General features: G+C 72.8%; 41 protein-coding genes (1 of these 41 only partly in view). 23 read left to right on the forward strand and 18 right to left on the reverse strand.

Annotated elements, in window-relative coordinates:
- Positions 1-202 precede the first annotated feature (202 nt).
- Entirely contained in the window at positions 203-1,402 is a 1,200-nt protein-coding gene (locus ACIBCT_RS36235) for a phosphodiester glycosidase family protein (RefSeq protein WP_399196515.1), read from the reverse strand.
- 545 nt (positions 1,403-1,947) lie between these two features.
- Between ACIBCT_RS36235 and ACIBCT_RS36240 the strand changes: the two genes are divergently transcribed.
- Positions 1,948-2,136 (forward strand): hypothetical protein, encoded by a 189-nt coding sequence (locus ACIBCT_RS36240; protein WP_399196517.1) that lies wholly within the window; start codon positions 1,948-1,950, stop codon positions 2,134-2,136.
- 105 nt (positions 2,137-2,241) lie between these two features.
- Here the strand turns inward: ACIBCT_RS36240 and ACIBCT_RS36245 are convergent, their stop codons facing one another.
- Positions 2,242-2,637 (reverse strand): cupin domain-containing protein, encoded by a 396-nt coding sequence (locus ACIBCT_RS36245; RefSeq protein ID WP_399196518.1) that lies wholly within the window; start codon positions 2,635-2,637, stop codon positions 2,242-2,244.
- A gap of 9 nt (positions 2,638-2,646) precedes the next feature.
- Positions 2,647-4,272, reverse strand: a complete 1,626-nt coding sequence (locus tag ACIBCT_RS36250) for a PucR family transcriptional regulator (protein WP_399196519.1) — start codon at positions 4,270-4,272, stop codon at positions 2,647-2,649.
- A gap of 242 nt (positions 4,273-4,514) precedes the next feature.
- Between ACIBCT_RS36250 and ACIBCT_RS36255 the strand changes: the two genes are divergently transcribed.
- Positions 4,515-9,023 carry a HAMP domain-containing protein gene (locus tag ACIBCT_RS36255; protein ID WP_399196520.1) on the forward strand — a complete coding sequence of 1,503 codons (4,509 nt, stop codon included), beginning with the start codon at positions 4,515-4,517 and terminating at the stop codon, positions 9,021-9,023.
- A gap of 138 nt (positions 9,024-9,161) precedes the next feature.
- Here the strand turns inward: ACIBCT_RS36255 and ACIBCT_RS36260 are convergent, their stop codons facing one another.
- Positions 9,162-9,581, reverse strand: a complete 420-nt coding sequence (locus ACIBCT_RS36260) for a VOC family protein (protein WP_399196521.1) — start codon at positions 9,579-9,581, stop codon at positions 9,162-9,164.
- Between the two features lie 98 nt (positions 9,582-9,679).
- Between ACIBCT_RS36260 and ACIBCT_RS36265 the strand changes: the two genes are divergently transcribed.
- The gene (locus ACIBCT_RS36265; RefSeq protein WP_399196522.1) at positions 9,680-10,675 is read left to right on the forward strand and encodes a helix-turn-helix transcriptional regulator; all 996 of its coding nucleotides are present in this window, start codon (positions 9,680-9,682) and stop codon (positions 10,673-10,675) included.
- A gap of 180 nt (positions 10,676-10,855) precedes the next feature.
- Here ACIBCT_RS36265 and ACIBCT_RS36270 read toward each other — a convergent pair whose 3' ends face one another.
- On the reverse strand, positions 10,856-11,506 hold the full coding sequence (locus ACIBCT_RS36270) for an NADPH-dependent F420 reductase (RefSeq protein ID WP_399196523.1): 651 nt from the start codon (positions 11,504-11,506) through the stop codon (positions 10,856-10,858).
- Positions 11,507-11,685: 179 nt separating this feature from the next.
- Here ACIBCT_RS36270 and ACIBCT_RS36275 point away from each other — a divergent pair, with 179 nt between their 5' ends.
- The gene (locus ACIBCT_RS36275) at positions 11,686-12,051 is read left to right on the forward strand and encodes a winged helix-turn-helix transcriptional regulator (RefSeq protein ID WP_399196524.1); all 366 of its coding nucleotides are present in this window, start codon (positions 11,686-11,688) and stop codon (positions 12,049-12,051) included.
- On the opposite strand, the gene ACIBCT_RS36280 is transcribed toward ACIBCT_RS36275, so the two are convergent.
- On the reverse strand, positions 12,039-12,809 hold the full coding sequence (locus ACIBCT_RS36280) for a TetR/AcrR family transcriptional regulator (RefSeq protein ID WP_399196526.1): 771 nt from the start codon (positions 12,807-12,809) through the stop codon (positions 12,039-12,041). The two genes, ACIBCT_RS36275 and ACIBCT_RS36280, sit on opposite strands and share 13 nt — an antisense overlap.
- A 54-nt stretch (positions 12,810-12,863) precedes the next feature.
- On the opposite strand from ACIBCT_RS36280, the gene ACIBCT_RS36285 reads away from it, so the two are divergent.
- From ACIBCT_RS36285 to ACIBCT_RS36305, 5 genes are all read left to right on the forward strand, one after another.
- Positions 12,864-14,381 carry an MFS transporter gene (locus tag ACIBCT_RS36285; RefSeq protein WP_399196527.1) on the forward strand — a complete coding sequence of 506 codons (1,518 nt, stop codon included), beginning with the start codon at positions 12,864-12,866 and terminating at the stop codon, positions 14,379-14,381.
- 473 nt (positions 14,382-14,854) lie between these two features.
- Positions 14,855-16,153, forward strand: coding sequence for an aspartate aminotransferase family protein (locus ACIBCT_RS36290; RefSeq protein ID WP_399196528.1), 1,299 nt, complete (start codon positions 14,855-14,857; stop codon positions 16,151-16,153).
- A complete protein-coding gene (locus ACIBCT_RS36295) occupies positions 16,150-17,673 on the forward strand; it encodes a CoA-acylating methylmalonate-semialdehyde dehydrogenase (RefSeq protein ID WP_399196529.1) in 1,524 nt (507 codons plus the stop codon). The genes ACIBCT_RS36290 and ACIBCT_RS36295 overlap by 4 nt, the downstream gene beginning before the upstream one ends.
- A 161-nt stretch (positions 17,674-17,834) precedes the next feature.
- A complete protein-coding gene (locus ACIBCT_RS36300) occupies positions 17,835-19,106 on the forward strand; it encodes an extracellular solute-binding protein (RefSeq protein WP_399196530.1) in 1,272 nt (423 codons plus the stop codon).
- A 322-nt stretch (positions 19,107-19,428) separates the two neighbouring features.
- Entirely contained in the window at positions 19,429-20,727 is a 1,299-nt protein-coding gene (locus tag ACIBCT_RS36305; RefSeq protein ID WP_399196531.1) for a saccharopine dehydrogenase family protein, read from the forward strand.
- Positions 20,728-20,766: 39 nt separating this feature from the next.
- Here the strand turns inward: ACIBCT_RS36305 and ACIBCT_RS36310 are convergent, their stop codons facing one another.
- Together ACIBCT_RS36310 and gabT are read right to left on the reverse strand one after the other, a co-directional pair.
- A complete protein-coding gene (locus tag ACIBCT_RS36310; RefSeq protein WP_399196532.1) occupies positions 20,767-21,009 on the reverse strand; it encodes a hypothetical protein in 243 nt (80 codons plus the stop codon).
- Between the two features lie 241 nt (positions 21,010-21,250).
- Positions 21,251-22,615, reverse strand: coding sequence for a 4-aminobutyrate--2-oxoglutarate transaminase (gabT, locus tag ACIBCT_RS36315; protein WP_399196533.1), 1,365 nt, complete (start codon positions 22,613-22,615; stop codon positions 21,251-21,253).
- A gap of 90 nt (positions 22,616-22,705) precedes the next feature.
- On the opposite strand from gabT, the gene ACIBCT_RS36320 reads away from it, so the two are divergent.
- Positions 22,706-24,421 (forward strand): PucR family transcriptional regulator, encoded by a 1,716-nt coding sequence (locus ACIBCT_RS36320; protein WP_399196534.1) that lies wholly within the window; start codon positions 22,706-22,708, stop codon positions 24,419-24,421.
- On the opposite strand, the gene ACIBCT_RS36325 is transcribed toward ACIBCT_RS36320, so the two are convergent.
- A complete protein-coding gene (locus tag ACIBCT_RS36325; RefSeq protein ID WP_344906703.1) occupies positions 24,402-25,034 on the reverse strand; it encodes a TetR/AcrR family transcriptional regulator in 633 nt (210 codons plus the stop codon). The genes ACIBCT_RS36320 and ACIBCT_RS36325 overlap by 20 nt on opposite strands.
- A gap of 213 nt (positions 25,035-25,247) precedes the next feature.
- Between ACIBCT_RS36325 and ACIBCT_RS36330 the strand changes: the two genes are divergently transcribed.
- Positions 25,248-26,675, forward strand: a complete 1,428-nt coding sequence (locus tag ACIBCT_RS36330; protein WP_399196535.1) for an aldehyde dehydrogenase family protein — start codon at positions 25,248-25,250, stop codon at positions 26,673-26,675.
- Between the two features lie 67 nt (positions 26,676-26,742).
- Here ACIBCT_RS36330 and ACIBCT_RS36335 read toward each other — a convergent pair whose 3' ends face one another.
- Both ACIBCT_RS36335 and ACIBCT_RS36340 read right to left on the reverse strand, forming a co-directional pair.
- A complete protein-coding gene (locus tag ACIBCT_RS36335; protein ID WP_399196536.1) occupies positions 26,743-28,131 on the reverse strand; it encodes a trypsin-like serine peptidase in 1,389 nt (462 codons plus the stop codon).
- Positions 28,132-28,184: 53 nt separating this feature from the next.
- A complete protein-coding gene (locus tag ACIBCT_RS36340) occupies positions 28,185-29,369 on the reverse strand; it encodes a trypsin-like serine peptidase (RefSeq protein WP_399196537.1) in 1,185 nt (394 codons plus the stop codon).
- A gap of 323 nt (positions 29,370-29,692) precedes the next feature.
- Here ACIBCT_RS36340 and dxr point away from each other — a divergent pair, with 323 nt between their 5' ends.
- The 4 genes from dxr to ACIBCT_RS36360 all read left to right on the forward strand — a co-directional run bounded on the left by dxr (position 29,693) and on the right by ACIBCT_RS36360 (position 35,026).
- Positions 29,693-30,877: a 1-deoxy-D-xylulose-5-phosphate reductoisomerase gene (dxr, locus tag ACIBCT_RS36345; RefSeq protein WP_399196538.1), complete on the forward strand. Its 1,185-nt coding sequence runs from the start codon at positions 29,693-29,695 to the stop codon at positions 30,875-30,877.
- Between the two features lie 34 nt (positions 30,878-30,911).
- Entirely contained in the window at positions 30,912-32,081 is a 1,170-nt protein-coding gene (ispG, locus tag ACIBCT_RS36350; protein WP_344906688.1) for a flavodoxin-dependent (E)-4-hydroxy-3-methylbut-2-enyl-diphosphate synthase, read from the forward strand.
- Between the two features lie 411 nt (positions 32,082-32,492).
- Complete coding sequence (locus tag ACIBCT_RS36355) at positions 32,493-34,127, forward strand: alpha/beta hydrolase (RefSeq protein ID WP_399196539.1); 1,635 nt, start codon at positions 32,493-32,495, stop codon at positions 34,125-34,127.
- A 56-nt stretch (positions 34,128-34,183) separates the two neighbouring features.
- A complete protein-coding gene (locus ACIBCT_RS36360) occupies positions 34,184-35,026 on the forward strand; it encodes a GNAT family N-acetyltransferase (protein ID WP_399196580.1) in 843 nt (280 codons plus the stop codon).
- 170 nt (positions 35,027-35,196) lie between these two features.
- Here ACIBCT_RS36360 and ACIBCT_RS36365 read toward each other — a convergent pair whose 3' ends face one another.
- Both ACIBCT_RS36365 and ACIBCT_RS36370 read right to left on the reverse strand, forming a co-directional pair.
- The gene (locus ACIBCT_RS36365) at positions 35,197-35,574 is read right to left on the reverse strand and encodes a DUF3037 domain-containing protein (protein ID WP_399196541.1); all 378 of its coding nucleotides are present in this window, start codon (positions 35,572-35,574) and stop codon (positions 35,197-35,199) included.
- Positions 35,571-36,389: a HipA family kinase gene (locus tag ACIBCT_RS36370; RefSeq protein ID WP_399196542.1), complete on the reverse strand. Its 819-nt coding sequence runs from the start codon at positions 36,387-36,389 to the stop codon at positions 35,571-35,573. Before ACIBCT_RS36370 ends, ACIBCT_RS36365 begins: the two co-directional genes overlap by 4 nt.
- Before the next feature lie 385 nt (positions 36,390-36,774).
- Between ACIBCT_RS36370 and ACIBCT_RS36375 the strand changes: the two genes are divergently transcribed.
- Positions 36,775-38,907: a PASTA domain-containing protein gene (locus ACIBCT_RS36375; protein WP_399196543.1), complete on the forward strand. Its 2,133-nt coding sequence runs from the start codon at positions 36,775-36,777 to the stop codon at positions 38,905-38,907.
- A 32-nt stretch (positions 38,908-38,939) separates the two neighbouring features.
- Here the strand turns inward: ACIBCT_RS36375 and ACIBCT_RS36380 are convergent, their stop codons facing one another.
- Positions 38,940-39,488: a TetR/AcrR family transcriptional regulator gene (locus ACIBCT_RS36380; RefSeq protein ID WP_399196544.1), complete on the reverse strand. Its 549-nt coding sequence runs from the start codon at positions 39,486-39,488 to the stop codon at positions 38,940-38,942.
- 124 nt (positions 39,489-39,612) lie between these two features.
- On the opposite strand from ACIBCT_RS36380, the gene ACIBCT_RS36385 reads away from it, so the two are divergent.
- Positions 39,613-41,853: an MMPL family transporter gene (locus ACIBCT_RS36385; protein ID WP_399196545.1), complete on the forward strand. Its 2,241-nt coding sequence runs from the start codon at positions 39,613-39,615 to the stop codon at positions 41,851-41,853.
- A gap of 313 nt (positions 41,854-42,166) precedes the next feature.
- The gene (locus tag ACIBCT_RS36390) at positions 42,167-43,882 is read left to right on the forward strand and encodes a trypsin-like peptidase domain-containing protein (RefSeq protein WP_399196546.1); all 1,716 of its coding nucleotides are present in this window, start codon (positions 42,167-42,169) and stop codon (positions 43,880-43,882) included.
- Positions 43,883-43,931: 49 nt separating this feature from the next.
- Here ACIBCT_RS36390 and ACIBCT_RS36395 read toward each other — a convergent pair whose 3' ends face one another.
- Positions 43,932-45,611, reverse strand: coding sequence for a CHAP domain-containing protein (locus ACIBCT_RS36395; protein ID WP_399196547.1), 1,680 nt, complete (start codon positions 45,609-45,611; stop codon positions 43,932-43,934).
- Between the two features lie 523 nt (positions 45,612-46,134).
- Here ACIBCT_RS36395 and ACIBCT_RS36400 point away from each other — a divergent pair.
- Entirely contained in the window at positions 46,135-46,344 is a 210-nt protein-coding gene (locus tag ACIBCT_RS36400) for a DUF5999 family protein (RefSeq protein ID WP_344906661.1), read from the forward strand.
- The gene (locus ACIBCT_RS36405; RefSeq protein ID WP_399196548.1) at positions 46,341-47,003 is read left to right on the forward strand and encodes an ATP-binding protein; all 663 of its coding nucleotides are present in this window, start codon (positions 46,341-46,343) and stop codon (positions 47,001-47,003) included. Before ACIBCT_RS36400 ends, ACIBCT_RS36405 begins: the two co-directional genes overlap by 4 nt.
- A 303-nt stretch (positions 47,004-47,306) precedes the next feature.
- Here ACIBCT_RS36405 and ACIBCT_RS36410 read toward each other — a convergent pair whose 3' ends face one another.
- From ACIBCT_RS36410 to ACIBCT_RS36420, 3 genes are all read right to left on the reverse strand, one after another.
- Complete coding sequence (locus ACIBCT_RS36410; protein ID WP_399196549.1) at positions 47,307-49,775, reverse strand: ATP-binding protein; 2,469 nt, start codon at positions 49,773-49,775, stop codon at positions 47,307-47,309.
- Positions 49,776-50,100: 325 nt separating this feature from the next.
- Positions 50,101-52,362 (reverse strand): protein kinase, encoded by a 2,262-nt coding sequence (locus ACIBCT_RS36415; RefSeq protein WP_399196550.1) that lies wholly within the window; start codon positions 52,360-52,362, stop codon positions 50,101-50,103.
- Between the two features lie 141 nt (positions 52,363-52,503).
- Positions 52,504-53,874, reverse strand: a complete 1,371-nt coding sequence (locus ACIBCT_RS36420; protein ID WP_399196551.1) for a serine hydrolase domain-containing protein — start codon at positions 53,872-53,874, stop codon at positions 52,504-52,506.
- Between the two features lie 204 nt (positions 53,875-54,078).
- On the opposite strand from ACIBCT_RS36420, the gene ACIBCT_RS36425 reads away from it, so the two are divergent.
- The 3 genes from ACIBCT_RS36425 to ACIBCT_RS36435 all read left to right on the forward strand — a co-directional run.
- Positions 54,079-55,668, forward strand: coding sequence for a carboxylesterase/lipase family protein (locus ACIBCT_RS36425; RefSeq protein WP_399196552.1), 1,590 nt, complete (start codon positions 54,079-54,081; stop codon positions 55,666-55,668).
- A 172-nt stretch (positions 55,669-55,840) separates the two neighbouring features.
- Positions 55,841-57,103: an ROK family transcriptional regulator gene (locus tag ACIBCT_RS36430; protein WP_399196553.1), complete on the forward strand. Its 1,263-nt coding sequence runs from the start codon at positions 55,841-55,843 to the stop codon at positions 57,101-57,103.
- 71 nt (positions 57,104-57,174) lie between these two features.
- A protein-coding gene (locus ACIBCT_RS36435; protein WP_399196554.1) for a ThuA domain-containing protein crosses the window boundary here: on the forward strand, positions 57,175-57,671 show its 5' portion. It continues 199 nt past the right edge of the window; only the first 497 of its 696 coding nucleotides appear in the window; it begins with the start codon at positions 57,175-57,177; its stop codon lies off the right edge, out of view.

Here is a 57,671-nt window from a genome sequence, read left to right on the forward strand (position 1 = left end):
GCACCAAAACCACCACAAACACCACCCTGTTCTTATAAGGCCCCCCCCCCCCCCCCCCCCCCGCCCCCCCCCCGGGGGGGGGGTGGGGGGGGGCCCCCCCCCCCCCCCCCGCCCCGTGATCGCGTGAACCCCTCTTCCTCAGACGATCAGAGCTTCCTCAGAACATCAAAGTTTCCTCAGAACGTCAGAGTCTCGCGAAGCGTCAGGGCGTGATGAAGAGACCGTCGCCCACGGTGCGCTCCGCGCCGTCCGAGGGGCGGTTGACGGCCTTGTGCCCGACCACCATCACGCTGGATCCGCCGCCGTCGAGGTTGATGGCCTGCCTGGCGCCCAGCCAGCGCATCAGGTGGGCTCCCTCCACCATGGAGGCGCCCACCGAGACTCCGGGGTTGCGTCCGTCGACCGTGGCCAGGATCAGCCCTCCGGACTTGCTGACGCCCACCATCGTGCGCGGGTGGCGCCGGAGCATCATGTTGACCGAGGCGTGCCCGTCGGCCGCGGCGGTGATCCGTACCCGGCCGTTCCTGACCAGTCCCACCCCGCCACCCATGGCATAGGTCGTGGGGGTGAGGGGGACGGCCCGGCGCGTCCGCATGTCGATCACCTTGGTGTCCACCTTCATCCCGGTGCCCACGGCGTGCTCCTGGAGCCAGACGGCCATGAGACCGGTGCCGTGCAGGACGGACGTGCCCCGCGCGACGATGCCGCCGGCCTGTCGGAGCTTGACGACCATGCCCTGGGAGTCGATGACGGCCTCGATGCCGCCGTCGGCCGCCGTCTTGCCGCCGAACTCCTCGGTGTAGAGGACCAGCTCCTCGGGTCCGGCGGCCCGGTTGATGCCCTTGACCTGTGTCTTGGTGCCGTCCGAGGAGACCGCGGTGACGACGGTCTCCAGCTCGGTGATCCGTGCCTTGCGGCCCTCGGTGATGACCAGTGCGCTCCGTCCGGGGACGGCCTCGCTGAGCAGCTGGCCGCCCACCACGGAGACGCCGACAGGGTCGCCCTGGAGTGCCTTGGCCGTGTGGATGTTGAAGAAGCCGCCGTTGACCCCGGCGATGGCACCGTTCAGCTTCGACATCGAGCTGGTGGTCTCGCGCTTGGCCACGCTCTTGCCGACGCTGGTCCTGTACGAGCCCCGGAACCTCCTGGGGTCGACCATCAGTACGCGCATGTCCCAGGGGCCGGTGGTCTCGGCGCCGTCGTCCCCGAGGTAGTCGGTCTTGGCCCGGATGCCCTGCTCCTTGAGCTCCTTCACCGTCTTGTCGGCCTTGGCGCGCTGGCCGAACGACCACAGGCCGATCCGCACCATGTATCGCTCCACGGCGGGAGCGTCCGAGGCGGCGGGCTGCACGATCTTCAGGATGCTGGGGGTGAACCCGGCGGCCTCCACCGCCTCGGCCACCGTCTGGGCGGTGTCAAGGCGACCACTATCGTGCCCATTAGGCATAAGTGCGGAGACTGTCCATCCTTGGGTGGATTTGCCGTGTTTCACACTAAAAAGGGTAATTCCCCGTGCCACACTGTATTCCTTCTTCGCCGTGGCCGTGCTCACACCCAGGGGAAAAGCCGAGGAGGGAAACCCCGAACTCACCTGCTCGGCCGCGGCGGGAATCGCCGTGGCCGTGAGCGCCAGCACCGTGAATCCGGCGACAAGACGTCGCGACATGTATATCTCTCCCCATTGGTCTCCGACTTCGTGCACCATCGTGCCGAGATTTACGGGTTAAGGGGAGCGAAACACGCTAAACATCACGAGAAAGTGTGCCGGATCACCCTGGTCACGGACGCGCCGAACGGGCGGGTCCTCACGGAACGGGCCGGACGGATCCCCTGGTCAATAAGGATTAGCCCTCGGTCGTTTCACCGCGGGCGGGAGAATGCGGCGCTACGGTGCGGTAGGCCGCATTTCCTCAGAGCGAGCGGCACATCTTCCGAGAGGCAGCCGTCATGGGGCTGAGCATTCTCATCGTGATCATCGCGAGCCTGGTCCTCGGGCTCATCCTCGGCGCGGTCCTGACACGCCCGCGCCGCTGGGATCTCCACGTCTGCGTGGACGACGCCGCGCGGGAACCGGCGCACGGCACGGCGGGCACTCCCGGGACCCGGGGTGCGAAGGCACCGAGGACACCGGCGTGAACACGGCGCCGGACACCGTGTCCGGCGCCGTGCCGGACACGGTGCCCGGCAGGCCGGGCAGATCCAGGCAGACCCGCCAGGCCAGGCAGACCCGGCAGACCCGCGTCAGTTCACGCGGTGGTACACCACGCGCAGGGTCTCGTGGACGATCCAGACGGTCTTGGCCCCCTCGGCGAGCAGGCAGACCGACCCCGGGACGAGCTCCAGGACGGCGCCGCCGTCGACCTCCAGGGTGGCGCGTCCGGCGAGGACCACCACGAGATTGTCACGTTCCACGTCGATCACGGTGCCCACGGTGAGCTCACGGATGCCCCGGCTCTGCCTCCCGTCGGGTGAGGACCACAGCTCGATCGAGGAGAGCCGCGGGGAGCCCGCCAGGACCTGGCCGGGCTCCAGCTCGTCGGGGGAGAGCCGTACGTCGCCGGCCGGTACGGAGAACGCCCCGGCGGCGGTGAGCATCCGGGCCAGATCGGCGGCCTCGGGAACGAAGATCTCGGGCATGGGGACCTTTCAGGGGCGGGGATCGTCTCTCCGGATGGACTCCAGTGCCAGCAGGGCGACATGGAGGGAGAGACAGGACTCGACATCGTCCAGATCGGTGTCGAGGACGCGCTCCAACCTGCGGAGGCGGTCGTAGAAGGCGGGCCGTGACAGGTGGGCCCGCTGCGCCGCGACGGCCTTGTTGCGGCCCGCGTCGAGGTACACGCGGAGGATCCCGGCGAGGTCGCCGCCGCGCTGGGCGTCGTGGGCGAGCAGGGGGCCGAGCTCGCGCTCGGCGAAGGTCTGCAGCCGGGCGTCGTCGCGGAGCAGGTGGAGCAGTCCTCTCAGCCGGAGGTCGGGCAGCCGGTAGAAGGCGCGCCCGTCGGGCCGCCCGACGGCCACGTCGGCGACCTGTTCGGCCTCCAGGAAACTGCGCCGCACGTCGCGTACCGACTCGACCACGGAGCCCGCGGCGAGCACGAAGGGGGGCGTGAAGGCCGCGCCCAGCTTCTCGGACAGCGTCGTCAGCGCGGACTCGGCGGGGACGCGCGGCGGCAGCGGGAGCAGCAGGCCGACCCGGTTCTGGTCCAGGGCGCCGATCAGCGCGGGCAGGCGGGCCTCGCGGCAGGCGGCCGCGGCCGCGTCGGCCAGCTCGCCGAGCCGGGCCAGCTGTTCCTGGCCGTTCAGCGGGCCGTCGGCCGGTTCGGTCAGGCGGAGCACCGCGCTGACGAGGTTGCGGCCGGTGAGCGGGACGCCGACCGCGCGGGCGCGGGCCGCGGCCTCCTCGGGGTCGGCGTACGCGTGGGTCAGGATGCCGGTGATGATCGTGCCGTGCGCGCGGCGTTCCAGGGACTCCTGGTGGCGCTCCAGCAGGCGGCTCAGGGCGAGGGTGGTCGCGGCGCGCTCGGCGAGCACGATGTCGCGCGGGCCGGGCTCGGCGTCGCAGAGCAGGATCAGCCGTCCCCAGTCCTGGCCCCGGGCGCCCACCATCGTCACCAGCCAGCCGGAGGCGGCGTCGTAGGCGGTGCGCGCGCCGGGGGAGACGGTGCGGGAGCGGCTCTCCCACCCGGCGAGCAGGGTTCCGGGGTCGCGTCCCGCGGTCTCGCACGCCAGGACCTGGTGGGTGAGGTTCTCCAGCAGGGCAGGGTGGCCGGAGAGCCGGGCGACCTGGCCGAGCACCTTCGCCGGGGAGGCGCCCTCGACCGAGAGCTGGGTGAAGACCTCGTGCAGCTGCTCGGAGGCGCGCAGCTCCTCCAGCTGGACGTCGATGATCCGGGCGTGCACGGACTCGGTGATCTGCACGAACGGCGTCTCCCTGGCCAGGGTGATCAGGGGCAGGCCGCGTTCCTCGGCGGCGGCGACCACGGCGCGGGGCAGCTCCCCGATGAACTTGCGGCCCAGCTCCACGATCAGGCCCGAGGCGCCCACCGCGACCAGTTCGGCGATGTACTCGGTCAGCCTGACCGGATCGTCGGGCAGGGCTATGCCGGTGGTGAGCACCAGCTCGCCGCCGCGCAGCAGGTGCGCGATGTCGGTCACCTCGCCCACGTGCACCCAGCGCACCCGGCTGTCCAGCCGGTCGGTCCCCGCCACCACCCGCGGATCGCCCCGGCGGACGGTGTCCAGGGCGAGGACGTCGGCGACGGTAGGGAGCACCCGTCGAGCGTATCCGATCAACATGTAAGTGCGGGCTGACCCCGCCTTACAGGGTGTCCAGAAGCCTTCTCCCCCTCCCGCGGCGGCCCGCGGCCTCGCGCCAGGCGGCTCGGGTGCCGCCCCGGCCGGGACCCCTGTGGCCCGCCGAGGCGGCGGGACGCGGCCGGGCCGCCCAGGAGCGTTCCGGGCCCATGGCCATAGGATTACCTCACCTTTTTCTGGCCGAGAGGCGCGATGTGAACATGGTTGAGACGGCCGGCGCGGGACGGGGCAAGGCCGTCACGGGCGCGGCGGGGGTGGAAGAGCTCGATCTCCGCCAGCTCCTGGCCGGGCTGACGGCGGTGCGCGACGGTGACTTCGGCACCCACCTGCCCGAGGACGGTGACGGGCTGCTGCAGGAGATCGCCACCGTGTTCAACGGCATGGTGGACCAGCTCTCCCTGTTCACCTCCGAGGTGACCCGGGTGGCCCGCGAGGTGGGCACCGAGGGACAGCTGGGCGGTCAGGCCGAGGTGCCGGGCGTCTCGGGCACCTGGAAGGACCTCACCGACTCGGTGAACGCCATGGCGGGCAACCTCACCGACCAGGTGCGCGACATCGCGCAGGTCGCCACGGCGGTGGCCACCGGCGACCTGTCGCAGAAGATCACCGTGGACGTCCGCGGTGAGATCCTGGAGCTGAAGAACACGCTGAACACGATGGTGGACCAGCTGTCGTCGTTCGCCGACGAGGTCACCAGGGTCGCGCGCGAGGTGGGCACCGAGGGCAGGCTGGGCGGTCAGGCCGAGGTGACCGGGGTCGCCGGCACCTGGCGCGACCTCACCGACTCGGTCAACTTCATGGCGGGCAACCTGACCGACCAGGTGCGCAGCATCGCGCAGGTCACCACGGCCGTCGCCAAGGGCGACCTGTCGCAGAAGATCACCGTGGACGCCCGGGGCGAGATCCTGGAGCTGAAGAACACCATCAACACGATGGTGGACCAGCTGTCGTCGTTCGCCGACGAGGTCACCAGGGTGGCCCGCGAGGTGGGCACCGACGGACGGCTGGGCGGCCAGGCCGACGTCAAGGGCGTCTCGGGCACCTGGCGCGACCTCACCGACTCGGTCAACTACATGGCGGGCAACCTCACCGACCAGGTCCGCAACATCTCGCAGGTGGCCACCGCCGTCGCCCGCGGCGACCTGTCGCAGAAGATCACGGTCTCGGCGCGGGGCGAGATCCTGGAGCTGAAGAACACGCTGAACACGATGGTGGACCAGCTGTCGTCGTTCGCCGACGAGGTCACCAGGGTCGCGCGCGAGGTGGGCACCGACGGACGGCTGGGCGGCCAGGCCGACGTCAAGGGCGTCTCGGGCACCTGGAAGGCGTTGACCGAGTCGGTGAACGTCATGGCCGACAACCTCACCGCCCAGGTGCGCAGCATCGCGCAGGTCACCACGGCCGTGGCCAAGGGCGACCTGTCGCAGAAGATCCGGGTGGACGCCCGGGGCGAGATCATGGAGCTGAAGGAGACCATCAACACGATGGTCGACCAGCTCTCGGCCTTCGCCGACGAGGTCACCCGGGTGGCGCGCGAGGTGGGCACCGAGGGCAACCTCGGCGGCCAGGCCACCGTGCGGGGGGTCTCGGGCACCTGGAAGGACCTCACCGACAACGTCAACTCGATGGCCAACAACCTGACCAGCCAGGTGCGCAGCATCGCGCAGGTCACCACGGCCGTGGCCCGGGGCGACCTGTCGCAGAAGATCACCGTGGAGGCCAAGGGCGAGGTCGCCGCGCTCGCCCAGACCATCAACACCATGGTCGACACGCTGAGCGCGTTCGCCGACGAGGTGACCCGGGTGGCGCGCGAGGTGGGCACCGAGGGCGAGCTGGGCGGTCAGGCGCGCGTGCCCAACGTGGCGGGCACCTGGAAGGACCTCACCGACAACGTCAACTCGATGGCCAACAACCTGACCAACCAGGTGCGCAACATCGCGCAGGTCACCACGGCGGTCGCGCAGGGCGACCTGACCAAGAAGATCGACGTGGACGCCCGGGGCGAGATCCTGGAGCTCAAGACCACCATCAACACGATGGTGGACCAGCTGTCGTCGTTCGCCGCCGAGGTCACCCGGGTGGCGCGCGAGGTCGGCAGCGAGGGACGGCTGGGCGGCCAGGCCGAGGTCGAGGGCGTCTCGGGCACCTGGAAGCGGCTGACCGAGAACGTCAACGAGCTGGCCGGCAACCTGACCCGCCAGGTGCGGGCCATCGCCGAGGTGACCAGCGCGGTGACCTCGGGCGACCTGACCCGGTCGATCACCGTCGACGCCTCGGGCGAGGTGGCCGAGCTCAAGGACAACATCAACTCCATGGTGAAGTCGCTCCGCGAGACCACCCTGGCCAACCAGGAGCAGGACTGGCTCAAGTCGAACCTGGCCCGCATCTCCGGCCTGATGCAGGGACACCGCGACCTCGCGGTCGTGGCCGAGCTGGTGATGAACGAGCTGGCGCCGCTGGTCTACGCCCAGCACGGGACGTTCCTGCTGGCCGAGGAGAAGCCGGACGGCTCGCAGCTGCGGGTCGTCGGCTCCTACGGGCACCGGGACACCGCCCGCAGGCACTTCTTCGGCGACTCCCTGGTGGGGCAGGCCGCGGTCGCCAAGCGGCCCATCCTGGTCGAGGACATCGCCCCCGGCTACCTCACCATCTCCTCCAGCCTGGGGGCGGCCGACCCGGTCAACCTGATCGTGCTGCCGATCATCGTCGAGGACCAGGTGCTCGGCGTGATCGAGCTGGCCAGCCTCAACCGCTTCACCCAGGTGCACCGGGCCTTCCTGGAGCAGCTGGTGGAGACCATCGGCGTCAACGTCAACACCATCGTCGCCAACGCCCGTACCGACGCGCTGCTCACCGAGTCGCAGCGGCTGGCGACCGAGCTGCAGGTCGGGCAGGAGGAGCTGCAGCGCTCCAACGCCGAGCTGGAGGAGAAGGCCGAGCTGCTGGCCCGGCAGAACCACGACATCGAGACCAAGAACAGCGAGATCGAGCAGGCCCGCCAGGAGCTGGAGGACCGTGCCAAGCAGCTCGCGCTGGCCTCCAAGTACAAGAGCGAGTTCCTGGCCAACATGAGCCACGAGCTGCGCACCCCGCTCAACTCGCTGCTCATCCTGGCCCAGCTGCTGGCGCAGAACCCGGCGCGCAACCTCACCGCCAAGCAGGTGGAGTACGCCAACGTCATCCACTCGGCCGGCACCGACCTGCTCCAGCTGATCAACGACATCCTCGACCTGTCGAAGATCGAGGCGGGCAAGATGAACATCAGCCTCGAACCGCTGCCGCTGCGGCAGCTGCTGGACTACGTCGAGGCGACCTTCCGCCCGCTGACCACCGAGAAGGGGCTCCGGTTCGACGTCGTGGTCTCCCCCGACGTCCCCGAGGAGCTGCTGATGGACGAGCAGCGGCTCCGGCAGGTGCTGCGCAACCTGCTCTCCAACGCGGTGAAGTTCACCGAGCGGGGCTCGGTCGAGCTGCGCATCGAGCGGGTGGGGCCGATGGAGCTGGCCGGGGTGCCCGACCAGGAGGCGCTCGCCTTCCGGGTGGTGGACACCGGCATCGGCATCGCCGAGGAGAACCTCTCGCAGATCTTCGACGCCTTCCAGCAGGCCGACGGCACCACCAGCCGCAAGTACGGCGGCACCGGGCTGGGACTGTCCATCAGCCGGGAGATCGCCGCGCTCTTCAACGGCGAGATCCGCGCGGTCAGCACGCTGGGGGCCGGCAGCACCTTCAGCCTCTGCCTGCCGATCGCCGAGCTCACCCCCGGCGGCACCGGTCAGGCGGCCGGCCGGGGGACGGTCATCGCGGCCGTCGCCGAGCCCGTGGCGGTGCCGGCCCCGGTGGTGGAGCGGTTCCCCGTCACCGAGGGGCGGCGCCTGCTGGTCCTGGAGTCGCGGCCCAACGGGCTGCTGTCCCAGCTCGCCGAGAGCGTCGTGGCCGACCTGCCCGAGACGCACGGGCCGGTGCAGGTCTCCGCGGCCAACGACCCCGTCGCCGCGATGGAGATGCTGAACACCGACACCCACCACTGCATCGTGCTGGACCTGGGCATGCGCCAGGACGCGGCGGCCGACTTCCTGCGCATGCTGGACGACGATCCGGTCCTGCGCGAGCTGCCGGTGCTCGCCCACCACACCCGCACGCTCACCCGGCCGCAGGAGAACCTGCTCAAGGGCCGGTCCAACACCCAGCCGCTGGAGCGCCTGCCCAGCCTGGACGAGCTGCGCGAGCGCATCACCCTGCACCTGTCGGCGCCCGAGCCGGGTGACGTGCTGCCCCTGGTGCAGCCCAGCCCCGACGAGCGGCCCCAGCCGGTGGAGCAGGTGGACACGGTGCTGGTGGACAGGAAGGTCCTGGTCATCGACGACGACGTCCGCAACGTCTTCGCGCTGACCAACATCCTGGAACTGCACGGCATGCAGGTCCTGTACGCGGAGAACGGCCGCAAGGGCATCGAGATCCTGTCGCGCAACGAGGACATCGACCTGGTCCTGATGGACATCATGATGCCGGAGATGGACGGCTACGCCGCGACCGCGGCCATCCGCAAGATGGCCGACTTCGCGGACCTGCCGATCATCGCGGTGACCGCCAAGGCCATGCAGGGCGACCGGGAGAAGACCCTGCAGGCGGGCGCCAGCGACTACGTCACCAAGCCCGTCGACGCCCAGGAGCTGCTCCGCCGCATCCAGCGGTGGCTGGAGATCTGACCCGTCCCGGACGGCCGCAGGACGGGACGACCCGTCGGCGCCGCCCGGGTCCCGGGATCGGGGTCCGGGACCCGGGCGGCGAGGCCGGGGGAGCCGGTGACCGACCGGCTCCGCCGTCTCGGCCCGTCTCGGCCCGTCTCAGGCGGGCCGGAACGAGCGCAGGACCTCCAGGTAGTGGGGGTTGTACATGACGCCGAGCACGTTCCCGAACGGGTCCGTCACCGAGGCGGTGGCGAAGCCCGCCTCCCGCTCGGTGATCGGTTCGTACTCCACGGCCCCCATCCGCAGCAGCCGCTCGACCGTCGCCGCCAGGTCGTCCACGTGCCAGAAGACGACGGCCCCGCCGGGACCGGTGAAGGGCCCTCCCGGCGCGTAACGGCGGTCGATGATGCCCAGCTCGTGCCGGTAGTCGCCGACGCGGAACTCCACGTACGCGGGCACGCCGTCCGGCCCGGCCATCTCGTAGTACGCCTCGACGCCGAGCAGCTCGGCGTACCAGGCCCGCGCCGCGACCACGTCGTCGGCGTAGAAGCCGACGGTGGCGAATCCTCGGAGCATGTCGTGTCCCCTCCTCGACGGCGGCTCTCGCCGTACATCCGGGACGTTACGAGCCCTTGAGGAAGCTGCGGTTCCTCAAGGGCTGGGAGACTGGGCGGATGTTGGAAACCTCGGTCCGGCTCCTGCGGCTGCTGTCGTTGCTCCAGGCGCGTCCGGGCTGGTCCGGCGCCGAGCTGGCGGACCGGCTCGGCGTCACCACCAGGACGGTCCGCAACGACGTCGAACGCCTGCGCATCCTCGGCTACGAGATCCACTCCACGACCGGTACGGCCGGCGGGTACCGGCTGGGAGCGGGCAAGGCCCTGCCGCCGCTGATCCTCGACGACGAGGAGGCGGTCGCGGTGGCCGTCAGCCTGCACGCGGCGGCCGGTGGCACCGTGACCGGCATCGAGGAGACCTCGCTGCGGGCGCTGACCAAGCTGCGGCAGCTGCTGCCGTCCCGGTTGCGCCGCCGGATCGACGCGCTGCGCGAGGCGACGCTGTCGGTGCCGGGCCGCGTCCCCACCGTGGACGCCGGGACGCTCGCGGTGATCGCCGCCGCCGTACGGGATCGGGAGCGGTTGCGTTTCGACTACCGCGGCCACGACGGCGAGGAGAGCGTCCGCACGGTCGAGCCGCACCGCCTGGTCCACACCGGGCGGCGCTGGTACCTGCTGGCCTGGGACGACGAGCGCGGCGACTGGCGGACGTTCCGCGCCGACCGTGTCCGGCCCCGCACCCCGAACGGCCCCCGGTTCGCCCCGCGTCCCCTGCCGGACGGTGACGCCGCCGCGCACGTGCTGCGCGGGGCGGGGTCGGCGGCGTTGCGGTACCCGGCCCGTGTCCGGCTGCACGCCCCCCTGGAGGTGATCTCCGAACGGCTCACCCCGGCCGCCGGGCTGCTGCGCGCCGACGACGGTGCCGCCGGTGCCGCCGGTGCCGCCGGTGGGGGAGGCTGCCTGCTGGAGACGGGCGCCGACTCGTTGGACGACCTGGCGGCCTTCCTCGGCAGCCTGGACGTCCCCTTCACCGTCCTGGACCCGCCCGAGCTGCGCGTCCTGCTGCGGACCCTGGCCGCCCGGTACGCGGAGGCGGCCGGACCGGCGCGCGGGTGACGCGGAGGCGGCCGGACCGGCATCCGGGTGACGCGGGGGCGGCGGGGCTGCGCGCGGGTGACGACGTCGCGTCGCTCGCCGCGCCGCGTCATCCGCGCTCCGCGGGCCGGGCACCGCACGGACACCGCACAGGCACCGCACGGACACCGCACGGGTCCCGCACGCGCGCCGTCCGGACGGTCAGGCCGCGACGGGCGTGATCAGGTTGAACACGGTGTGCGGGTCGGCCCCGCCGTGCAGCAGGCCGATGACGATCGCGGCCATCGCCTCGAGATGGCGGGCGCGGTGCAGCGCCCCGATCTCCACGGGCGCGCAGCCGAGGCCGGTGATCAGGGTCCTCGCGTGGGCGTTGGAGGCGGCGTCGTCGCCGGCGAAGGGGACGGCCAGTGGCCGGCCGTCGAACACCGGGGGCGTCATCCCCCACACCCCGGCCTGGCAGAGGTTGAAGGCCTTGACGACGTTCGAGCCCACCGCGAGATCCTGGATCCGCTCGGCGAGCGATGTGCCGGGGGGCGTCACCAGGGTGAAGTCCCCGACCTCCACCGGGTTGTTGCAGTCGATGATCGTCTTTCCCCGGAAGGCTCCCTCGTCGGCCCCCGCGTCCCGCAGCGTGGACAGCACGCCCTCGTGGCGGATCGCCACCAGCACGACGTCGCCGAAGGCGGCCGCCTCCCGCAGGGTGCCGTGCCGGGCACCCGCGCCGATCCTGCCTGCCAGGCGGGCGGCCCGTTCGGGCGTCCGCCCGGCGACGAGGACCTCGTGCCCCGCCCCGGCCCAGCGGGTGGCCAGCGCGCCGCTCATCAGCCCGGCACCCAGAACGCCGATTCTCATGCTCTTCCTCCGTCATTGGCACAATGGTCACCGGCGGCGACGGGCGGGTACGGACGCGCGTGATGTGCCCTCGGGCGCGCCCGGGTCTCACGAGGCCCGTCGCCGATCGGTACTCACGGTACGGATCCGATGGTTACCCGCAGGTTCCTGTCGGGGACGCCGGACGGGGGGAGCGGCAGGTGGCGGACTTCGACCGGCCCGGGGACGTGTTCCTCGCCGACTGCCCGGCCCGGCTCGCGGTCGACGTCGTCGCGGACACGTGGTCGGTCGTGGTGGTCTTCGCCCTGGGGAAGGGGCCGCGGCGCTACGGCGACCTCAAGGCCCTCATCGGGGGGATCAGCTCCAAGATGCTGACCCAGACCCTGCGCCGCCTCCAGGGGCACGGCCTGGTCGGCAGGCGCGCCTACCCGGAGGTCCCGCCCCGCGTCGAGTACGACCTCACCGACCTCGGCAGGACCCTGCTGGAGCCCATCGAGATGCTGTCCCGGTGGGCCGAGTCCCACGGTGACGCCGTGCTCGCCGCACAGGACCGTCAGGAGGAGTGACGGGGACGGGCGGGTGGTGGCGCCGGAGGGGCCACCGGGCGTGAGGCCGCCCGGCTCAGGCGGGCCTCCAGGCCGTCGAGCAGGCAGGTCAGGCCGAACTCGAAGTTGAGCGCCCTCGCGGTGTCGACGTCCATGCCCCTGAACTCGGCGTACCGGGCGACCAGCTCGGGGTGGTCGGCCGCGGCCTTCTCCACCACCGGCTGGATGGCCGCGTTCAGCGCGTTGGAGTCGAGCCCGGTCCGCTCCATCGTGTTCCGCCAGGACAGCTCGGGGGTGGTGACCCCGATGACGTAGGACATCAGCGCCGAGGCCGCGTAGTCCTGGTCCATGCCGCGGAATCCCGCCCGGTCGAAGGTGGCGACCAGCCGTCCCATCATCCGCATCGCGTTGGGGCCGAGGGCGGGGGTGCACCCCACCAGGTTGATCACCCAGGGGTGGCGCATCAGCGCCTGGCGCATGCCGTAGGCGAAGGAGGCCGCGACGTTGCGCCAGCTGGTCTCGTCGACGTCCGGGACGTCGAACTCCCCGTAGACCTCGTCGAGGACCAGCTCCAGCAACTCGTCCTTGTTGGCGACGTACCAGTAGATGCTGGTGGCCCCGGACCCGAGTTTGGCGCCCAGGCGGCGCATGCTCAGCGCGTCCGGACCCTCGGAGTCCAGCAGCGTCATGGCCGCGCGCACGATCTGCTCGCGGCCCAGCGCCGGGCTCTTGGTGGTACGCGGCTCGCGCGTCCAGACGGAGCTGAAGTGCTCTTTCACACGACCAGCATAAATCCGGTGGTACACCGTTCGACTATGTCGTACAGTGTGCGAGTGGAATCGAACACTGTACGAGACGAACGTGACCCGAGGCGCTGGTGGATCCTCGGGGTGCTCTGCCTGAGCCTGCTGGTCCTGGTGGTGGACAACACCGTCCTGAACCTGGCCATCCCGGCCCTCATGGTCGACCTGGGCGCAAGCCCGGCCGACATCCAATGGATCATCGACGCCTACGTCCTGGTCTTCGCCGGGCTGCTGCTCACCTCGGGCAGCCTTTCCGACCGCTACGGCCGCAAACGTTTCCTGATCATCGGGCTCGCGTTGTTCGGCGGAGCCTCGCTGCTCGCCGTGCTGGTCACCGAGCCCTGGCACCTGATCGGCGCCCGGGCCCTGATGGGCGTCGGCGGCTCCATCCTCATGCCGAGCACACTGTCGATCCTGATCACCGTCTTCGACGAGGAGGAGCGCCGCAAGGCGATCGCCGCGTGGAGCGCGGTGGCCATGGTCGGCGTGATCGCCGGTCCGACGCTCGGCGGCTTCCTGCTCGAGAACTACTGGTGGGGTTCGATCTTCCTGCTCAACGTGCCGGTCGCGATCGTCGCGGGCATCGCCGCCGTGCTGCTGATGCCCGAGTCGCGCGGTCCGGCGAGAAGGCTGGACCCGGCCGGCGTGCTGCTGTCGACCGCCGGCATGGGCGCGCTGGTCTACGTGGTCATCTCGGCGCCGTCCGCGGGCTGGACCTCGACGGAGACGCTGGTCGCGGCGGCCGTGGCCGTGGTCGCGCTGACCGCGTTCGTGATCTGGGAGCGCAGGACCGAGCACCCGATGCTCCCGCTGGAGCTGTTCCGCGACCGGAACTTCAGCGGCGCGTCCTTCTCGATCGTGCTGATGTCGTTCGGCACCGGCGCGCTGCTGCTGATGCTCACCCAGTACCTGCAGTTCGTGCTGGGCTACGGCCCCATGCGGGCCGGTCTGGCGCTGCTGCCGTACGCGGTGGCCGCCGCCCTGTTCAACGCGGTGGGCGCCGGTCTGGGGACCAGGGTCAGCAACCGGCTGCTGGTCGCCGTGGGCCTCGCCGTGATGGCCTGCGGCTTCGCCGTGTTCGCCTTCATGACCGCCGAGACCGGGTACGGCGTGCTGATCGCCGGCCTCATGCTGATGGGGATCGGCGGCGGGCTGGCGGGCCCGGCGGCCTACGCGACGCTGATGGGCGCCGTGCCGCCCGCGCACGCCGGCGTCGGGTCCGCGCTGAACGACACCGTCCAGCAGGTCGGCATGGCGCTGAGCATCGCCGTGCTCGGCAGCGTGCTCGCCGGTTTCTACACCGCGTCGATGCCCGCGGACGTGCCCGCCGCCGCCCGCGAGTCGATCGGCGAGGCCATGCGCCTGGGCGACCCCGGCGTGATCGGCACCGCGCGCGAGGCGTTCGTCTCGGCCATGTCGCTCGGCTCCTGGGTGGGCGTCGTCTTCACCCTGGCCGCGGCCACCCTGGCCTTCCTGGTGCTGCGGCCCGCGCCCGCGAAGACGGCGGGACCGGGCGCGGACGCGGACCTGGTGAGGACGGAGGGCTGAGACGATCCCCGTGGTCCCGTGGTCCCCGTGGTCCCCGTGATCCGGTGATCTTCGGGGGCCCGCCGGACCTCTGCGACCTTCGGCACCTCCGAGATCTCCGCGATCCAGAGACCTTCGTGACCTCTGCGGCCTCCGGAACCCTCCGGAACCTTCGTGACGCCCTCACGCGGGGGCGTGCGTCGTGGATCGTCCCGGATCCTTTCGTCCGGCGTACGTGATTGCCTCGACGGCGGGCGGGGGAGATGCTGGTCTCGTCGGCCCCCGCCGGGCGCGGGCGGCCGGACCGAGGAGCGGGGTCCTCCGCCGACCCCCGTGCGGCTTGCGGCATCCGTCGCATGGCGCAAGCCGTGCGGGCCCGGCCCGCGGACCCGTCCTCACCACCTGTCCCATCGCTGACAACATGACGGGTTTGATCGGCACATACCGACACGTTGACGGTAGGAGCGGTGGGCCCGACCGGCGATACTCGATACATGTCGGACCTCCTTGCGCGTCATCGCGCGGTAATGCCCAGCTGGCTCGCCCTCTACTACGACGACCCCATCGAGATCGTCGGGGGCAAGGGCAACCGGGTCATCGACGCGTCGGGCAAGAGCTATCTCGACTTCTTCGCCGGGATCCTGACCAACATGATCGGGTACGACGTGCCCGAGGTGCGCGAGGCCGTCGAGCGGCAGCTCGCCACCGGGGTCGTGCACACCTCCACGCTCTACCTGATGCGCGGACAGGTCGAGCTGGCGGAGAAGATCGCCAGGCTCTCCGGCATCCCGGACGCGAAGGTCTTCTTCACCAACTCCGGTACCGAGGCCAACGAGACCGCGCTGCTGCTGGCGACCTACGCGCGCCGGTCCGACCAGGTGCTCGCCATGCGCCAGAGCTACCACGGCCGCTCCTTCGGCGCGGTCGGCGTGACGAGCAACCGCGCCTGGAAGAACAGCTCGCTCTCGCCGCTCAACGTGCACTTCCTGCACGGCGCCGACCGGCACCTGACCCCGTTCCGCGGAATGTCCGACGCCGACTACATCGCCGCCTGCGTCGAGGACCTGCGCCACGTGCTCTCCACCGCGGTCGGCGGCGACGTGGCCGCGCTGATCGCCGAGCCCGTCCAGGGCGTGGGCGGCTTCACCATGCCCCCGGACGGCCTGTTCGCCGCCTACCGGGAGGTGCTCGCCGACGAGGGCGTCCTGTTCATCTCCGACGAGGTGCAGACCGGCTGGGGCCGTACCGGATCGGCCTTCTTCGGCATCCAGAACCACGGGGTCACGCCGGACATGATGACCTTCGCCAAGGGGCTGGGCAACGGCTTCGCGGTGGGCGGCGTCGTGGCCCGCGGCGACCTGATGGACGGCCTGCACGCCGTCGGGCTCTCCACCTTCGGCGGAAACCCGCTCTCGATGGCCGCCGCCAACGCCACGCTGGACTACGTGCTCGACCACGACCTTCAGGCGAACGCGGCCAGGACCGGCGCGCTGATCATCGACGGGCTCCGCGAGGCGGCACCGCGCCTGCCGATCGTCGGCGACGTCCGCGGCAAGGGGTTGATGTTCGCCCTCGACCTGGTCGATCCGGCGACCGGCGCACCGGCCCCGGCGCTCGCCGCCCGCTTCATGGAGGAGACGAAGAAGGCGGGCCTGCTGGCGGGCAAGGGCGGCCTGTACGGCAACGTGGTCCGGATGGCCCCGCCGCTCACCCTGACCCTGGACGAGGCCGCCGAGGGCCTCGGGATCATCGTCAACGCGCTCGAGACCGTCAACGCGGAGGTCGCCTCGTGAGGAACGTCACCCACTGGATCGGCGGCGGCCCCGCCGAGGGCGCCGAGGGCGCCGGGGGCGGGACCCGTACCGCGGACGTCTTCCACCCCGCGACCGGGCAGGTCGCCGGACGGGTCCACCTCGCCTCGCCGGCCGAGGTCGACGCGGCCGTGGCCTCCGCCGTCGCCGCCTGGCCCGCCTGGCGGGACGCCTCGCTGGTCAGGCGCGCGCAGGTGCTGTTCCGCTTCCGCGAGCTCGTGCACGCCAACCGCGACGAGCTGGCCCGGCTCGTCTCCGCCGAGCACGGCAAGGTCCACTCCGACGCGCTGGGCGAGGTCGCCCGGGGGCTGGAGGTCGTGGAGTTCGCCTGCGGCATCCCGCACCTGCTCAAGGGCGGTTTCTCCGAGGGCGTCTCCACCCGGGTCGACTCCTACTCGATCCGGCAGCCGCTGGGCGTCGTGGCCGGGATCACCCCGTTCAACTTCCCGGCCATGGTGCCGATGTGGATGTTCCCGATCGCGATCGCCGCGGGCAACGCCTTCGTCCTCAAGCCCTCGGAGAAGGACCCCTCGGCGTCGCTGCTGATGGCCGCGCTCTGGAAGGAGGCAGGGCTGCCCGACGGCGTGTTCAACGTCGTGCAGGGCGACAAGGTCGCGGTGGACCGGCTGCTGGAGCACCCGGACGTCAAGGCGGTCTCGTTCGTCGGCTCCACCCCGATCGCCCGGTACGTCTACGAGACCGGTACCCGGCACGGCAAGCGCGTCCAGGCGCTGGGCGGCGCCAAGAACCACATGCTGGTCCTGCCCGACGCCGACCTCGACCTGGTCGCCGACGCCGCGGTGTCGGCGGGCTTCGGCTCCGCGGGCGAGCGCTGCATGGCGATCTCCGTGGTGCTGGCCGTCGACCCGGTCGGGGACGAGCTGGTCGACCGGATCGTCTCCCGGGTCTCCGAGCTGACCGTCGGCCCCGGCGACGACCCGGCCTCCGAGATGGGACCCCTGATCACCGGGGCCCACCGGGACAAGGTGGTCTCCTACCTCGACCTGGGCGTCTCCGAGGGCGCCAAGCTCGTCGTGGACGGCCGCCGCACGCCCGTCCTGGGAGGCGCCGCCGCCGAGGAGACCCCCGGTTTCTGGCTCGGCCCCACGGTCCTGGACCACGTCCCGGCCGGGTCCCGGGTGCACACCGAGGAGATCTTCGGCCCGGTCCTGGCGATCGTCCGCGTCTCCTCGTACGAGGAGGGGCTGGCGCTGATCAACGGCGGCGAGTTCGGCAACGGCACCGCGGTCTTCACCAACGACGGCGGCGCGGCACGGCGCTTCCAGAACGAGGTGGAGGTCGGCATGATCGGCATCAACGTGCCGATCCCGGTCCCGATGGCCTTCTACAGCTTCGGGGGCTGGAAGTCCTCCCTGTTCGGTGACACCCACATGCACGGCACCGAGGGCGTGCACTTCTACACCCGCGGCAAGGTCGTCACCTCCCGCTGGCTCGACCCGAGCCACGGCGGCGTCAACCTCGGCTTCCCCGTCAACGGGTAGACCGGCGGGACGGTCGCGGCCGGGCCCCCGGCGACGGATGATCGCGGTACGGCCCCCGCCCGGTGACGGCCCCGGGCGGGGGCCGCGCACGCGCGCCTGCGGGGGGCGGGGGAGGGCCGGTAGGCTCCCGGGCAGGTCGGTGGACGTCGGGAGGAGACCTCGTGGGCGGGGACAGGCTCGGCCGGGCGCGTCGTGCGGCGCTGCTGGGGGCGGGCGGTCTGCTGCTCGCCGCGTGCGCCCAGACCGGGACGGGGACCGTGAGCGCGGTCCGGCCGGTGGGGAACCCGTCGCCGGCCGCGACGTCCTCCTCCCCGGTGACCGCCACCCCCGTGCCCTCCGTGACGCCCTCCGCCGGGATCACCGCGACCCCCGCCTCTCCCGCTCCGTCGGCCTCTCCCACGCCGTCGGCGTCCATCGGCAAGGGTGAGGGGGCCCTGCAGGTGCTCACCTTCCAGGGGCACGTCGAGTTCGGCGGTGCGGGCTCGCGGATCAACTGGGTCACGCCCTTCGAGCGCGAGAGCGGCTGCGTCGTACGGGTCGACCGGGTCCGGACCGCCGAGGAGATGGCCGCCAGGTTCGCCGCCGGGACCTACGACGTGGTCTCGCCCTCGCCCGAGCTGGCCGGGCTGCTGGTGGCCGAGGAGAAGGTCACGCCGCTGGACACCTCCCTGGTGACGGCGTACCGGGACATCCCCAAGCGCCTGCGCGAGCTGCCGGGCCTGCGCGAGGACGGCCGGGTCTACGGCGTCCCCTACCTGTGGGGGGTCAACCGGGTGATCTACGAGGGGGAGGGGACGCGCAAGTCCCCGGCGCTGTACGAGAGGGCTCCGGCGGCGATCCGCGACAGCCCGCTGAGCATCGCCGACGCCGCCCTCGCCCTCGGCCGGGGCGGCGACCCCGAGATCGACGACCCGTTCCAGCTCACCCCGGCGCAGCTCGACGCGGCCGTCGCGCTGCTGGCCCGGGGCGACGGCCCCGACCGGCTCTACTGGGACGACTCCCTCGACCTGGTCAGGGCCATGTCGTCCGGGTCGGTGCGGATCGCCCAGGCCCTTCCCTACCACCTGGACCTCTTCCGCAGGGCGGGCCGGGAGATCAGGGCCGCGGAGGCAGGGCCGGTGACCGGGTGGGTCGACTCCTGGATGATCTCGGCCCGGTCGGCCAGTCCGAACTGTGCCTACCGGTGGCTCGACTGGACGAGCTCGGAGCGGGCCCAGCGCTCGGCCGCGGCCTGGACCGGGCTCGCCCCGGCCAACCCGGAGGCGTGCGGCGGGCGCGCCGGCCGGATATGCGACGTCTACCGCGTCCGCGACGGCCGGGGGCTGCGCGACGTGCTGTTCGCCTCCCGCCCGACACCGGACTGCGGCGGCCGGGGCGGGACGTGCGCCGACTACGCCGAGTGGACGGAACGCTGGAAGGACCTGGTGAGGTGACCGGGGCCCGTCGCCCCGGTCGATCTCCTTGAGCTTCCCGGATCCGTTCTTCCCGGGCCGGGTCCGCTTCTCCTGACCCTTCCTCCCGGGCCGGGTCCGTCCTCCTGCGCCGGGTCCGTCCTCCCGGATCGGGTCCGTCCTTCGGGCAAGGGCCGTCCTTCCGGGCCGAGATCGCGCGAAGGGGCCCTTCTCCGTTCCCGTCCTCGCGGGCGGGCCGGGACGACGCTTTCCGTTGTCATGATCCATTCTGGGCGCGGATCCGATGCCTGGATCATGAATTCTCTATCGACTGGTCGACCAGTCAGTGAGTATTATGTCCGTTATGAGGATTCTGCTTGTCGGGGCGGGCGGCGTGGGCTCCGCCGTGGTCCCCATCGCCGCGCGCCGGGATTTCTTCGAACACATCGTGGTCGCCGACTTCGACCGGGACCGGGCCGCCGCCGTCGTGGCCCGGATCGCGGACCCGCGCTTCAGCGCCATCGGACTGGACGCCTCCGACCGGGCGGCGGTGCGGGCCGCGCTCGCCGAGCACCGCTGTGACGTGCTGTTCAACGCGGTGGACCCGCGGTTCACCATGTCCCTGTTCGAGGCGGCGCTCGACGCCGGGGCCGGCTACCTGGACATGGCGATGTCGCTGTCGCGCCCCCACCCGCGCAGGCCGTACGAGCTGCCCGGGGTCAAGCTCGGCGACGAGCAGTTCGCGCGCGGCGCGGCGTGGCGGGAGCGGGGCGGGCTGGCGCTGGTCGGCATGGGCGTGGAACCGGGTCTGGCCGACGTCTTCGCGCGCTACGCCGCCGACCACCTGTTCCGGGACATCGAGGAGATCGGCATCCGCGACGGGTCCAACCTGGTGGTCGACGGCTACGACTTCGCCCCGACGTTCTCCATCTGGACGACCATCGAGGAGTGCCTCAACCCCCCGGTGGTCTGGGAGGACGGCCACTGGCACACCACCGAGCCGTTCAGCGAGCCGGAGGTGTTCGACTTCCCCGAGGGGATCGGGCCGGTCGAGTGCGTCAACGTCGAGCACGAGGAGGTGCTCCTGGTGCCGCGCTACATCGACGCCCGGCGGGTGACGTTCAAGTACGGCCTCGGTGAGGAGTTCATCGGGGTGCTGAAGATGCTGCGCAAGCTGGGACTGGACAACGCGGGCAAGATCAGGGTGGGCGGGGTGGAGGCGTCGCCGCGCGAGATGGTCGCGGCCAGCCTGCCGGACCCGGCCACCCTGGGCGACCGGATGCGGGGCAAGACCTGTGCCGGGACCTGGGTGAAGGGCACGGGCCCGGACGGCGCGCCGCGCGAGGTGTACCTCTACCACGTGGTCGACAACGAGTGGTCGATGCGCGAGTACGGCTGCCAGGCAGTGGTCTGGCAGACGGCCGTGCACCCCGTGGTCGCCCTGGAGCTGCTGGCGACCGGCGTCTGGTCGGGGACCGGGGTGCTCGGGCCCGAGGCCTTCGACGCGGTGCCCTTCCTGGAACTGCTCAACGCCTACGGCTCACCGTGGGGCATGCGCGAGCAGGCCGCCGGGGTCACCGGGGTCGCCCGGGTCCCCGAGGTCCACGGGGTCCCCGGGGTCGCCGAGGACTCGGTGGCCGGGGCCTCCCTCCTGGTCGCCTGAGACCCCTTTGCGTACGGTGCCGTCACCGCCTCGCCGTCGTCAGAAGAAGGCGGCGCGGCGGGGACGGGAGTGGTTGTCGCCCTGCTGCGGGAGCAGCGCGTCGGCGCACTCCGGGCAGGCGAACAGGGCCGTGCCGTCGGGCAGCCGGCCGATCCTGATCCGCGGGCGCGGCCACTTCTTGTGGCAGGCCACGCAGGCGTCGCCCTCACGCTGGGTGCGGGTCAGCCCCTCAGGGTCGAAGGTCATCGTCACGTGTGCCGTTCTGGTCGGCCCCCAGTTCATCTGAATCCCTCCGTGTGGAGACCTCGAGCTGCTCCCCGGTGCGGCCGTGGGGAGGAGGTCGACACGTTTTCTGTCTTGATCGCGCACTTTCACATCGGAACCGTTATAACGCGGTCATGACCCGTGATCGCTGTGGCCGGTGTCAAGCGGTGGTTAAATCACGGCCTGCATGCAGGCCGTATAACGGCAAAAGGGGCACCGGGCGTCAAGCCGGGTGCCCCTTTTGGTGGGGTCTAAACCGTCACGTCTCGTTCACCGCCTTCTCCAGGATCGCCAGTCCCTCCTCCAGCAGGTGGTCGGGGATGACGAGCGGGGGCAGGAAACGCAGCACGTTGCCGTAGGTCCCCGCGGTCAGCACGAGCAGTCCCTCGGCGTGGCACCTCGCGGCGATCTCGGCCGCCGCGGTGGGGTGCGGGTCCGTGGTGCCGGGCACCACCAGCTCGATGGCGATCATCGCCCCCCGGCCGCGTACGTCGCCGATCACCGGGTTGCGCTCGGCCAGGGCGCGCAGCCGGGGCAGCATGGTCTCGCCGATCCGCCGGGCCCTGCCGGTCAGGTCCTCGGCCTCGATGGTCTCCAGCACGCCCAGCGCCGCCTCGCAGGCGAGCGGGTTGCCGCCGTAGGTGCCGCCCAGCCCGCCCACGTGGACGCTGTCGAGGATCTCCGCGCGGCCGGTGACGGCGGCCAGCGGCAGGCCGCCGGCGATGCCCTTGGCGGTGACGATGATGTCGGGCACGATGCCCTCGTGCTCGCAGGCGAACAGGTCGCCGGTACGGGAGAAGCCGGTCTGGACCTCGTCGGCGATGAAGACGATGCCGTTGAGCCGGCAGAACTCCAGGATCGCCGGGAGGAACCCCCGGGCGGGCTCGATGAAACCGCCCTCGCCCGCGATCGGCTCGATCACCACGGCGGCGACGTTCCCGGCGCCGATCTCCTTGGTGATCTTGTCGATCGCCTGGGCGGCGGCCTCCTCGGCGCAGTTCTCCGGGCCGGTGGGCCAGCGGAACGGGTAGGCCAGCGGCACCCGGTACACCTCCGGGGCGAACGGGCCGAAGCCGTGCTTGTAGGGCATGTTCTTGGCCGTCAGCGTCATGGTGAGCAGGGTCCGGCCGTGGTAGCCGTGCTCGAAGACGACGACCGCCTGACGGCCGGTCGCGTGACGGGCCACCTTGACCGCGTTCTCCACGGCCTCGGCGCCGCTGTTGAGGAGGAAGGTCCGCTTCTCGTGGTCACCGGGGGTGATCCGGTTCAGCTCCTCTGCGACCCGCACGTACGACTCGTACGGGGTGACCATGAAGCAGGTGTGGGTGAAGTCGGCGACCTGCCGGCGCACCCGCTCGACCACGCGCGGGGCGGCGTTGCCGACGCCGGTCACCGCGATGCCGGAACCGAAGTCGATCAGCGAGTTGCCGTCGGCGTCGACGACGACACCCCCGCCGGCGTGCGTCACGAAGACGGGCAGCGTGGTGCCGATGCCCGGTGGCACGGAGGCCCGCTTGCGGGCGAACAGCTCGCGGGACCTCGGGCCGGGGATCTCGGTGACGAGACGGCGCTCCTGCGGAAGCGAGGGGCCGCCCTGACCGGCGGTGCTGGTGACGGTGCTCATCCTGCGAACGTATGTCGCCGATGTCGGGGTGCCGATGATGCACTATGGCAAAATTGCCGGGACGCTGTTCTACATAACGTACAAACGGGGGTGGCCGTGCCGCCGACGCTGCGCACCGTCGTACGGCGGCCGTCGCTGGGGCTGGACGTGCTCGCCGGGCGGGAGGCGCTCGACCGGCCGGTGCGCTGGGTGGCGGTCAGCGAGCTGGAGGACCCCACGCCGTTCCTGGAGGGCGACGAGCTGGTCCTCACCACGGGCATGCGCCTGGACGCCGCGAACGCCGCCCGCTACGTCGAGCGCCTGGTCGCCAGGGGCGTGGCCGGTCTCGGCTTCGGCACCGGGCTCGGCCACGAGGTGATCCCCGCGGCGCTGGTCGAGACCGCCGTGCGGGCCGGGCTGCCGCTGGTCGAGGTGCCGCGTGACACCCCGTTCGTCGCGATCGGCAAGGCGGTCAGCGAGCTGATCGCCGCCGAGCAGTACGACGAGCTCAGCCGTGCCTTCGCGACCCAGGGCCGCCTCACCCGCGCCGCCCTGCGGCCGGAGGGCCCGCGCGCGGTGATCGACCGCCTCGCCCGGGAACTCGGCGGCTGGGCGGTCCTGCTGGACGGGGCCGGGGCGGTGCGGCACGCGGCGGGCCGGGGCGCGACGGCCGCGGCCGGGGAGCTCGGCCCGGAGCTGGAACGGCTCAGGGACGGCCGCCGTGGCGCGCCCACCAGCCTGGCCCTGTCCTCGCCGGGAGAGCACATCGTCGTACGGCCGCTCGGGGCGCGCCGGGTCAGGGGATTCCTCGCCGTCGGCCTCGGCCGGCCCTTCACCCCGGTCGCGCACACCGTGGTCAACGCCGCCGGGTCGCTGCTGACGCTCGCCGTCGAGCACGGCGGGGAGCACGTGGCCGCGGAGCGCAGGGTCCGCTCCGCGGTGCTGCGGCTGCTGCTGGCCGGTGAGGTGGAGGCGGGACGCGAGACCCTGGAGCGGCTGGGGGAGGGGCTTCCCGGCGGGCCGCTGGCCGTGCTCGTCACGCCCGCCGGGCCGGAGGCGGCGACGGGCATGGCGACGGGGGCGGCGACGGACATGGTGACGGACATGGCGACGGGGACGGTGCCGGGGGCAGGACCGGGAGCGGCGGCCGACGCGAGGACGGGGGTGGGGCCGAGGGCGGTGACAGGGACGGTGCCGGGAGCGGGAGCGGTGTCGGGAGCGGTGTCGGGAGCGGGGCCGGTGGCGGTGCTGGAGGCGGTGCTGGAGGCGGCGGAGGCCGTGACCGGCGGGTTCGCCGCGGCCGACCGGGACGCGACCGGCGCCGGCAGGGTGGTGCTGATCGTGCCCGCCCCGGCCGCGGACGCCGGGGCGGTGGTGCTGGGCGGGCACGGGCCGGTCGGCATCGGCGACGCGGCCGGCCCGGACGACCTGCGCGCCGGTCTCGTCCGGGCCGAGCGGGCGCTCGCCGCGGCCGGACGCGGCACCACGCCGGTGATGCGCTTCACCGACCTGGCGGGCCAGGGACTGCTCTCCCTGATCGACCCCGGTACGGCGGCGGCGTTCTCCTCGGCGCTGCTCGCCCCGCTCGTCGGGCACGGCTCCCGCGCCGACCTGCTGGGATCGCTCCGCGCCTACCTGGAGTGCAACGGCCACTGGGACGCGGCGGCTCAACGGCTCGGGGTGCACCGCCACACCCTGCGCTACCGGATGCGCCGCGTCGCCGATCTCGTCGGCCGCGACCTGGACGACCCCGCCGTCCGCGCCGAGCTCTGGGTCGCCCTGGCCGTCACGGCGCCCCGGCCGGACGTCAGGGACGGCGAGGAGTGATCATGTACCGGGAGATCACCGCCTGGAGCACGGCCTCGTAGGTGCCGCCGTCCCGCAGGTGCCCGGCACGTTCCAGGCTGATCGCGCCCTGGGCGGCGGCCCACACGGCGTCGGCGATCTTCCTGGGCTGGGTGGGCACGATGTACCCGGACGACATGCAGTCGGCGATCACCCGATCGACGATGTTCAGCGCCGCGCGGGCGAGGGTCCTGGCCCGCTCGCTCGGCACGAAGCCGGGGATGGCGCGTTCGAACATGAGGGCGTAGTAGCCGGGCTCGGCCAGCGCCGCCTCCCGGTAGGCGGGACCGAGCGCGGTGAGGTGCTCCAGGGCGTTCTTGCGCGGGGGCACGGCCTCCAGGCGACGCCGGAAGCGCTCGAAACCCTCCAGGTAGAGCGCCTCGGCCAGGCCCTCCTTGCTGCCGAACATCGTGTAGATGACGGTCGTCGAGCAGCCCGCCTCGGTGGCGATGCGGCGCATCGACAGGCTCTCCGGGCCGATGGTGACGAGCAGCTGGCTGGCGACGTCGAGCAGCCGCATCCGCAACCGGTCCTGTGACGCCCGCTCGCCGACCAGGTAGGCGCCCTGAAGGCCGCGTGGCGCCGAGGGGATCATGCGCCCACGCCCTTCCGCTCCTGGGGTCCATCCGGTGACTTAGCCACAGTGAAGATCATTCAAACCGGCCCCTATGAGGAATATCCTTAAATGCAGGCGTTTTCGTTACAGGGCGGGCACACAGCGGTTTTTATGCGGAACGGCGCGCGGTCACGGGTCCGTTGTGCGGAGTGGAGCAGAGCCGCCCGCCCACCGGTGACATAGCGTCGGGGTATGGACGTGCGCCCCTTCTGGCTCGCCGGCCGCCCCGTCACGGGCGACGCCGAGCTCACCGTGACCAACCCGCATGACGGCCGCGTCGTCGCCGTCTGCTCCGTGCCGACCCCCGAGCAGGTCGAGGAGGCCGTGGCCGCGGCCGCGGCCGTGCGCAAGGAGGCGGCCGCGCTCCCGATCCACGTACGGGCCGAGGCGCTCGCGCACGTCTCGCGCCGCCTGGCCGAGCGGGCCGACGAGATCGCCCGCCTGATCACCGCGGAGAACGGCAAGCCGGTCTTCTGGGCCCGCGGCGAGGTCGGCCGCGCGGTCTCCACCTTCCGGTTCGCCGCCGAGGAGACCCGCCGCCTGAGCGGGGAGACCGTCCGCCTGGACACCGAGGCCGCCTCCGCCGGCCGCCTCGCCTACGTCTCGCGCGTCCCGTACGGCCCGGTGCTGGGCATCACCCCGTTCAACTTCCCGCTGAACCTGGTGGCGCACAAGGTGGCCCCGGCCATCGCGGCCGGTGTCCCGATCGTCCTCAAGCCCGCCCCGGCGACGCCGGTCTCCTCCCTGGTGCTGGGGGAGATCCTGGCCGAGACCGACCTGCCCGAGGGCATGTTCTCGGTGCTCCCGGTGCCCAACGACCGGGCCGGGACGCTGACCGGGGACCCGCGCCTGCCGGTCGTCTCCTTCACCGGCTCGGCCCCCGTGGGGTACGCGATCATGGATCAGGTGCCGCGCAAGCACGTGACGCTGGAGCTCGGCGGCAACGCCGCCGCGGTCGTGCTCGCCGACGCCGACCTCGACTGGGCCGCCTCGCGGATCGCGCTGTTCTCCAACTACCAGGCCGGCCAGAGCTGCATCGCCGTCCAGCGGGTGATCGTCGAGGAGTCGGTGCACGACGACTTCGTGGCCCGGCTCGTCCCGGCCGTAGAGGCCCTGGTGACCGGTGACCCGGCCGACGAGAAGACGCAGGTGGGCCCGCTGGTCTCGGTCGAGGCCGCCGAACGCGTGGAGCGCTGGGTCAGCGAGGCCGTCTCCGCGGGCGCCCGCCTGCTGACCGGCGGTACCCGTGACGGCGCCACGGTCGCGCCGACCGTCCTGGCCGACGTGCCGGCCGACGCCAAGGTCTCCCGCGAGGAGGTCTTCGGCCCCGTCATGATCGTCCAGCGGGTCTCCGGCGTGGACGAGGCGTTCGCCGCGGTCAACGACTCCCGCTACGGGCTGCAGGCCGGGGTCTTCACCCGCAGCCTGGACATCGCCTTCCGGGCCAACCGGGAACTGGAGGTCGGCGGTGTCATCATCGGCGACGTGCCGTCCTACCGGGCGGACCAGATGCCCTACGGCGGGGTCAAGGACTCGGGCGTGGGCCGTGAGGGCATCCGCTCGGCCATCGCCGACCTCACCTACGAGAAGGTCATGGTCCTCACCGGGCTGACCCTCTGAGCGGTCGTGGTTTCGGCGGCCCTTCGGGCGGGTCCGGACGGGAAGCGCGGAGCGGGCCGCGACCGGCTCAGGCCCTGCCCGCCGCGACGTAGAGGTCCCTGGCGGAGCCGCCGAAGTAGGGGCCGTACATGGTGCGGCGGTCGTCGCTGTACTTGAAGCTGCTGACCGAGACGATCGTGCCGCGGCCGGTGGAGGCGTCGAACCCGGTCAGCCAGGGGCCACCGCTGGATCCGGCGGTCATGTCGCAGCGCATGCCCTGGCCGGTGGTCTGCCCGTTGGGGTCGTCGCGGAGCGGCCCCGCGCAGTAGACCAGGTGCTCGCCGTCGTAGGGGGTGTCGGCCGGGAAGCCGAAACCGCTGGTGGGACGTCCCCTGGGCGTGCCGAAGGCGATGTTCTGGCCTCCCACGACGTCGCCGAGGTGCCTGCCGCCACTGGTGCCGACCGCCACCATGCCGATGTCGTGGCTGTCGTCGCCCTTGCGCGACCAGGGGCCCGCGACGAACATGCGGCGCGCGGTGTACTGCCCGTACGGGCGGCGGCCCTGGGCGTAGCCGGGGACGAAGGTCCAGTTGTCGGCCCACGCGCCGGCGCCGTCCTTGACGCAGTGGCCCGCGGTCACCACCAGGTCCCTGTTGGCGCTCCTGACCGAGCTGGCCGAGCACACGAAATCGCTCCCGCCGATGGTCAGGAAGACCCGCCCGGTGGTCCGCCCCACCATGCCGCCCCCGGTCCAGCGGGCCCCGGCGGTACGCGACGGCAGGGCGAGCCCCCCGGGAGCACCGGGAGCACCGGGAGCACCGGGAGCGCCGTGGGCACCGGGGGTGCCCGGAGCCCCGGGTGCGCGGGACGTCGCGGCGCGGGTCGTGCCGGCCCGGGTGACGGGGGCGCCGTTCTCAGCGGCACCGGTTCCGACGGTGTCGTCTTCGGCGGCACCGGCTCCGACGGCACCGGTCCCCGCGGTGTCGGTTCCGGCGGCTCCGGTCTCAGAGGCTCCGGTCTCAGAGGTCCCGGTTCCGGTGGAGCCGGTACCGGAGGGACCGGGAGTGACGGCGCCGGAGACGGGGGAGTGCGGCCCCCGGGCGGGGACGAGCCGTGCCCCGGCCGTGGCGGAGAGGCGCCGGAGCACCCCGGTGACCTTCGCGAGCGGGTCGAGGGGGAGCGCCGCGGCCATCCTGCGGGGGGTCCAGTAGCCGAGCACACGCTCCCGTTCCGCGGCGGTGTGGACGGGCACGTGCTCGGCCACGTCCGGAACGCCGGACCGCCCGGCCACGTCCGGAACGCCGGACCGCCCGGCCACGTCCGGAACGCCGGACGCCGGGGACCCTCCGACGGCCGCCCGCGCGGGGGCTGTCCGGTCCAGGGGTGGCCGCCCGGTGGCCGTGGCGCCGGTCACCGGGGCGCTCAGCAGGCCGACGACGAGCGAGACGGCCGCAAGCAGGGGGAGGCTCGGGGTCATGGGATCCGATTTTGCACTACCCCGGGTGTTCTTGTAGTTACTTTTGGTGAATCTCAGGGGGTGCCGGTGGTCTGCGCGGCGTCGTAGACGGCCTGGGCCTCGGTCCCGAAGTACGGCCCGAACATCCAGCCGGCGGCGAAGCCGTACTTGAAGCTGTTCACCGAGTTCAGGGTGCCCGACCCGGTGCCCTCGTCGAAGTCGAGGAACCAGGGGCCGCCGCTCGACCCGCCGGTCATGGTGCAGTTCAGCCCGAGGTCGCGGGTCATCATGAAGTCGTCGAACGCGCGGCCGGCGCAGTAGACGAGCTTGGAGCCGTCGTACGGGGCCCCCGCGGGATAGCCGAAGGAGTGCATCTGCCGGCGGCGCTGCTGGTTGAAGGAGATCCCCTGGCCGCCGACCACGTCGGTCAGCGACCTGCCGTTCAGCGGCGCCACCACGGCGGAGGCCACGTCGTGGTTGACGTCCTCGCTGTTGTTCCACTGCGGGGTGGTGTAGAGCGTGGTGGCCACCCAGGTGCCGTGGGGCCGCTCGCCGTTGCGGTACCCCGGCACGAAGACCCAGTTGCCGTGGAAGGCGCCCCCCATTCGCACGCAGTGTCCCGCGGTGATCACGGTGCTCCTGTTCTCGCTGGTCACCGCGCTCGCCGAGCAGGAGGCGTTGCGGCCCTGGTAGGTGAAGAACACCCGGCCCGTGGTCGTGGTGATCGCCCCGCCGCGGGTCCACGGCGCGCCGTTGGAGGGGCGGGCGGCCGTCCCGCGGACGGCCGTGACGGTCTCGCCGTCCGGTGTGGTGGCGGGTACGGAGACGGGGTCGGCCGCGGCCTGGGCCCGGGTCGCCGCCGCGGTGAGCCGGGCGCCGTCCTTCTTGGGGACGAGGGCGGCGAGCGGTTTGGCCGCCTCCATCCTCGCCTCGGTCCAGTAGCGCCTGACGCTCCGCTGCTCGGCGGTGGTGTCGGCCGCCTCCCTCTCGACGGGCTCGGGGACGGCGCGTGCCGTACCGGTGCGGCCCGTCCTGTCGCCCGTCCTGTCTCCCGTGCCCCGGGCCGTGCTCCCGGTGGTGCCCGGTGCGGCCGTGCCCCTGTCCGCGCCGGCGCTCAGGGCCGTGCCGGTGGCCCTGGCGGTGTCCGTACCGGCGTCCGTGCCGGTGGCGGCGATGGCGCCTGAGGCGATCACCGTGGAGAGCAGGGTGCCCCCCGCGACCAGGTCAAGGACAGGGACAAATCGTGCATTGCGCCGCATACATACCTCCCGAGTTCGGTGCTGTCCGGGACGCTAACGGGCGGTACATATGCATTTCTCAAAATCCGAAGTATTGATATAGGGAGATTCAGACTTAAATATTCCCTTTTATCGTGAGTTTCAGAAATCACAGAATCACCCGCCGATCCGGTCCGCCGGAACGGTCCGTCCGCCCTCCCGGGCCGCACGTCCCGCGGGCCGCGCCGATCACGCAGGTCCCGCAGGTCCCGGTGATCGCGCGGGTCCGGGTGACGGGTCCGGGTGATCCGGGAATCCGGGTCCGGCCGATTCGACAGTGCCGTCACAGCCGGGAGAATGGGGCGGTGCAACCAGACACCGTCCGTTCCGTCGTCCTGCTGGGCTCGACCGGCTCCGTCGGGACCCAGTCCCTCGATGTCATCGCCCGTGCCCCCGGCCGGTTCCGGGTGGCGGCCCTGGCCGCCGGAGGGGGCCGGGTCGACCTGCTGGCCCGCCAGGCGGCCGAGTTCCGGCCCGAGGTGGTCGCCGTCGCCGACCCCTCGGCGGTGCCCGGGCTGAGGGCCGCCCTGGCCGCGCACGGGGTGGACGCGCGGGTGCTGGCCGGCCCCGAGGGGGTGACCGAGGCCGCCGCCTGGCCCGCCGACATCGTGCTCAACGGCATCACCGGCGCCCTCGGGCTGACCTCCACGCTGGCCGCGCTGGAGGCGGGACGGGTGCTCGCGCTCGCCAACAAGGAGTCGCTGATCGTGGGCGGGCCGCTGGTGAAGCGCCTGGCCAAGCCCGGCAGCCTGATCCCGGTTGACTCCGAGCACTCCGCCCTGGCCCAGTGCCTGTGGGCGGCCGGACCCGGCGGCCCGGACGCGCGGGCCGTACGGAGGCTGGTGGTCACCGCCAGCGGCGGGCCCTTCCGGGGCAGGCCGCGCGCGGACCTGTCGGAGGTGACCCCCGAGCAGGCCCTCGCCCACCCCACCTGGTCCATGGGGCCGGTCATCACGGTGAATTCCGCCACACTCGTCAACAAGGGGCTGGAGGTCATCGAGGCCCACCTGCTCTTCGACATCGGCTTCGACCGCATCGAGGTCGTCGTCCACCCCCAGTCGGTCATCCACTCGATGGTGGAGTTCGTCGACGGCTCGACCATCGCCCAGGCCAGCCCGCCCGACATGCGCCTGCCCATCGCGCTGGCCCTCGGCTGGCCCGAGCGGGTCGCGGACGCAGCCCGGCCGGTCGACTGGACCGCCGCCCACACCTGGACGTTCGAGCCGCTCGACGACGAGGCGTTCCCCGCGGTCGCGCTCGCCCGGCACGTCGGCCGGGCCGGGGGCACGGCCCCGGCCGTCTACAACGCCGCCAACGAGGTCTGCGTCGAGGCCTTCCTGGCCGGGCGCCTGCCCTTCCTGGGCATCGTCGACACCGTGGCCTCGGTGGTCACCGAGCACACCGTCACCGAGGCCGGTTCGGTGGCCGAGGTGCTCGACGCGGACGCGTGGGCGAGGATACGGGCACGCGAGCTCACCGGGACTGCCTAGACTGGTGAGCGTCGTCCACTCTCAAGGGCTGAAAATGACTTCTGTTGCTCTAGGAATCCCGTCCGTAAGGACCAGGCCGATCGCCGAGCGACGCACGTCCCGTCAGATCATGGTCGGTTCCGTCCCGGTGGGCGGGGACGCGCCGGTCTCCGTCCAGTCGATGACCACCACGGTCACCGCCGACATCAACGCCACGCTCCAGCAGATCGCCGAGCTGACCGCCTCGGGCTGCCAGATCGTCCGGGTCGCCGTCCCGTCCCAGGACGACGCCGACGCGTTGCCGATCATCGCCAGGAAGTCGCAGATCCCGGTGATCGCCGACATCCACTTCCAGCCGAAGTACGTCTTCGCCGCGATCGACGCGGGCTGCGCGGCCGTCCGGGTCAACCCCGGCAACATCAAGAAGTTCGACGACAAGGTCGGTGAGATCGCCCGCGCCGCCGCCGACCGGGGCGTGCCGATCCGGATCGGCGTCAACGCCGGCTCCCTCGACCCGCGCCTGCTGCAGAAGTACGGCAAGGCCACCCCCGAGGCGCTGGTGGAGTCGGCGCTGTGGGAGTGCTCCCTGTTCGAGGAGCACGGCTTCCGCGACATCAAGATCTCCGTCAAGCACAACGACCCGGTCGTGATGATCCAGGCCTACCGCCTGCTCGCCGCCCGCTGTGACTACCCGCTGCACCTGGGTGTCACCGAGGCGGGCCCGGCCTTCCAGGGCACGATCAAGTCCGCGGTGGCGTTCGGCGCCCTGCTCGCCGAGGGCATCGGCGACACCATCCGGGTGTCGCTGTCGGCCCCGCCGGTCGAGGAGGTCAAGGTCGGCAACCAGATCCTGGAGTCGCTCAACCTGCGCGAGCGCGGCCTGGAGATCGTCTCCTGCCCCTCCTGCGGGCGCGCCCAGGTGGACGTCTACACCCTGGCCGAGCAGGTCCAGGCCGGCCTGGAGGGGCTGAAGGTCCCGCTGCGCGTCGCGGTGATGGGATGCGTCGTCAACGGTCCCGGTGAGGCCCGCGAGGCCGATCTCGGCGTCGCCTCCGGCAACGGCAAGGGCCAGATCTTCGTCAAGGGAGAGGTCATCAAGACCGTCCCCGAGTCGCAGATCGTGGAGACCCTGATCGAGGAGGCGCTGCGCCTGGCCGAGGCGATGGGCGTGGAGGTCGACCTCGACGACGAGGAGACCACCGGACCCCAGGTGGTCGTCGGCTGAGACGTCCGCAGGGGCGCGGCCCGCGCCCCTGCCCGACGGGGCTCGTGCCCATCGGGCCGCCCCCGCTCGATCCTCCCGCGTTCCTTCAGTGCTTAGTTCGGTGCCCGCCCGGCTCTCGTCCTGGCGGGCCCTTCTCGTTCCGCGGGCCCGTGGGCCTTGACTGACCCTCCGGGGACGTCGCCGGGTGTACGCGGGCCCTGCGGCCCGGAGCCTCGTCCGTTCCCGACGATCCCGCCGCCCTCCCGTGCCCGGGATCCGCTCCCGGCAGGCGTTCCGTGTCGTCACCCACCTCACCGTTACACTTAGCAATCATCTGACTACACTTTGGCAGGCATCCGGTTGTGTCACGGGTGATCGTGCCGCCGAGCGGGAGACCATCGCCTCTGCCGTACGAGTGGGGGGATCGGAACAGTGAAGAAGAGGGTCGCCGGAATTGCCGCGGGCATCGGGATGCTGGTCGCCGCGTTGGGGGTGCCGCAGGGAGCGGCGGCCTCCGAGAGGCAGGCGCCGACAGCGGCTCAGCAGAGGCAGGCGCTGGTGTGGGGGCCGTGCCGGGACGGCAGGGCCCATCTCACCGCAGTCCTGCCCGGGGCGCGGCCCGTCCGGACCGAGTGCGCCACGCTCAGGGTGCCGCTCGACTACGACGACCCGTCCCGGACCGTCGGCATCGCCCTGAACCGGATCAGGGGCCATGCCTCCCGCGGTCATCTGGGCACGCTGCTGGTCAACCCGGGCGGTCCCGGCGCGTCCGGCCGCGACCTGGCCAAGGCGGTCGTGGCGGGGCTGCCGCAGGGGGTGGCGGGCCGGTTCGACGTGGTCGGCTTCGACCCGCGCGGCGTCGGGGCCAGCGACCCCGCCCTCACGTGCGCGGACTCGCGGACGTTCTACCGGGCGCCCCGCCCCGACCAGGTCCCGGACACCCGGCGCGAGGAGGGCGTGCTGCTCGAACGCGCCCGCGAGTACGCCGAGGCGTGCGGCACCCGGTGGGGCTGGATGCTGCCCCACATGACCACCGAGAACTCGGCCAGGGACATGGACATGATCAGGGCCGCCCTCGGCGAGTCGAAGATCAGCTTCATGGGGTACTCGTACGGGACCTATCTCGGCGCGGTCTACGCCACGCTCTTCCCCGACCGGCTCAAGCGGCTCGTCCTGGACAGCGTGGTGGACCCGCGCGACGTCTGGTACCGCTCGAACCTGGCGCAGAGCATCGCCTTCGAGGACAGGCACGAGGACTTCCTGAGGTGGGTGGCCCGCCACCACCCGGTCTACCGGCTCGGCACCACCCCGAGGGCGGTCTCGGCGGCCTGGTACGCCATGCGGGAGCGGCTGGCCGGCCGCCCGGCCCAGGGAGTGGTGGGGCCGAGCGAACTCGACGACATCTACACCGTCGGCGGTTACTCCGACGCCGTGTGGCCGCAGCTGGCCAAGGCGTTCTCCGCCTACGTCAAGCGGCGCGACCCGGCCCCGCTGCTCGGCGCCTACCGCAAGCACGCCGAGAACGACGCCAAGGACGAGAACAGCTACGCGGTCTACCTCGCGGTGGAGTGCCGTGACGCCCCCTGGCCGCGCGACTGGGCGCGCTGGCGTACCGACATGACCAGGGCCAACGCCCGTGCTCCCTTCCTGACCTGGCCCAACGCCTGGTACAACGCGCCGTGCGCGTTCTGGCCCGAGCGGGGCGGCACCCCGGTGCAGGTGCGCGGCGGCGACGGCCTGCCGCCGGTCCTGCTTATCCAGGGTGAGCGCGACGCCGCCACCCCGTACAAGGGAGCGCTGCGGATGCGCGAGCTGTTGCGCACCTCCCGGCTGCTGACCGTGCCGGGCGGGAACCACGGCGTCGCGCTCAACGGCAACGCCTGCGTCGACCGGCGCCTGGCCGCCTATCTCCGGGACGGCACGCTGCCCGGTGGAGGCCGCCGGAGCGCGGGCGCTCCCGACGCCCGGTGCCCCGGAGTCCCCGCCCCGGTCCCGGCGGGCGCGTCCGTCCCGATGCGGGTGCCCGCCGGTCACGCGGTACCGGGGAGTCACCTGAGCAGTAGATGAGTCGCTCTGTGTCGGTTCCTGCCAAAATCGAGGGGGTCGCGTAGGCTGAGCACGTGATGCTGCGCACAACGGCGTCGCGCGTGCTCGACGACAACGATCGGGACGAGGTCCTGGCGCTTCTGGACACCGACCCCGTCGGCAACGTCTTCGTCGCCTCCAGGGTCCGCTCGGTCGGGCTCAATCCGGCCAGGCTCGGTGGCCAGATGTGGGGATTCGGGCCGCGCGGCGGCCTGACCTCCGTCTGTTACGCCGGGGCGAACCTTGTCCCGGTCAACGCCGGGACGGACGCCGTCTACGCCTTCGCCGACCGCGCGCGCAAACAGGGCCGACGCTGTTCCTCGATCGTCGGCCCCGCCGAGGCGGTCCAGCTGCTCTGGGAGCGGCTGGAGCCCTACTGGGGGTCCGCCCGCGCGATCCGCTGGGCGCAGCCGGTCATGGTGGCCACCGAGCCGTCCCCCGTCGCGCCGGACCCGCTGGTACGGCGCGTCCGGCCGGACGAGTTCGACATCCTGCTGCCGGCCTGCGTGGCGATGTTCACCGAGGAGGTGGGCGTCTCCCCGGACGCCGGGGACGGCGGGGCGCTCTACCGGTCCCGGGTCGCCGAGCTGATCAGGATCGGCAGGTCCTACGCCCGTATCGAGGGCGGCAGGGTGGTCTTCAAGGCCGAGGTGGGCGCGGTGACGCCGCAGGTCTGCCAGATCCAGGGCGTGTGGGTCCATCCCGACCTGCGCGGCCGGGGCCACGCGGTGGCCGGGATGGCCGCGGTGATCAACCATGCGCTCGACTACTTCGCGCCGGTGGTCTCGCTGTACGTCAACGACTACAACGCCCCGGCCAGGGCCGCCTACCGCAGGGCGGGCTTCGTCGAGGTCGGCACCTTCATGTCGGTGCTCTTCTGAGCCTTCCCGCGCTCGGACTTCCCGTCCCGGGCCCTCGTGACGCCCGGCCCGCGCGAAGACCCCGACATGAAGATCCGGGCATGAGGACCCGGGCATGAGGACCTCGCGTGAAGACCTCCGCGTGAGGACCCGTACGAAGACCCGGTCGCGGGACCCCTTCGGGAACGCTCTCAGGGAGTGCGGACCAGGTGGGCCACCAGGCGCTCCAGCTCCGCCTCCGGGTCGGCCGTGAGCCCGGCGTGCACCGGCCCGGTCTGCACGATGGTGCTGCGCGGCGCGGTCAGCCAGCGGAACCGGCCGCCCAGGGGCTCGGCGGCCAGCGGCCCGGCCTCGCCGTCGCAGGAGAGCCGGTAGGCGCCGAGCGCGTCGCGTACCCCGTCCAGGTCCACGCCGGAGTCGAGGGCGCGCAGGCGTGCCTCGTCCAGCTCGACCCGGGCGCACAGGTAGCCGCGGGGCTGGCAGTAGAGCAGCACGCCGGCGTTGATCAGCTCGCCGCGCTCCACCCGGGGGACGACCCGGATGACCGCGTACTCGTAGACGTCCTTCACCGGTTGTCCTTCCAGAACGCGCCCACCGAGCCGGTCCCCTTCTCTCGTTCCTGCCGGGGGCCCTGACCGGACGGCCGGGGCAGCCAGGTGCGCGGCCCCTGGGCGCGGGTCAGCAGGTGGTCGACGTACGCCTGCCGCACGGCCTGGGCGCCGTCGAACCCCGGCTCGTCCTCAAGCCACTCGTCGGGCACGTCGTCCACCACCCCGTCGAGCAGGTCCCTGGTGATCGTCACGCTGAGCTCGGCGTCGGCCTCGTCCAGGCGGGTGGCGAAGGGGGCCATCACGTGGTCGTCCGCGTCGAAGGGACGCAGCGGGTCGGCGGCGGGCCAGTTGTGGTGGAACCAGAGCGCGGCGCCGTGGTCGATCAGCCAGGTGTCGCCGTGCCAGAGCAGCAGGTTCGGGTTGCGCCAGCTGCGGTCGACGTTGTGGATCAGCGCGTCGAACCAGAGCAGCCGGGAGGCGAAGCCGGCCTCCGGCGGCCGGGTGAGCGGCTCGAAGCCCAGCGCGCCCGGCAGGAAGTCGACCGCGAGGTTGTTGCCCTCGCTGGCCTTGAGCAGGTCCTGGATCTCCTCGTCGGGCTCGCGGGCGCCCAGCTGCGGATCGACGTCGATCACCTTCAGCTCGGGCGTGCGGAAGCCGAGGCGGCGGGCCAGCCCGGCGCAGACGATCTCCGCGACCAGGACGCGGCGGCCCTGCCCGGCGCCGCGGAACTTCACGACGTGGGTGCCGAGGTCGTCCGCCTCCATGATCCCGGGGAGCGAGCCGCCCTCGCGCAGGGGCGTCACGTAACGGGTGGCCTTGATCTCTTCGAGCACCCGGCCAGGCTACCGGTTCGGCCCGCGGCGTCCGTGCGGCGTCCGCACATCGCGGGGACGACCTCCTCGGCGGGACGCTCCAGGGGGACCTCGAACCCGACACCGTCGCCGTGCCGTCTCCTCGGGGGCACCGGGGGCACCGGGGGTGCCGGGGGTGCCGGGGGCGGCCGTCGTGCCGGTGACGCCCTTGCCGGCGGAACGGCGGCCGGACCGCGCCCGCCCGGGGGCCGGCCGTCCTCCAGGGCGATTCGGATGGTGTGCCATGTCTTGTCCTGGCCTGAGCATCACATGAGTGTCACGGTGAGGGACACAAGACCTTCATCCCCGTTGACTCTGGGCGATCCTTCTTCTTGAGTGAGAAGGGTGGCGGCGAGGGGAGGCTCGCGTGCCGTATGCGCAGCCGCTCAAGACGGGGGATCCGGCGACGCTCGGTGAGTACGAGATCATCGGGCGCCTCGGAGAGGGAGGCCAGGGGGTGGTCTATGTCGGGGTGCGCCCCGACACCGGTTCGGAGCCTTACGCGATCAAGCTCCTGCACGGCTCGCTGGGGGAGGACTCGGAGGTCTTCCTGCGCGAGGTCGAGCTCGCCAAGCAGGTGGCCCGGTTCTGCACGGCCCAGGTGATCGACGCGGGGCTGGACGGCGAACGGCCCTACATCGTCAGCGAGTACGTCGACGGCCCGTCGCTGCACCGCGAGGTCGCGGTCAGCGGTCCCCACGAGGGAGGCAGGCTGGAGCGCCTGGCCATCGGCACGGCCACCGCGCTGGCGGCCATCCACCGGGCCGGGATCGTGCACCGCGACTTCAAGCCGCAGAACGTGCTGCTCGGGCCCGACGGGCCCCGGGTCATCGACTTCGGGCTCGCCAGGGCGCTCGACGCGGCGGCCACCCAGAGCGGACGCGGCGCGGGCACCCCCGCCTACATGGCGCCGGAGCAGGTGGAGGGCGCCGAGATCGCCCCGGCGGCCGACGTCTTCGCCTGGGGCGCCACGATGTGCTTCGCCGCCAACGCCCACGCCCCCTTCGGCCAGGACTCCATAGCGGCCGTGCTGAACCGGATCCTCACCGCGTCCCCGCAGCTGGGACGGCTCGACGGGCTGCTGGGCGCGCTGGTGGCCGACTGCCTGGACAAGAACCCCCGCAACCGGCCCGACAGCCGGGAGCTGCTGCTCGCGCTGCTCGGCGACGACGTCAACCGGTCGGTGCTCGGCGCCGGGGCCCTCCCCGGCCGGGCGGCCTCCTTCGGAGGGTCCGCTGGTCCCGGCAGGTCCGTCAGGTCGGACGGGTCCGGTCTCATGGGCCCGGTCGCCCTCTCCTCACCGCCGGTCCCCCCGGTCCCGTCCGAGAGCCTCCCGTCCGAGGGCCTTTCGGCCGGTGGTCTCTCCTCGGACGGGTTCTCGTCCGGCCCCTCCCGGGCGGCCTCCCTCTCCTCCGGCCGCCTCTCCCGGCCGGGCCCACCGATCCCGCCGGGCCGGTCCGGCCGGTTCGCGTCCTTCGGCGACGGGGAGTCCGACGAGCCCAGGACCCATCCGGGCCGGGCGGCCACCAGGGCCTCGGTCGCGGTCTCCGGGGCACTGCTGATCAGCGCGGCCGTGCTGGTGGGGGTCCTGGTCCCGGCGCTGAGCGGTGCGGCCCCGCCGGACCCGCGGCACCGCTCCGCCCTCCCCGTGGTGGAGGTCGGCCCGCAGACGGAGAGCACGCCGCGGCCGGACAGGACGAGCCCCTCGCCCGGCCGCCTTCCACGGCCCTCGGCCGGGCCCCCGCGCGCCGAGGGCGTCAGGTCCTCGCCGCTGCCGCCCCCGGTGACCACGGTGGTCGTGCCCGTGCTCGTCGGACTGGATCGTTCCGAGGCGGCGGCCCTGATCAAGAAGGCCGGGCTGGTCCCCGGGACGGTCAGGAGCGTCTCCTCCGACCGGCCCGTCGGGCAGGTGGTCGGGAGCTCGCCGGTCGCCGGGACCGCGCTGTCCAGGGAGGGCAGGGTCGACCTGGAGGTGTCCGCGGGGACCCGGGTGCCCACCCTGATCGGTCTCGCCAGGCGCGAGGCCCAGGCGGCGCTGACGCGGGCCGGGCTCGTCGTCGGAGGGGTCGGCAGGCGCTGCTCGCAACAGCCCGCCGGACAGGTGCTCGCCAGCACCCCCGGCGCGGGCGCGAGCGTCTCTGCGGGCAGCGCGGTGACGCTGGTCGTCTCCCGGTACGGGGTCCCGGTGCCACCGGTGACCGGTCAGGGCGCGACCGACGCCTCGAACACGCTGGGCGGTGCGGGCTTCGCGGTACGGAGCCGGGCGCGACTGGTCACCGACCCGGCCCGGGACGGCATGGTGCTGGCGCAGAGCCCGGCGCCCGGCGCCTGTGCCCGGCCCGGTGCGACGATCGTGATCACGGTCGGTGTCAGGAGCCAGACCGGCCCGGGGCCCGGACCGGAACCGACCCGGGAACCCGATCCCGGGCAGACCGACGCGCCACCGAGTCCCACGAACGCGCCGGAGACCGTTCCCGGCAACGCCGTCCCCTCGGGGTGAGCGGGTGAGCCGACGGTCCGGTGAGCCGGTGATCAGCGGGACCCGGACTCGAAGGAGGCCAGCGCGGCGGTCAGCAGGGTCGTCCTGACCTCCTCCTCGGACAGGTCGATCGTCTTGACCACCGCGTACTGGAGCGAGCCCAGCAGGGCCCACGCACGGACCCTGCGCTCGGGGCCGGGGTCGGACCCGGCCAGGCGCCGGTAGATCCGGTCGCGGAAGGCGCGCAGGGCCTCACCGGGGGAGCCGGGCGGCGCGTCGTCGGCCGTGTTGATGTCCTCCATGATCAACCGGATGATCGCCCGGTGCCGCACGATGAAGGTCACCAGGGCCTCGACGAAGGCCCGGTCGTCGTCGAAGTCGCCTTCGAGCAGGCCCACGATGTCCTCGCTGGCCGGTGAGATGAGCTCCGTGGCCAGCCGGTCCTTGGGATGGAAGTGGTAGGCGACGGCCGTCTTGGTCAGGCCCACGGCCGAGGCGATGTCGGCCAGCGAGGTCGCCGCGTAGCCGCGCTCGGCGAACAGCCGCCGGGCGGCGTCCAGGATCCGGTCGCGTGTGTCGCTTCCAGGGTCAAGTGTGGTCATCGTCTCATTCCCACGCCGTCCGCACCGTTTCGCAATATACCCGCATACCCTTATATCGTCGGTTTGTACGACCGTACAGGACGATGTTTCAGGCACATTTCACATTCATACGGGGCGGACATCGATGTCTGGTTTGCTGGGGCGGTTGGGAAGCTGGTGCGCGTGGCACGGAAGGGCGGTGCTGGCGCTGTGGGTGGCGGCGGCGGTGCTGCTGACCGCGGGCTCGGTGTTCTTTCCCGGCCCCACCAGCAACGACACCAGCATTCCCGGGACCGACGCGCAGCGGGCCCTGGACCTGATGAAGGAGGGCTTCGGCTCCGAGTACAAGACCGGTGGCACCTTCCAGATGGTCCTCTACTCGCCTGACGGCGCGCTCACCGCGAAGTCCAGGAAACGCGCGGTGGAACGCGCCGTGGACCAGGTCCGCGACGTGCCGAACGTGGCCGAGGTGAAGACCCCCTACCGGGTCGGCGGTCTGGCGCCCAGCCTGGAGATCGGCCTCATCACCGTCAAGCTCGAGGAGGGCGGCTCCGCCACGCGGAGCGAGACGACGAAGCTCGTCTCCGAGGCGGTCGAGCCCGTACGGCAGGCGGGCATCGAGGCGGTTCCGGCCGACTCGTCCAACCCGGCGGACAAGGAGATCAAGACCGGGACGAGTGAGATCATCGGCATCGTCTGCGCGCTGCTGGTCCTGCTGCTCGCGTTCGGCACCCTGGTCGCCGCGATGATCCCGATCTTCGTCGCGCTGATCAGCATCGCGACCGGTCTCGGCGTGATCAGCCTGCTCGGCCACCTGCTGGACGTGCCCAAGCAGGCGTCGATCATGGCGACGATGATCGGCCTCGGCGTCGGCATCGACTACGCGCTCTTCCTGCTCAGCAGGTACCGCAAGCTGCTGGCCGACGGGGTGCCGGTCCACGAGGCGGTCCGCCGGGTGGTCGCCTCCTCGGGCGGCGCCGTGGTGTTCGCCGGCGGCACGGTGATCATCGCGCTCAGCGCGCTGCTGCTCGCGGGCTTCCCCCTGCTGCAGACGCTCGGCTGGATCACCGGCATCTCGGTCGTCGCCGCGGTGTTCACCTCGGTCACCCTGGTCCCCGCGCTGCTCGGCCTGCTCGGGCACCGCGTCAACGCGCTGCGCCTGCCGTTCTTGGGACGCCGGGGCAACCACGGCTCCTCCGGCTGGACCGGGCTGGGCCTGTGGGTGGCCAGGCGCCCCTGGACCGTGCTCGCGCTCAGCGTCGCCCTGCTGGGCGCGCTGGCCGCGCCCGCCCTGGCGATGAGGCTGGGCACGCTCGACGACGGCTACAGCGACCGGGGCACCGACACGCGGCGCGCGTACGAGCTGCTGCAGGCCGGGTTCGGGCCCGGCATGAACGGGCCGCTGGTCGTGGTGGCGGACCTGGACGTCAGGGTCGTGGACCGCGAGCCCGCCCCGGCCGTGCTGCAGCTCCTCAAGGACCGCGTCGCGGACGTCGACGGGGTCGCCCACGTCACCGACCCGGTCCTCAACAAGGGCGGTACGGCGGCGCTGCTGCAGGCGATCCCCGACTACGCCCCGGCCGACCCCCGCGCCCTGGAGGTGGTCCAGGCGGTACGCGCGCTCGACGTCCCCGGCGCCCAGGTGCACGTGGGAGGGAAGGTCGCCGGCATGGCCGACGCCGGTGACAGGATCGCCGGCCGCACGCCCCTGGTCGTCGGCGTGGTGATCCTGTTGAGCGCGCTGCTGCTGCTCCTGGCGTTCCGCTCGCCGGTCGTGGCGATCAAGGCCGCGCTGATGAACCTGGTCTCGCTCGGCGCCGCGTTCGGCGCGCTGTCGCTGGTGTTCTCCCTGGGGCTGGGCAGCGGCCTGGTCGGCATGGACCCGCCGGTCAGCACGGACGGCTCCTACCTGAGCACGATCTTCTTCACGGTGCCGATCGACAGCTACATCCCGCTGATGCTGTTCGCGATCCTGTTCGGCCTGTCCATGGACTACGAGGTCTTCCTGCTCACCGCGGTGCGCCAGGCCTACCTCAGGCACGGCGACAACCGCAGGGCGGTGGCCGAGGGGCTGGGCTCGACCGGCCGGGTCATCACCTCCGCCGCGTTGATCATGGTCGCGGTCTTCGTGGCCTTCATCGCCTACCCCGACCCCATGGTCAAGATCTTCGGCGTCGGGCTGGCGGTGGCCATCGCGGTGGACGCCACGATCATCCGGGGCCTGCTGGTCCCGGCGACCATGGTGCTGCTGGGCAGGTTCAACTGGTGGTGTCCTCCGTGGCTGGACCGCATCCTGCCGAACCTCTCCGTGGAGGGCCACGAGGAGGAGGACGAGGAGGAGCCGGAGCCGCGCCGGGAGCTCGTCGGGGCCGGCCACGCCTCCTGAGAGGCCGCTCGCGCCTTCTGAAGGGGGTCACGCCTTCTGAGGGCCCGGTCACACCTCCTGAGGGACCTCTGAAGGGCCGGTCACGCCTTCTGAGGGGCCGGGGTCGCCGGGGGACCGGTCACGCCTGAGAGGGGCCGGTCGCGTCCGGGAGACGCCTCGACCGTCCCGCCGGGCGTCTCCCGGACGCCTGTCCCGGAACGGCCCGCGTGTGCCGCGGGAACGTCCGGTACCTCTCCCAGTCGCTTCCAAGTGCCCCTCAAGTCGCTCCCGTCATGCTCTCGCCCCGGGAAGCGAGTTTGGGGAGAGTACGCAGATGTGGGCAAGAATCGGCGCCGTGACGGGCCTGGTGCTGGCGGGCACACTGGCACTGCCGGGTACCGCGACGGCGCAACCCGAAGAGGTCGACGTCCCCGTCGGGACGTGGCTGGCCGCCAGGACGCACCCGGCCGTCCAGCTGACCTCGGTCTCCTACACGGCCGACGTGGCGGTGCCGACGCCCGTGGCGAACCTGGACGCGATCAAGGGACTGACCCAGCAGGGGGTCGCCGCCGTACAGACCGGCAAGATCTCCTCCGACGAGAGGAGCATCTACCGCTGGGTCGTGCAGCAGATGGCCAAGAACCCGGGCCGCTACTTCTCGCCCGGCGGGCGGGAGCGGGTCGTCGAGGCGACGGCCGGAGGGCTCTGCACCGGCTGGTGGGTCACGCCGGACGGCTACATGGTCACCGCGGCGCACTGCGTCGGCCAGGAGGAGACCGCGCTGGCGAAGACCTTCGCCACCCAGGCCCTCACGAAGATCAACGAGAAGGACGCCGCGGACCTGGTCGCCGAGCTCGGTGACGTGGCCTCCGACGAGGAGATCCTGCGGACCGCGGCGAAGATCTTCCAGGTCTGGAACGCGGACAACATCAAGATCCGCAACGTCCAGAGCTCGCTCTCGCTGCTGCAGAGCCTGCCCGGCGGGGGCGTCGACAAGACCACCAAGACGGTGCCGCTCGAACTGGTGGCCAAGGGCACGGTCTACCCGGGCAAGGACGTCGCGATCCTCAAGGCCAACGGGCAGAGCAACCTGCCGACCGTGCCGCTGGGCGAGGACTCCGACGTCCGGGTCGGCGACACCCTCTACATCAGCGGGTTCCCCGGCACGGTGACGCAGACCTCGATCTTCAACATCGAGTCCAAGCTGGACCCGGCCTTCACCGAGGGCCCCTACAACGCCACCCGCCAGACCCCCGAGGGCGTGCCGTACATCCAGACCCAGGCGCCGTCCTACCCCGGCAACTCGGGCGGGCCGGTGTTCGGCAGGAACGGCAAGGTCATCGGCATCCTCGTCGGCGGCCTGATCCAGCAGGACGGCGGCTCCACCGAGGGTGAGAGCTTCGTGCTGCCGGTCAGCGTCGTCAAGGAGAAGCTGAACGAGAAGAACATCAAGCCCGCCCGGTCGGCGACGACGACGGCGTACAACGAGGCGCTCGACCTGTTCTTCCGGAACAGGTACTCCGACGCGCTGCCCAGGTTCCGCGAGGTGCAGGCGCTCCAGCCGAGCCACCCCTACGTCGCCACGTACATCCGCGACTCCCAGCAGGCCATCACGGCGGGCAAGGACGAGAGCGGCACGCCGATCCTGCCGTGGCTGCTGTGGGGAGGGGGCGGACTGGCCGCGCTGTTCGTGATCGGCACGATCGTCGCGGTCGCCAGGGGCAGGCGCCGGGCCAGGGGAGCGGCCCCGTTCCCGCCGGCTCCCTACGGGGCCGGGCCCGGCCATCCGGTGCCGGGACACGGGCAGTACCCGCCGCAGGCGCAGCCGTACGGGGCTCCGCAGCACCCGTACCCGCAGCAGCAGCCGGCCCACCCGTATCCGGGCGCGCCCGGGGACACCCGGGCGGTACGGCCGCGGTCGCCGTACGGTTCCGAGCAGCCCCGGCGGGGTCCGGCAGGCCCCGGGGCCGACACCCGGATCGCCGGGCTGGAGGCGGAGCTGGAGGAGCTGCGCCGGAGCATGGCACAGCGCCCGCCCGACCACCGCTGACGTCTCCGCCCGGCCCGGTGCCCGATCCGGCCGGGGCCGGGCGACGTCCCTAGGCGGGGACCCTCGCCCGGCGGCGTCCCCGGTAGCCGCTGTGCACGAGGATGTCGCCGGACTCGGCCGGCGGCGCGTACGGTCCGGTCCGGGTGACGGGACGGCCCCGGCCCTCGTGCGGCGCGGGGACGGACACGGCGGTCGCTCCCGGCGCGGAGGCCGGGTGGCCCACCGCGGCCGAACGCGCCGACACGGTCGGGACGGCGGGACCGGCCGGCACCCGGGGACCTCCCGGCGAGGCGGGGCGGGCGGGCACGGCGGAGGTGGTGGACGGGGCGGGCCCGGCCGGGCCGGCCGCGATGGTCGTGCTGACCATGGAGTCGCTGCGCCGATGACGGCGGCCGCGCAGGGGGGCGTCCTGGACGAAGGTGGACGACTCCACCACGGGACGCTCGTGCAGGCGGCGCCTGCCCTGGTAGGGCGCGCGGGCACGATCGTCGCGCGGGGTCCGTGCCCTCGTCTCCTCAAGGACGTCGACGGGGGCCGTGACCGCGGGGAACTCGGCCGCCGCGGCCGGGGTGAACGACGTGGTGGCCGGGACGAGCTCCTGGGGCCTGCCGACGAGACGGGCCGTGACGGGCGCGTTCCTCGGCATGCGGCGCCGCCCGGGAGCGCGGCGGCGGCCGGGGGACCTGCGAGGGGGCGCGACCGGTACGGCGCGTTCGGCGGCGGCCGCGAACCGGAGCCGCGACTGCTTCGCCTTGGTGTGCGCGAGGATCGCGACCGCGGCCAGCAGCACCGGTGCGAGCACCGCGGGGGTGCCGAGCTCCGGGGTGTACCCGGTGAGATCGCCGCTCGCGGCGACGGGGGTGGTCGCGAGCGCGCTGGTGTCGGCGGTGGACGCCTTGGCGTGCTTGCCCTGCTTGCCCTGCGCGGTACGGCCCGCGACGGCCGGGCCCTTGGCCTGGACGCCGGCCTTGGTCCCGGTCGTGCTCTTCGGCGTCTCCGCGGCGTCGCCCGGGCGGGTGTCGCCCTTCTCGGAGGAGGACGTCCTGTCGCCGTCCGCGGGCCGGTGGCCCTGCTCCCCGGCCTGCTCGGCGGGCTTCCTGGCGTGCTTGGGGGAGGCCTTGGTCGTACCGGAACCCGTACCGGAACCCGTGGAGGAGCGGGTGGGGGCGGGAGTGGGGACGACGGCGACGAGCCCGGGCGCGTCGGTGGTGGGGCCGACCGGGCCGTTGACGGTGGCGGGGTTCTGGATCGTCTCCTGCCGGGCCTCCCTGTCCAGCCGGGCCTTGATCTTCTCCGGGTACCCGTAGCCGACGACCTTGTCGGTCTCGCGCTGCTTGCGCTTGGCGACCCCGCCGTCGATGTTGCCCTCGATCGTGTGGATCCTGCCGCCCTCGACCGCGGTGACGATCCCCACGTGGTCGATGCGGTCGATGCTGTCGGAGCCGCCCCAGTCGAAGAAGACGATGGCGCCGGGCTTGGGGGTGGTCCCCCAGGCGTCCTGCTCCCGGAACCACTCGGCGTGGTACACGGTGTAGGCGAACTGGCCCACCCAGGCCTCGTAGCCGAGCTGCTTGGCCGCCCACGACAGGTACATGTCGCACCACGGCGCGGAGGTGTAGTCGGCGTCGAACTCGACGGTCTTGCCGTACCAGCTGCCGAACTTGGTGTAGCCGCCGCTCTTCTCGGAGTAACCGAGCTGGCTCTCGAGCAGCTCGATGAACTTCTGCATCTCAGGAATCATGTGAGGCATCAGGGGGACCCCCGGCGGCCGTGCGTCCGGTCGCTCCGCCCTGCGACCCGGCCACCGGGAGACGAGGTTGGACGACGGCACGTGCACGACGACCGACCGCGGGGGCGGTGGGACGCGTGTGGCGGTGCCATTGACCGGATGTCTTCCGTGACGAGGGAGGTTACCCGGACAAAAGGGGGATTTACGACACACTAGCGTGCTCGTCGTGTCACCCACGGTCACGGAATCGAACAAACAACGACGTCAGCGGCCGATTTTGGACTTCACCCCACCAAACCTCTTCATCAAAAGATCTACCAAAGTGCCTCGCGCCCGGTCGGCCCGGGCCTTCGCTTCCCCGATACCTCGGGTAGTCTGGGGTTTTCTGCGAGTTTTCCTCCTGTTTGGGGTATATGGGTAGTCATGTAGGTATTTGTCCCCATGTGTAGGAATCGCTTGTGCGAGAGGCTGGTCTCATCCAGCAAAGGCTCCTGCAAGCGGAGAAGGATCGAAGGTACGAGCCATGTGTCAGCACCAGCCTCGATGTCCCCTGGCGAGCGCCCCCGACCACGACGCCGCCCATCTGGTGGTCTTCCATCCCGAACAGGGATGGGGCCTGCTCTGCAACGGGGTCGTGGTCTTCGACGACACCGGAGCACTCCTTCCGGACGGGAGCAGCGTCCCCGTGCACGGCATCCCCGTGCACCGTGACTCCCTGGGGCGTGCGGCGTGAGCGGCCCCCTCCGCGTCGCCGACACCCTCGACGCGTCCCCCGTACCCCCCGCGTCTCCCGTACCCCCCGCGGCCCCCGTACCCCCCGCCTCGGCCGTCGAGGCGACCGCCCCCACCGGGACGTCCGGCATCGCCGACGCCTCCGGGACCGTCCACGTCTTCGGCACCTCGTGCGCCCGTGACGACGCGGACGGCACGACACCGTCGGAGCCGTGCCCGCAGGCCGTCTCACCGGTGTCCATCGGACGGCCGTCCACGGACCCCGGCCGCCCGGTCGTCCGGGAGCGCTGGCACCTGTTCGCCCCCGACTCCTCCTCCGTGCCCCGGGCACGTCACATGACCCGTGACTGCCTGGAGGGCTGGGGGTTGCACGAGCACAGCCAGGTCGCCGAACTGCTGGTCAGCGAGCTGGTCACCAACGCTCTGCGCCACTCGCGGGGGGCCATCCGTCTCGCCCTGTACTTCACGGACGGCATGCTGCGCGGCGAGGTCGAGGACGCCGACCCCTCCCTGCCCCGGGTGTGCCGGGCGCGCGACGAGGACGAGCGAGGACGCGGGATGTACCTGCTCGAACTGCTCTCCTGCTGCTGGGGCAGCGCCCGTACCGCCACCGGCAAGACCGTCTGGTTCGAGCTCACCGCATCCCCCGCGCAGGGCTGAACCCCACCCGCCACTCCCCGAGGCGGAGCGCGGGTCCCCCGACCCGTCGTCTCCCGCCGAAGGCCGGAGCCGGTGAGCATCGCACTCACCGGCTCCGGTCTCCCCCTCGCTCGGATCCCCCTCGCTCTCGGCCCCCCGCGCTTTCGGCCTCCTTCACGCTCCCGGCCCCTCTCGCGCTCCCGGGAAGCCCTCTCGTGGCCGGTCCCGGGCCCCCTCGCGTCTCCTGAAGGCCCTCTCGCGGCCGATCGCGTGCCCTGGGCCCGGCAACCTCGCCCACCGTGCCCGTCCGCGTCCAGGGCGTCGTCAGGCGCCAGGCGGGTGGCGTCCGTTCGTGCCCGCGTCGTCGTCCCGGGAACCGTCCCGGGAACCGTCCCGGGAACCGTCCCGGGAACCGTCCCGGGAACCGTCGCGGTCGCCGGTCCGGTTGCGCTCGCCGGTCCAGACCGCGATCTGGGCCCGTGAGTGGAAGCCGAGCTTGGTCATGATGTGCTCCACATGGCCCTCCGCGGTGCGCTGGGCGATGGTCAGCGTGGTCGCGATGTCCCTGTTGCTGAGCCCGCGGGCGACGAGCTGGGCGATCTCCGTCTCCCTGGGGGTCAGCGGCGACGGCTCGGCCTCGGCGACCTGGGCGACGGGGCGGTCGAGCTCCTCCAGGGCGGCGGCGATCGCCTCATCACAGGTCATCCTGGCCCCCTGCCGGACCGCCGCGTCGAAGGCGGGCCCGCCCAGCGCGTGGCGCGCGACGGCCTCGCACTCGTCGTGGTAGCACATCAGGTGCCCGTACCCGGACAGCCGCGCCCCGAGGGCCTTCCAGATCCGCTCCAGGACCCCCAGCAGCCTGGCCGCCCGGAGGTGGTCGCCCTCGGCGGCGGCGATCCAGGCCAGCACCTCCAGGTTGACGCCGGTGCCCAGCAGGTCGTCGATCGAGCGGTTGAACCTCAGGCTCTCCTTCTCCAGCTCGATCGCACGCCGCGCGTCACCCTGGCGCCAGACCGCGACGCCGAGCGCCATCATGGCGTACGCCCGGTGCCAGCCCTCCCCGTGGGCGTCGCAGAGCTCCAGGCAGCTCTCCCCGACGGAGATCGAGTTCGGCCAGTCCCCCCGGAAGGAGTGGGCCAGGCAGAGCCGGATGAGCGCCGCGGCCTGACCGGTCGGGTCGTCCTCGGCGCGATGGCGCTCCGCCGCGTCCTCGTACAGCCTGATCGCGACGTCGACCTCGTTCCGGGACATCGCGATCATCCCCGAGAAGAGGGCGACGTAGCCGAGGATCGCCTCCTGTCCCGGTCTCCTGCCGATCTTCTCGGCCTCCTCCAGCATCGTCTCCGCGGCGGTCATGTCGGCCTGGATGACGGCCAGCCAGCCATCGGACCACAGGGCCCGGCCCCTGATCCCGTCCGGCCCGGTCCCGGTGAGCAGGCCCCGGCCCAGCCAGCGGCGTCCCTCTCCGAGGTAGTGGCTCGTGATCCAGTGGTAGAGCAGGTCGGCGGCCATGCCCAGGGCCTCGGGCGCCCCGCCGGGTTCGGTGAAGCAGTACTCCAGCGCGGTGCGCAGGTTGGCGTGGTCGAGCTTCAACCGGCCGAACCAGGCCACCTGGCCGGGGCCGAACCGTTCCGCGTACGCCTGTGCCGACAGCCGCCGGTAGTGGTCACGGTGGCGCCGCCGCAGCGCGGTCTCCTGTCCCGAGGCCACCAGGCGCTCCCGGCCGTACTGCCTGAGCGTCTCCAGCAGCCGGTAGCGCGCGGCCGAGGGGGTGCCGGGGTGGTCCTCGCGGATCAGGATGGACTTGCCCACCAGCCCGATCACCAGGTCGATCACCTCGTCCCGCTCGATGCCGTCCCCCGAGCAGACCGCCTCGGCCGCCTGGAGGTCCAGGCCGTCGGTGAACACCGACATGCGCGCCCACAGCAGCCGTTCCTGCTCGGTGCACAGGACGTGGCTCCAGTCGATCAGCGCGCGCAGCGTCCGCTGGCGGGGCAGCGCCGCGGGCGATCCCCCGGTCAGCAGCCGGAAGCGGTCGTCCAGGCGGGCCAGCAGCTCGGCGGGGGACAGGGCCCGCAGCCGTACGACCGCGAGTTCGATCGCGAGCGGGATGCCGTCCAGCCTGCGGCAGATGCGTTCCACGTCGGAGCGGTTGCCGTCGGTGACCGCGAACCCCGGGACGATCGAGGCCGCCCGCTCGGTGAACAGCCGTACCGCCTCCGAGGTGGTGGGCGGTGCCGCGGGCGGCGCGGGGCGGTCCGGGTCCGGCGGGGGAGGGGGCAACGGCAACGGCGGCACGGGAAGGCTCTGCTCTCCGGCGATGCCCAGCGCCTGACGGCTGGTGGCGAGGATCCGCAGGCCCGGGGAGGAGCGGACCAGGCTCTCCGCCAGCACGGCGCAGTCGCGGAGCAGGTGCTCGCAGTTGTCCAGGATCAGCAGGGCCCGCTTCGGCCGCAGGTACTCGGTGAGCACCTCGGCGGGGGGCCGGGTGGAGACGTCCCGGATGGCCAGGATCTCGCTCACCGACCCGACGAGCAGTTCCGGGTCCCGCAGCCCGGCCAGCTCGACCAGCCACACCCCGTCGGGGAAGGCCCGCTGGACGTCGGCGGCGACGTGCAGGGCGAGCCGGGTCTTGCCGACCCCGCCGGGACCGGTGAGGGTCACCACGCGGGCCACGGACAACAGGCGTCTGACCTCGGCGGTCTCATGCCGACGGCCTACGAAACTGGTCACCTCGGACGGCAGATCCGTTGCCTGCCGGCGCTTGCGGGCGACCGATGCCACCTCGTCCATCAGGACCTCACGCCGGCTTCGTCGAGTGGACCGCCGTGTGGCTGGATCCGGGCCGGCGTCTCCACACTATGCGCAGGCCGTCACCTCCTGGTACACGCCGTGTCCGTACGGTCACCGCACGGCCGGGCCTTTGCGGAGGGCATGCCCGCGGGACGTGCCGGGGCCGGGGTTCCGGCGGCCCGGACGTCCCCCGCTCCAAGGTTTCCACCGGCCGGGGACGACCGCCCGGGGGTCCCGTCGACCGGGGGCCTCGGCCGGGGTCCCTTCGGCCGGGGCTCTCGCCGATCCGGCCCTCGCCCGTCGACCCGGTGAACGCTCGGTCGCCTCACGAGATGCCGCTCCGGCCCGCTCCGCGGGGACCGGGCTCGTCGGCGGCCGGTTCAGGGACGTCCGCCCGCCCCGGACCCGCGTCGGAACCGAACGGGCCGAAACCGGACGGGCCGGAACCGAACGGGCCGGGACCGGACGGGCCGGGAGCCGCCTCGGGAGCGGGCCGCTCCGGGGGCGTGCCGGGACCGGGCGATCCGGCGTCCGCGTCGGGGCCGGAGTCGGGGGCGGAGTCGGGGTCGGGGTCGGGGTCGGGGGAGCACGGGGGCAGGTCCACGAGGGCGGTCCTGGAGGACACGGCGCCCACCGGCAGGGTGGTGATCGTCACCAGCCGCGTGGCGTGCCCGTCGCACCCCTGCGGCTCGCCGAACTTCCCGGTCACCTCCCGCGCGTACTCGGTGTCGCCGGAGAGCTTCAGCTCCCGCGTGTCCGAGGGCGGTGTGCCGTGGGCCCCGCCGGGTCCCTGGGCGAAGCCGAGCCGGACGGTCACGGGCGCGGGGCCGGAGGTCGTCACCTGGAACGCGACGGTGGTGCCGTCGAAGGAGGTGATGGAGACCGCGGGGGGCTCGCACGGCTCGCCGCGGACCTCCTCGGTGCGGCCGAAGGCCCCGCCGGGGGCCCCGGGCACGGTGGAGACCGTGACCCGGCGGTGGACGGTGTGCCCGCAGGCCGGGTCGGCGAAGGCGTACGGGAGGGCGTGCGAGTAGGACGTGGACCCGCCGAGCACGACGGTGCGCGGGGGCGCCTCGACGAGACGCCCGGGGTCGGGTCCCTCGGCGAACGTGACGGTGAGCGTGACGTCGCCGGTCGTGGAGGCGCGGAGACGGATCACGGCCCCGTGCGCGTCGATCCGCGGGATCGACAGGTCGCCGACCGTGTGCGCGGGCGCCGGTGGCCGTCGCGTCCCGGTGGGCGACCCCGTGGGGCCCGGCGTGACGCGCGGGGTGGGGTCCGGCGGGCGGGCGGAGGGTGTCCGGGAGCCGGTCGGGACGGGGGCGGTCGTGCGGGGGCGTTCCGGGAGCGCCGGGGGCGTCGGGGGCACGACGGGGAGCGGGGCGGCGCGGTCGGCGGGGGTGGCCCGTGAGGGGGACGGGATCCGATCGTCGACCGTGCTCCGCGAGGGTCGCGGCTCCCCGGGGCCCGCCGGCGCGGTCGCGCGCGTCCGCCGCCGTACCGGGGTCTCCTCGACCACCGCGGAGTCGGGCGGCGGGGTGAAGATCGTGTCCGCGGAGAGCCTGTCCTGCGGCCGGTTGCCCGCGATCACCCCGGCGGTCATCGCCACGGTGATCACCCCCAGCACGGCCAGCGTCCTGGGTCCCAGCCGGGGACGCCGGATCCGGTCCGCCCGCCCCGCGCGTCCCGCCCGGCCTCCCCGGCCGAACACGCCCCCTCTGCCCGCGGGCCCGGCCTCCGCCGGTCGCGCCAGCGGGAACGTCAGCGCCAGCAGCGTGGCCGCCTCGGCGAGATGCCGCCGCCCGCGCTGCTCCCACTCCGGCCCGTACGCCGCGGGCGCGGCGGCCTCCACCTCCTGGAGGAACTCCCGCGCGCTCCGCGGCCGGTCCGCCGGGTCGACGGCCATGCCGCGGGTGATCAGCCCGCGTACCGAGCTGGGCACCTCGTCGACCGGGACGGGCGTCGCGCCGCGGTGCGCCGGTGCGACGCCGGGGCCGGTCTCCGGTGGCCTGCGGCCGGTGAGGCACTCGTAGAACACGCACGCGGCCGCGTGGACGTCGGCCGCCGCGCTCGCCGGGGCCCCCTGCCGCCGCTCGGGCGCCAGGTAGGCGAAGCCGCCCGGGTGCCCGGAGGGGAGGGCGATGCCGAGGTCGGCCAGCTTGCTGCCGCCGTCGGCCTGGACCAGCACGTTCTCGGGCCTGAGGTCGCGGTGCAGCACCCCGGCGTCGTGCGCGGCGGCCAGGCCGAGCAGCGAGCCCCTGAGCACGGCCAGCGCCGCCTCGGGGCTGGTCGTGCCGTGCTCGTCCAGGATCCGCCGGAGCGCGACACCGTCGACCAGTTCCATCACGACCGCGGCCTCGAGCACGTCCTCGTAGTACTCGTGGAGCCCCACCACGTTCGGATCCCGCAACTCCACCAGGACGCGCGCCTCCGCCCGGAGGCGCGCCAGGAAGCCGGGGTCGTCCTTGAGGGCCGCGTCGAGATACTTGATGGCCACGTAGGCCCCGGTGGGAGCGTACGTGGCCAGCACCACGCGTCCGCCCCCGCCGGCACCGAGCTCCCGGATCTCGCGGTATTCCGGAACCATCCAGCCCCCTTCGGCGTGCCGTCGCTTGTTCGACGGTCTCACCCATGTGGTCGGTTGTCACGATCGGTCAAGTTCGGCGAAGAACACGGGTGAGCGCCGCCGGGTTCGCGAGGATCCGGACGTGACGGAGGGCCCCGGCGGTCAGCGCGCCGCGCGGTCCCGGGTGAGCGACTCGTAGACGGCCTCGGCCAGGCGGTGGCCGCGGAGACCGCCCGAGACGGCGCCGGCCATCCTGTTCATCGTGTACGCCATGCCCAGGCCGTACGCGGGGTCGCCGAGGCCCAGCGACCCGCCCATGCCGGTGTGGCCGAACGCGGACTCCGCGCCGGCGGGCGGGGTGAGGAAGGTCATCGCCGGGCGCATGTACCCCAGGCCGAAGGAACTGTCGACGAACAGCACCCGGTCCGGGCCGTTCACCCTCCTGCGCGTCGCCTCCCGCAGGGTCTCCGGCCGGACGATCCGCCCGGCGACCAGGTCGCGGTAGAAGCCCGCCAGGCCGCGGGCGGTGGTGACGGCGCCCATCGCGGGCCAGCCGGCGCGCAGGACGAGCGGGTGGTTGGCGCCACCGGGCAGCAGGTGGATCGGCGGGTTGCCCAGCGCCCGGTTCATCAGGCTGTCCCTGTCCAGCGCGGCCCGGGCCATCCGGAGGAGCGGGTCCTCGTCCCCGGGGCTCCCGCTCGCGGGGGTCCCGCCCGCACGGCCCTCCTGCGCGGGAGCCGGGTTCGCCGGGCCCCCGGCACCCGCGCCCCCGCCCGCGGGATCCCGGCTCAGCGCGTCCCGGTTCGCCGTGCTCCCGGCGTCCGCGTCCGGGGCCGCCGGGGGCCCGTCGGGAGCGGGGGGCCTGCGGTCCCCGGCGGAGAGCCGCGCCGCCCGCGCCGCCACGTCGTCGCCGGCCCCCACCCACAGGTCCAGGCCGGACGGCCCGGAGATCTCGGCGGCGACGATCTCGCCCACGGACGAGCCCGACACCCTGCGGATCACCTCGCCGACCAGGAACCCGTACGTCAGCGCGTGGTAGCCGTGCGCGGTCCCGGGCTCCCAGATCGGGGCCTGCCCGGCCAGCCGGTCCGCGATGGCGGCCTGGTCCTCGAACTCCTCCACCGGGACCGGCTCCTCGATCGCGGGCAGCCCCGCCTGGTGGGTGAGCAGGTGCTCGACGGTGACGCGGTCCTTGCCGCGGCGGGCGAACTCCGGCCAGACGTCCGCGACCGGGGCGGAGACGTCGAGCAGGCCGCGCTCGGCCAGCGACAGCGCCACCGTCGCGGTCACCGCCTTCGTGCACGAGTACGCCAGCACGGGGGTGTCGCGCTCCCAGGGGCGCCCGCTCCTGCGGTCGGCGGTCCCGCCCCACAGGTCGACGACCGGCTCGCCGTCCACGAAGACCGCGAACGCCGCGCCCAGCTCCTCTCCGTCGGCGAAGTGCCCGTCGAACACCTCCCGTACCCGGGAGAAACGGGGGTCGCAGTGCCCGTGGGTCCGCACGCCGCTCCGGGCCGTGTCCTCTGCCGTCATCGTCCGCCCCGCCTCGTTCGAAAGTGAGCACTTGCTCGGTGGCCGAGCCTAACAACCGGGGCCGCTCCGGCCCAGGAGAGCGGCGCGGGACCCTCGGCCGATCCACTCCCGCTCCCGCACCCGTCCCGGCCGGGACATTTGTCCCCTGGCATTGCGTATCGACGGCTCTGCCCGCCCCGCCCCGCCCTTGACAGCGTGGAGGACATGCGAACAAAGATCATGAGCGTTCTGGCGACGACCGCCCTCGCGGCGGCGTGCGCGGCGGCTCCGGACGGAGAGCCGCGCCGGACCGGCGCGGACGACCCGCGCGTCGTGCGCGTCGAGACCGGGGCCCTGCGCGGCACGGTCACCGGCGAGCACAGGATCTTCAACGGCGTCCCGTACGCGGCCCCGCCCGTCGGCGAGCTGCGCTGGAGCTCCCCGCGCCCGGCCGCCCGCTGGGCCGGGACCCGGGACGCCACCCGGCCCGGCGCCATGTGCCCCCAGGTCGGCGCGGACTACGCGAAGGTGACCAGCGACGAGGAGGACTGCCTGTTCCTCAACGTGACCGTGCCGCGCACCCCGAGGACCGGCAGGCCGGTCATGGTGTGGATCCACGGGGACGGCGCCCTCGGCTCGGGGGACCTCACCGACGTGCGCCGCCTGGCCACCCGGGGGGACGTGGTGGTCGTCACGATCAACTACCGGCTCGGGGTGTTCGGCGGGTTCGGATATCCCGGGCTGGCCGGGTCGGGGACGTACGGGCTGCAGGACCAGCAGGCAGCCCTGGGCTGGGTGCGCCGCAACGCCGCCGCGTTCGGCGGCGACCCGCGCAACGTGACCGTGTTCGGCGTCTCGTGGGGCGCGATGAGCATCGGCGGGCACCTGACCTCGCCGAAGGCCAGGGGCCTGTTCGACCGGGCCGTCATGCAGAGCGGCGAGACGATGATGGACATGCTCCCCGGGAGCATGGGCGAGGGCGTGCCCGGCCGTCCGGACTACGCCTGGCTCCCCGCCGCCCAGGTCGAGGAGACGGGCCGGTACGCGGCCGGGAAGCTCGGCTGCTCCGACCTGCGCTGCCTGCGCGCCCTGCCGGTGAGGACGATTCTCAAGGTCCCGCAGATCATGAACATGTTCCAGTCCTACGCGTACGGCAATGAGACGCTGCCGCGGTCGCCCTCGGCCGAGCTGCGGGCCGGCCGCGGGCACGCGGTACCGGTGATCTCCGGCGCCACCCGCGACGAGCACCGGCTCTTCGTCGCCATGACGCACGACCTGGCCGGCCGGCCCGTCACCGCCGCCTCGTACCGCGGCCTGCTGCGCGCCGCGTTCGGCGCGGACGCGGCCAGGGTGGCCACCCGGTACCCGCCCCGGAGGTACGGCTCGCCCTCGCTGGCCTGGGCCGCGGTGGTCACCGACAGGATGTGGGCCCGCGCGACCTTCGAGCAGAACAGGCTGCTGGCCGCCAGGGCCCCGGTTTACGCCTACCAGTTCGCCGACCGCCGGGCCCCGATGTTCCTGCCGGTCAAGACGGACTTCCCGTTCGGCGCCTTCCACGCGGGCGACCTGCCCTACCTGTTCCCGGAGCGGAACGTCACGCTGAGCCCGGCCCAGCGGGAGCTGTCGGACCGGATGATCGGCTACTGGACCGGGTTCGCCCGCACCGGCGACCCCAACGGCGCCGGGCTGCCCCGCTGGGAGCGCTTCGACGCCGCCGCGCGCGTGCCGTACACCCAGGCCCTGAAGCCGGGCGCGGTCGGGCCCGTCGACTACGCCGCCGACCACGACCTCGGTTTCTGGCCGTCGCCGTCCTGACCCCGCGTCTGGGAAACTCACCTCGTCCCCCGGGGCGGCGCACCACGCCGCGCCGGGGACCGGTGTGCCCGGGGAACCCGCGGAGGCCGTGACTAGAATAGTTGTACTAACATGTGAAATTACTTGCCCGGGGAGAACCATGAGCCGTCCACAGCGGGGGACCCTCCGCGACGTGCGGAAGGGCAATCGGTCCGTCGTCCTGTGGACGCTCTACTTCGCCGGCGAGCTGAGCAGGCACGACCTGGCCCGGACGACCGGCCTCAGCGCCGCGACGGTGAGCAACGTGATCGCCGACCTCATCGCGGACGGCATCGTGGTCGAGACCGGCTCCGTCGACTCCGACGGGGGACGTCCCCGGATCATGCTCAAGGTCGACCCCTCGTACGGGTACGTGGTCGGCGTGGGCGTGGGGGAGACGCGCGTCCGCGTCGAGCTGTACGACCTGGCCATGGCCGAGAGGGCGAGGAAGGAGTTCGCCCTCGACCCCAGCCACCACGAGCCCGCCGTGGTCGCCCGGTACATCCTCGACGGGCTGGAGGCGGTCCTGGCCGAGGCCGGCGCGACCGAGTCCGAGGTCATCGGCATGGGCCTCGGCGTCCCGGGCGTCGCCGAGCAGGGGGCCGACCTGCTCATCCACGCCCGCGCCTTCGGCTGGGACGGCGTGCCGCTGGGCGCGCTGCTGCGCGAGGGCACCTCGATCCCGGTCTTCGCCGACAACGGCGTCAAGACGACCGGGCAGGCCGAGCTCTGGTTCGGCGCGGGCCAGGGGGCCCAGCACCTGGTCATGACCTTCATCGGCACCGGGGCCGGGGCGAGCATCATCAACGGCGGCGTCACCTACCGGGGCACGGCGAGCGGCGCGGGCGAGTGGGGGCACACGAAGATCGTCCTGGACGGGCGGCCGTGCCGCTGCGGCAGCCGGGGCTGCCTGGAGGCGTACGTCGGGGCCGAGGCGATCCTCGCCGGGGCCGGGAGGGAGCTGGGGGGCGACGACGAGGAGAGCGTGTTCGCCGCGCTCCTGGCCGACCCGCTGGCCCGCCCCGCGCTGGAGGAGGCCGTCCGCTGCCTGGGCGCCGGGCTGGCCGACCTGATCAACCTGTTCAACCCCGAGCGCGTCATCCTCGGCGGCTGGGCCGGGTCCCTGCTGGGACGGGAGTTCCTGCCCGAGATCCGGGCCGCCGCCGGCCGGTACGCCCTGCCCCTGCCGTTCTCACAGGCCTCGATCGAGCTGGGCAGGCTGGGCGCCGAGGCGGTCGCGCTGGGCGCGGCCACCCTGGTGGTCGAGGACTTCCTGCTGCGCAGCCACGCGGTACGCCCGGCCGGCAGGGAACCCGCGGGCACGGCCGCGACCGGCGCGACCCCCGCGGCCGCCGGTGCCGCCGGTGGCGCCGGTGGCGCGGCCGCCCTGACGAGCGCCCCGGCGGGCCGTCGATGAGCGGGCCGTCGACGGGCGGGCCGTCGACGGGCGGGCCTTCGACGGGCGGGCCTTCGACCGGGGGGACACCGATGAGCGGGCCTGCGATCGGCGGGCCGTCGGCGGGCACCGGGCCGGGGACGAGAACCGGGGCGGGGACGAGAACGGCGTTGGTGGTCCGCGGTGGCTGGGAGGGGCACGCCCCGGTCGAGGCGACCGAGCTGTTCATCCCGGAGCTGACCGCGGCCGGTTTCTCGGTGACCGTCACCGGCGACCTGGAGGTCTACGCCGACCGGTCGCTGCTGGCCGGTACCGACCTGATCGTGCAGTGCTGGACGGACGGCGTGCTGACCCCCGAGCAGGAGGCCGGCCTGGTCGCCGCGGTCGAGGACGGCACCGGCTTCGCCGGCTGGCACGGCGGCGTGGTGGCGGCCTTCGGCGGACGCGACTACCTGCGGATGGTCGGCGGCCTCTTCCTGCACCACCCGGACGACTTCCTCACCTATGACGTGAGCATCGACCCCGCGCACTCCGGCCACCCGATCGTCGCCGGGCTGGGGGACTTCACCGTCGAGACCGAGCAGTACTG

The sequence above is a fragment of the Streptosporangium sp. NPDC050855 genome, assembly GCF_044456585.1.
Classification (GTDB): domain Bacteria; phylum Actinomycetota; class Actinomycetes; order Streptosporangiales; family Streptosporangiaceae; genus Streptosporangium; species Streptosporangium longisporum.

Bases quoted from the DNA above. Each gene is read 5' to 3' on its own strand.
- ACIBCT_RS36240 (WP_399196517.1), top strand. From the start codon at position 1,948: ATGGGGCTGAGCATTCTCATCGTGATCATCGCGAGCCTGGTCCTCGGG.
- ACIBCT_RS36245 (WP_399196518.1), bottom strand. From the start codon at position 2,637: ATGCCCGAGATCTTCGTTCCCGAGGCCGCCGATCTGGCCCGGATGCTC.
- ACIBCT_RS36255 (WP_399196520.1), top strand. From the start codon at position 4,515: ATGGTTGAGACGGCCGGCGCGGGACGGGGCAAGGCCGTCACGGGCGCG.
- ACIBCT_RS36260 (WP_399196521.1), bottom strand. From the start codon at position 9,581: ATGCTCCGAGGATTCGCCACCGTCGGCTTCTACGCCGACGACGTGGTC.
- ACIBCT_RS36265 (WP_399196522.1), top strand. From the start codon at position 9,680: ATGTTGGAAACCTCGGTCCGGCTCCTGCGGCTGCTGTCGTTGCTCCAG.
- ACIBCT_RS36270 (WP_399196523.1), bottom strand. From the start codon at position 11,506: ATGAGAATCGGCGTTCTGGGTGCCGGGCTGATGAGCGGCGCGCTGGCC.
- ACIBCT_RS36290 (WP_399196528.1), top strand. From the start codon at position 14,855: ATGTCGGACCTCCTTGCGCGTCATCGCGCGGTAATGCCCAGCTGGCTC.
- ACIBCT_RS36305 (WP_399196531.1), top strand. From the start codon at position 19,429: ATGAGGATTCTGCTTGTCGGGGCGGGCGGCGTGGGCTCCGCCGTGGTC.
- ACIBCT_RS36310 (WP_399196532.1), bottom strand. From the start codon at position 21,009: ATGAACTGGGGGCCGACCAGAACGGCACACGTGACGATGACCTTCGAC.
- gabT (WP_399196533.1), bottom strand. From the start codon at position 22,615: ATGAGCACCGTCACCAGCACCGCCGGTCAGGGCGGCCCCTCGCTTCCG.
- ACIBCT_RS36325 (WP_344906703.1), bottom strand. From the start codon at position 25,034: ATGATCCCCTCGGCGCCACGCGGCCTTCAGGGCGCCTACCTGGTCGGC.
- ACIBCT_RS36330 (WP_399196535.1), top strand. From the start codon at position 25,248: ATGGACGTGCGCCCCTTCTGGCTCGCCGGCCGCCCCGTCACGGGCGAC.
- ACIBCT_RS36335 (WP_399196536.1), bottom strand. From the start codon at position 28,131: ATGACCCCGAGCCTCCCCCTGCTTGCGGCCGTCTCGCTCGTCGTCGGC.
- ACIBCT_RS36340 (WP_399196537.1), bottom strand. From the start codon at position 29,369: ATGCGGCGCAATGCACGATTTGTCCCTGTCCTTGACCTGGTCGCGGGG.
- ispG (WP_344906688.1), top strand. From the start codon at position 30,912: ATGACTTCTGTTGCTCTAGGAATCCCGTCCGTAAGGACCAGGCCGATC.
- ACIBCT_RS36360 (WP_399196580.1), top strand. From the start codon at position 34,184: ATGCTGCGCACAACGGCGTCGCGCGTGCTCGACGACAACGATCGGGAC.
- ACIBCT_RS36380 (WP_399196544.1), bottom strand. From the start codon at position 39,488: ATGACCACACTTGACCCTGGAAGCGACACACGCGACCGGATCCTGGAC.
- ACIBCT_RS36385 (WP_399196545.1), top strand. From the start codon at position 39,613: ATGTCTGGTTTGCTGGGGCGGTTGGGAAGCTGGTGCGCGTGGCACGGA.
- ACIBCT_RS36390 (WP_399196546.1), top strand. From the start codon at position 42,167: ATGTGGGCAAGAATCGGCGCCGTGACGGGCCTGGTGCTGGCGGGCACA.
- ACIBCT_RS36395 (WP_399196547.1), bottom strand. From the start codon at position 45,611: ATGCAGAAGTTCATCGAGCTGCTCGAGAGCCAGCTCGGTTACTCCGAG.
- ACIBCT_RS36400 (WP_344906661.1), top strand. From the start codon at position 46,135: ATGTGTCAGCACCAGCCTCGATGTCCCCTGGCGAGCGCCCCCGACCAC.
- ACIBCT_RS36410 (WP_399196549.1), bottom strand. From the start codon at position 49,775: ATGGACGAGGTGGCATCGGTCGCCCGCAAGCGCCGGCAGGCAACGGAT.
- ACIBCT_RS36415 (WP_399196550.1), bottom strand. From the start codon at position 52,362: ATGGTTCCGGAATACCGCGAGATCCGGGAGCTCGGTGCCGGCGGGGGC.
- ACIBCT_RS36420 (WP_399196551.1), bottom strand. From the start codon at position 53,874: ATGACGGCAGAGGACACGGCCCGGAGCGGCGTGCGGACCCACGGGCAC.
- ACIBCT_RS36425 (WP_399196552.1), top strand. From the start codon at position 54,079: ATGCGAACAAAGATCATGAGCGTTCTGGCGACGACCGCCCTCGCGGCG.